This is a genomic window from Pseudoalteromonas phenolica (assembly GCF_005876835.1).
Taxonomy (GTDB): Bacteria; Pseudomonadota; Gammaproteobacteria; order Enterobacterales; family Alteromonadaceae; genus Pseudoalteromonas; species Pseudoalteromonas phenolica_B.
In genome coordinates this window covers 1-57,671 of record NZ_PPSW01000047.1, presented here as the reverse complement: position 1 = coordinate 57,671, position 57,671 = coordinate 1, and the positions used below count along the sequence as shown (strand labels likewise).

The window sequence follows — 57,671 nt, the reverse complement described above, 5'->3', positions numbered from 1 at the left end:
CTCAGTAGAATGATTACAGGGGTTGCCCATGAGATAAACACCCCGTTAGGCATAATCATCTCAAGTTATAGCCTCAATAAAAGTGCTATTGAAAATTTAAACAGCCTCTTTAAGAGTGAAGAGCTTGATGAAGACGATTTAATAGAGTTCGTTCAATCATCACAGAATACTGAAGTATTGATCGATAAAAACCTAAACAAAGTAGTTAACCTCATAGAAACCTTTAAGCAAGTAAATAGCTCATTGAATGTCAGTCCTCAAAAGGGAGTTGAGCTCTTATCTCTAATTGAATTTGCTTATCTACCAATTGAAGAATCACACAAAGATATTGAGTTTTCTATTAATGGAGGTCAATGTGAAATAGACACTGATGTCAATTTACTTACGCAAGTGATAAGTAACATTATAGAAAATGCCATCGAACATGGCCTTAAAGACGCTCTCAATAAACAAATAATCATTAGTGTCAAAGAGTCCGGTGAGCAAGTTCATTTGAGCATTCAAGATAATGGTAAAGGGATCAGCAAAGAAGAAATCTCACAGGTTTTTGAGCCTTTCTACACAACAGGGAGAATAAATGGCAAGGTAGGCCTTGGCATGCATATAGTTTATATCATTGTTTCTCAATCTTTGAATGGCACTATCAAAATCTCAAGTGAAAAGGATCTGTTCACAAGGCTAGATATTACACTCCCCAAACATCGTGACGACTGTGAAGAAATCGATATAGATTTAGATGACTTTATTTAAGGAAACGCCCCTATACCAAAGCGCTTAAAAAAGAGATTCAAATTGAAATTAAGTATTAGTAAGAGACTAATTTTTTATCTTTAAATCAACCCAGAGTTTGGTGTTTCCTATATCGCTCTTGTTCGACAAGAAAGGGTTATTGATAGTAATTATCGTCTTATTATTCCATTTTGATAAAGGAAACAAATGACGCGTAGCTGGATGCTTGGTCATATACTCGTTAAAGCTTCCGTCCTCAATTGCTAACATAAGCCCTTTGGTCAAATTATTAATTAATTTTTCGTTTTGTTTACGTGTAAAAAAATACATTGGGAAAGGGTAATGTAATATTAAGTCATCAAAGACCATCAGTTCAGGCATTACTTCTTTGCGACTTTCGACTTCTGAATAAGCCTCGTTAATGCCTCTAGGAAATGCTTTACAACGCCCGGAGTAAACCTGCCTAAACATATTTTCATAAACCATATTTGGGACTACATTAAGACCAGAAGCAAGCAGAATATCTGTGTCTGGCCAATGTTGCCCCTGACATAAAGGGATACCATTCAAAGCTTCGAGTGAATTAATATCTGAAAACTTATTTTTAAACTTCTCGTTTATTGTAAATACACGATAACCAAGTAAACCTTTCACAAGAGGAATTGGCACAAAACCAAGCTTACTTTCTCTTTCTACATTAGATCCTGCCCAATACAAGTCAATAAGCCTTCCAGCTTGCATTTCTGATAATGCTCTTTCTTGCACCATATATGGTGCGTACTCAATTGATATTGGTTTATTGATTTTTTTGTAGGCTAGCTTAATTAGACCAATATAGTAGTCATGAGTGCTATCAAACTTGGATTGGCTCGCTCTTACTTTTATTGTTTCTGCATCTGCACTTGATATAAAGAAAAATAAAATAACGAACAAAAAACAAACTTTCATATAAAAAGCCTTATCTCAAAACATTGCCGAGTAGCATCAAATATAAGCATGTAACAAGTTTAGTTTAAAACTTGCCTATTCTTAGAAAGGTAGACTAATTTTGGATTATGTACGCAATTTGATTAGAGATTTATGGACTTCCATAAAATAAAAAACTCAATATCAATTAAGTTATTAAGTTATGTTTTATCAATATATTTGCTAATAACCTTGCTTGTTACGGTTATTCACATCAGTGTGGAATACTTAAAAGCGAAAGCACAAGTTGAAGAAGTGCTTCTCGCTTCTGAAAAAACCTTTAGCAAAATATTGGCTCCTGACTTATGGAATTTAGATTTTGAACAAGTTGAAATTACGGCTAATAGCATTATCAGTCTTCCACAAATCGCAGGCATTGAAGTCAAAGCAGATAACAATGAGCAAGTTGTTAAAGCAGGTACTTTATTTAATAACAACAATGAAGCGCTTACTTTTCATTCGTTTGCACTTTATAGCGATTACAACAATACTTCCCATATCGGAGATGTGAAGCTATTCGCCAATGAAGACTTCATAATAAATAGCATTAAGCCAAGTATTTACCTTCTTATCTTTAATGCTGCGATTAAAACTGCAGCAATTTTTTTCTTAATTTTCCTCATTTTCAGAAAATTACTGACGAAACCACTTAGCCGATTAGCCTCAAGCGCAAGTCAAATTAATCCAAATGAATTACAGAAATCTCTTATTACCGTGGCTAAAAACCCCAATGACGAATTAGGAGTTTTACAAAGCGCACTTAATACAATGATCAACAAAACAGCTGAAGCGTTCGATAAATTAGATAAAATAAATAAAAACTTGGAATCAATAGTCGATGAGCGTACTGAAGAGCTTCAGCAAACCGTTACACAGTTGAATGAACAACAAGATAGATTACTTTGTGAGATAGAAACTAGACAAAAGTCAGAACAAGCACTTGCTAACTCACTACAAGAACTCAAGCATGCTCAATCTCAACTAATTGAAGCAGAAAAAATGGCCTCTCTAGGTAGCTTAGTTGCAGGTGTGGCACATGAGATAAATACCCCTGTTGGGTTATCTTTAACAGGCATTTCTCATTTTCAATCTACCGTAGATGAAGTTGCAAAGCTATTTGAAGCTGGCGAATTAGAAGAAGATGACTTTGTCAGATTCATACAAGAAAGCAAAGAGCTGTCTTGTACTATTCACAACAGTCTGCAAAGGGCTGCTGATTTAGTGAAAAGCTTTAAGCTGGTTGCCGTTGACCAGTCTGCGGAGGAAGTTAGGCAATTTGATATTATTCAATACCTTAAAGACACTATGACCAGCCTCAATAATAAACTAAAACAAAGCAAAGTTAACTTTGAGATTAACTGCGACTCAGAAGTTTTAATCATCAATAATTACCCAGGATCTTGGGCTCAGGTTTTCACAAACTTAATTCAAAATACCTTAATACATGCATATGACCATGATTCAACTGGTCAAGTTTTACTTAAGTTCTATACTGAAGGTGAAGAGCTTATCTTTTCATTCACGGATGATGGTAAAGGTATGACACAAGAAAGTCAGAAGAAAATTTTCGACCCCTTCTATACTACAAACCGCGCAAATGGCGGGTCTGGTTTAGGTATGAATATTATCTTTAACATTATTACACAGAAAATGTCAGGCAACATTACAGTACATAGTGAGCTGGGTAAAGGTACTCAATTTACGATTAAAGTGCCAATCGATATACGAAGCTTTAAAGAAGGTGATTGATTATGGGGTTATTTAAAAAGTCTTCAAAATCAAAGGATGAATCAAAGCCTTCATGGAAGATTTTAATTGTTGATGATGAGCCTGATGTTCATGCAGTTACAAAACTAACGTTAAGTCGGTTTGAATTTGATGATAAAGGCGTTGAGTTTATAAGTGCTTACAGCGGTGAAGAAGCTAGAAAAGTGCTTAATGAGCGTAATGATATTGCTTTAGTACTGTTAGATGTCGTCATGGAAACAGATGATGCAGGACTTCAAGTGGCTCAGTACATTAGACAAGAATTAAATAATCACTTTATTAGGATCATTTTACGTACAGGCCAACCAGGCCAAGCACCTGAAAGAACCGTTATTACTAACTATGATATCAATGATTATAAAGATAAAACGAGTTTGAGTAGTGACAAATTATTTACCGTTGTCTACACCGGCTTAAGAGGCTACAGAGACATCTTAGACATAGAGCTTGCCAGAAAAAAACTCGAAAATCACCGCGAAGGTCTAGAGCGTGTTATTGACTCTACTGCTAGCTTATTTAGGATCCGCTCATTACAAGAGTTTGCCAGCGGCTTACTCGTCCAAATTGCATCACTCCTTCACGCAGACGAAAAAAGAACTGAAAATAGCAACAACTTCGCAGTTAGAAAAACTGAAGATGGATTACAATTTTTAGCCGGTACTGGTGATTACTGCCCATTATCTGGCGACAAAGTAAATCTGCCTGAAAACATTAACGCTATGATAGAAAATGCTTGTTTAAGTCAGAAATGTGTAATTGAAAACGACTGTTTTGTCGGTTACTTCAAAACAATGAATGCAGGTGAAAACCTTATTTATTTAGAAGGGATCAATCAAATCGACGATTTGGATCGAAAACTTCTTGAACTGTTCTCAAATAACATCTCTGTTGCTTTTGATAATCTTGAGCTTGATAAAGAAATATTCGAAACACAATCAGAAATTATCGATACGTTGGGCGAAGTAGTTGAAAGTCGCTCAAAAGAAGCGGCAAACCATGTTAAGCGTGTTGCGCATCTATCTCGAGCATTGGCTTTGTGGGCTGGTGAGCCAGAAGAAAAAGCACAAGAGTTGTTTATGGCCTCACCCATGCATGATGTAGGTAAAGTGGCTATTCCTGATTCTGTTCTTTTAAAGCCAGGCAAGCTCACTGAAGAAGAATTTGAGATAATGAAAACCCATGTAAACATTGGATATGAAATTTTTGCTCGCTCAAAACGCCCTACCTTAAAAGCTGCAGCTATCGTCGCTGGAGAACATCATGAAAAATATAATGGTAAAGGTTACCCCAATGGTTTAAAGGGTGAAGATATTCACATATATGGTCGAATAGTTGCACTTGTCGATGTGTTTGATGCGTTATCTCATTCTCGTTGTTATAAAGAAGCTTGGCCATTAGATAAAGTATTACAACTTCTCGAAGAAGAAAAAGGTGAACATTTTGACCCTAAATTAGTAGAGTTATTTATTCAAAATATAGATGAAGTACAACAAATTATGGAAGCTTACCCTGATTAAACAGAGTACTTCCAATTGAGCGCAATAGCCGAACAATGATAACAAGTGTTCGGCTGTTATCTCTTATGCAATTAACTGCTGATACAACACTCTTGCTGCAAGTAATAAAAATGCAGTGCCTAATAACTTATCAATTACAGCTTGCTTCTTTGTTAAATCAAACTTCTCTCTTGCTTTTGCACTGGCAATCGACACAAAGAAGTACCATAAGGTATCAATAGCCAATACAGTGCCGCACATTAATATGGCTACAGTCAAGGTCATGGCTTCAGGTTGTATAAATTGTGAAAACAAGGCGATAAAAAAGATAGCAAGCTTAGGGTTTAAGAAAGCAATGGCAAAGCCATCTTGCGCGGCTTGTTTGTAACTCGTTGCATTTGCTTTAGCAACATCTAGACCAGAAGACTTACTGGTCAAGATTTTATAACCCATGTAGGCTAAGTACGCGGCGCCTGCGTAAACCAGCGTTTGGAATACGATAGGAAAATGGGTAATTAAACTTGCTAAACCTGCTATTGATAATGCAGCATAAATACCAACCCCAACACCGTGTGCAACGCTTGCAGCAATACCGTGCCCTGCACTGTTATAAAGAGAATGACGTAAGACAACAGCCAAACTCGGACCCGGTGACATAGCGCCAATTGCGCAAATAGTGGCTAAGCTTAGCCAAGTTGTTAATTCCACAACATTATCCTGCATAATCAAAATCGCTGTTAGTCTAACGACCTCACTGTAACTGAGCAAGTTATCTAATTACCCTCAGATAACTCACATCTATACAAACTCGAATACAAATATTAACACTATGTTTTAAATGTTATTTTTGCTTTTGTTAACCTTCTTAAACTAACCCAAGAAAGGAACATAATGATTTACACAGCAGTCTGATAAGCTTATTATTGCAAATAATAACAGTTTCTATTTGCAATAATATATTCCATGATCTCTATTCTCCTCATTGAAGACGACATTACACTCAGCAATTATTTATCAGACTTACTGAAAAAAACAGGCTACCTCGTTGAACAATGCTTTGATGGGGAGCATGGTTTTGACAAAGCCAAATCTGAACAACATCATCTCGTTTTACTCGATAAAATGCTGCCAAAACTTGATGGTGTCACTCTACTTAAACAATTACGACAAGTAAGTCAGATCCCCGTGATCATGGTTTCGGCCAAAGGTGCTGAAGAAGAACGTATTTTAGGGTTTACTCATGGGGCTGATGACTATGTTGCCAAACCTTTTAACAGCCAAGAATTACTGCTTCGTATTGAAAGTCTATTACGCCGTGCCAAGCCCGACATAGATAGTAGCAACCAAGAACAGATGCACTTTGATGGCTTATTTATTAATGTGAACACACAGCAAGTATTTCTTAATGAGGTACTTTTAGATTTTACCCCCATCCAATTTAATTTATTGTGGAACCTGCTTAGTAATCAGAACGTTATTATCCCAAAAGCGGAGTTGCACGAAGCTGTATTAAATAAAAAACTGGGGGCATACGACCGCAGTATCGACATGCATTTGAGCCGTGTAAGGCGTAAGCTTAATGAAGCCGGTTGGCAGGGAGATCGCTTACAAACAGTCCATGGCAAAGGGTACTGTTTTAAATGAAGCATAAGATTTTCTGGAAGCTGTTTTTTATCCTTGCAACAGGCCTAGTGACATTTTTCTATTTGGTTCACACCATTACCTTAAAAACCGAAGAGAAAATGAGCTTTATAAAAGCTGAGCATAGAGCAGAGTTAAGAGCTTGGGGCGAAAAAGCAGAGTCATATTACGTTCAAAAAGACTTTGTGGGATTAGAAAAGTACCTTCAAGACATAGAGCAACAAGAGAACGTGTGGGTGTCTGTCGTCGGTTTTAAAGCTGAGCAATTTGCGGGTAAACCTTACGATAAAGATATCGTAGGTTATTATCATTTTGGACGTAGCATTGATTGGAAGATCCACCTCTACTTTTCTGATAACCCGATTATGGAGTTACCTTTTCAAGAGTATGGTGCCAGTTTTTTAATTCGATTACCTGAGCGAATGCGACCGGGCACGCATTGGTTAACAACAAAATTTGCATTGCAGATCGTCATTCCGATGATGTTACTTATATTGCTCACGTTTATTCTGTATAGACACATCATTACGCCGTTACACCGCCTCGATAATGCCACACTCGCATTCAGCAAGGGTGACTTATCAGTTCGAGTCGGCCAACACTTTGCTAAACGTGATGATGAGTTATCTCATCTTGCCAATACGTTTGATTCAATGGCATCAAGAATTGGAGAGCTTATTGAGAATCAAAGGCAACTCATAGCTGACTTATCTCATGAGTTGCGAACGCCATTAACTCGTTTAGATATTGCCGTTGAGAACTTTGACTCGAGTAATAGCTCACAGCATTTAGAACGTATTTCCAGGGAATCTAAGCAAATAAGGAAGCTTGTTGAGAATACCCTCACCTTTGCTTGGCTCGAAAATGAACAGCCTAAGATCATGCAGGAACAAGTAGAGTTAGTTGATTTACTCGATGTCTTGATTGAAGACGCAAGATTCGAGTTCGCCTGTAAGTTCATAGAGAGTGAACTACCGAATTCTGCAGTGATCTCTGACTCAAGTCATAAAGCACTCTGCCCAGCGATAGAAAACGTACTTCGCAACGCCCTAAAGTACACGCCATGCAAAGAAACCGTTTCGGTTAGACTTACACAACAGCAAGATCATTACCTACTAGAAATCAATGATTCCGGTCCTGGGATACCAGAGCACTTGCTAGATAAAATCTTCGAACCCTTTTTTAGAGTTGACGACAGCAGAATGGCTGAAAGTGACAGCTTTGGCTTAGGGTTAGCATTAGCTAAACGCCACCTTTTAAGTGTTGGTGCACATATCTATGCCATAAATCAGCAAGGCGGCGGCCTCAGCGTTAAAATTACCATTCCAAAGTTGCAAATGTAACAGTTGTAAAAGTGCTACCAATCACAATTGCAAATAGGAATAATTCTGATTTAGAAAATATCAGTAATTAGAGATGTCCCATGACTTTTAAAGCGACTCCTGTGTTCAAAACAAAAATACTATCTACCCTTATTGCTGGCTTATTGAGTACTCAAGCCCTTGCAACCGAAAAAGACACTGACAACAAAGACATTGAAAAAATTGTCGTTGTCGGTGCGACAACAAATTCAGAAATTACGCCTGAGCAATTAGATAATTACCAAGCCAATGATTTAGAGGATATCTTTAGAGCTACCCCCTCTATTACGGTTGGCGGTTCACTCGGTATTGTACAAAAGGTATTTGTACGTGGTTTAGAAGACTCGATGATGAACATCACGGTTGATGGTGCGCCACAAACTAGTACACTTTTCCACCACGTCGGTCGTGTGTCAATCGAGCCAGAATTATTGCGTAGTGTTGAAGTACAAGCGGGTGCAGGTGAAGCAACGGCTGGCAGTGGCGCAGTCGGTGGTGCCATTCGTTTTAAAACAAAGACTGCGAACGACTTATTAAATGCGGATGAGCAGTTCGGCGGATTGGCAAAAGGGAGTATTTTCTCTAACGATGGCAACAAGCAAAGTGTTGCTTTATATGGTCGTGTTACTGATTCAGTGAACGTGTTAGCGTCTTATGTGAATGTCAGCCGTGACAACATGGAAGATGGCGAAGGTGATTTGATCCCTGGAACAGGCTCAGATCAAACTCTGGGCTTTGTTAAAGTAGATGCCGAAATTAGTGACAACCAATTTATTACTTTAAGTTACGAAACACGCGAAGAAGAAGGCGAGTTTGGTAAGCAAACGAACTGGGTTCAAACCATTGACGCACCGCTATTCAAAACATGGTCTGATCGTGAAACTTTAGTGCTAAACCATGCGCTTTATTTAAACGAATTCATCAATTTAGAAACCACGCTTTACTCAACTGAGTCCTCTTTAAAGCGCGAGCTTTACACTTGGAACGCAGGAATTAAGACCACAGGTTTCGATATCAGAAATACCAGTGACCTAGGCAATCATGTTCTAACCTATGGTATTGAACAAAAGAATGATGAAGTTAATTCTGAGTCATACGAAGCATTTGGTGGCAAAGCAAACGAAGACGGTACTGTGACTGGTGTGTATGCTCAAGACCACTGGCAAATTACACCTGACCTATTACTGAGCTTTGGTGTACGTTATGACGCCTACGAGCTAGACCACACAGGTCTTGAAGCAAACTGGGTTAAAGTGGATGGCAAATGGGTGGTTGAACATGATGCACAAGGTAACCCTGTCACAAAGAGCAAAGACTTTTCAGTTAAAAAACAAGACGGCTTTAGTAAAAACATCGGTTTTAAATACACATTAGCTGAAAACATTACCTTGAGCGCAGGCTATGCAGAAGCTTTGAGAGGCCGCCAAGTTGCTGATGCATTTACCGCAGGTGAAGTAAACGACAACCCTGAACTCGCGCCTGAAGAGGTAGAAAACATTGAGCTTGGCCTTGAATACAACGATGGCACATGGCTATTCGAAGCATCTGTTTACCAGAGCACTATCAATGGTGTGGTATTCGATAAATTCAAAGGCCGTGAAGGCGTTTTTTACGAAAATATCGGCGACTTAGAAAGCACAGGTGTTGAACTTGTTGCAGGCTACCAAGCAAATCAATTTGATGTGTTAGTTAGCTTTAACCATAACGATGTTGTACTAAATAATATGCCATTTATTTGGCCTGATAGTTCAGTAGAAGGCGGCAAACAGCAGATCATTCGCAATAACGTAGATATTAATGCCTACGAATATGGTGGACTTGGTAATGCTGTAGGTGACGCCCTGAATATCAACTTTAACTATGAAGTAACAGATAGCATTAAAACGGGCTTTAATTTTAAGTATGTTGCGGATTTAAATGATATTGAAGTTATGCACCGCTCTTTAGAGTTAGGCTGGGTAGATGAGCTAGGTAGTATCGATAAAGAAGGCTACAACTTAGTTGACATATACGCACGATACGAACCAACTGAGCAGTTACGTTTTGACCTTTCTATTCAAAACTTATTTAACGAAACATACCGAAGCCACGGCAGTGTTGGCGACTTTAGTAAGTTTGGTAAAGGCTATGAAACATTAAAAGGTATGTATGAACCTGGCCGTGATATACGTTTAAGTGTGTCTTATCAGTTTTAATAGTTAGCTGATTAATGTTAAAAGTTCGCTGCTATATTTTTCTAGCAGCGAATTCATTTCGCGTCTTAATTTCAAACGCTTACCCGACATAAAGTCAGTGCTACCGAAATAAAAACCCGGTAGCAGCGAATTTATTTCGCGTCTTAATTTCAAACGCTTACCCGACATAAAGCCAGTGCTACCGAATTAAATACCCGGTAGCAGCGAATTCATTTCGCGTCTTAATTAAAAACTACTCACCCGACATAAAGTCGGTGCTACCGAACTAGATACCCGGTAGCAGCGAATTTATTTCGCGTCTTAATTTCAAACGCTTACCCGACATAAAGCCAGTGCTACCGAATTAAATACCCGGTAGCAGCGAATTCATTTCGCGTCTTAATTTCAAACGCTTACCCGACATAAAGTCGGTGCTACCGAACTAAATACCCGGTAGCAGCGAATTTATTTCGCGTCTTAATTTCAAACGCTTACCCGACATAAAGTCGGTGCTACCGAGTTTCAGCTATCTGTTTGTTGAATCTTTTAATCTCACCCGCTTTCATTAAACAGTAAACCGCTGGTAAAACAATCAAAGTGAGTAACACTGCGCTCGACATGCCGCCGACCATAGGCGCTGCAATTCGACTCATCACTTCAGAGCCCGTGCCATCGCCATATAGAATCGGTAAAAGGCCAATAATGATGGTTGCCACTGTCATCATCACAGGTCGAACACGTAACCCTGCACCGTGTAAAACGGCTTCTAGATAATCAGATTTACCAATGGCTGTGCCTTTCACTTTATGTTCATCTTTTAAATCTTGCAGTGCTTGATTCAAATACACCAACATGATCACGCCAATTTCTACAGCAACGCCAGCCAGTGCGATAAAGCCAACGCCAACAGCAACCGAGAAATTAAAACCTTCTAGATACATAAGCCATAATCCGCCGATCATCGCCATCGGTAATGTTGCGATGATCACCACAACTTCGCTCAAACGTCTAAAGTTTAGATAAAGTAAAATAACAATAATCGCCAACGTTAATGGCACAACATAGCTCAGCTTCTCTTTGGCACGCTCCATGTACTCATACTGCCCGGCCCAATTAATTGAATAGCCAGCAGGTAGTTCGAGCTCTTTGGTAAGTAATGCTTTGGCATTTTCAACATAATTGCCGACATCAATCTCTTCAATATCGATATACGTCCAACCATTTAAACGGGCATTTTCGCTCTTTATACCCGGCGGACCATTTTCGATATAAACATGCGCGACATCACCCAACGCAATACGCTGGCCTGTAGGTGTCACCATCGGCATTCGCGCTAATTGCTCAGGAGAATTTCGATAGTCTTGGGGGTAACGCAAGTTCACCGGATAGCGCTCTTGCCCTTCAACGGTTTGGGTTACATTCATCCCCCCAATGGCCGTTGCAACCACTTGCTGTACATCGGCGATATTTAAACCATAACGGGCCGCCTTGATACGATTAATATCAACCTTGATGTAACGGCCACCAGCAACGCGCTCTGAATATACTGACGCCGTGCCGTCCAGTTTAGGTAAAAGCATTTCGAGCTGTTGACCAATATCTTGAATAACATCGAGATCTGGTCCTGCCACTTTTATGCCCACAGGTGTTTTAATGCCCGTTGCCAGCATGTCGATACGGGTTTTGATTGGCATAACCCAAGCATTGGTCACTCCGGGTAATTTCACCAATGCATCCAGCTCTTTTTTCAAACTCTCAGTAGTCACACCTTCGCGCCACTTTAACTTGGGTTTTAACTGGATAAAGGTTTCGATCATAGTAAGTGGCGCAGGATCGGTAGCAGTTTCAGCACGGCCCACTTTACCAAACACATTCTCGACCTCAGGAATAGTACGAATAAGCTTGTCAGTTTGCTGCAACAACTCCCTGGCTTTACCAATCGAAATGCCCGGATACGTCGTTGGCATATACATTAAATCGCCTTCATCTAAAGGCGGAATAAACTCGCTGCCAATCTTATCTAGTGGATAAAAGCCAACTACTGTAACTGCAATCGCCACCAAAATTGTGCTTTTTGGAAAGCGTAAAACCCCTTTCAGAACTGGTATGTAGATAGCAATCAGTAATCTATTCAGCGGGTTTTTACGCTCAGGTAATACCTTACCGCGAATAAAGTAACCCATTAACACAGGCACTAAGGTGATCGCTAAACCGGCAGACGCTGCCATGGCATAGGTTTTGGTATACGCAAGCGGCGCGAACATGCGCCCTTCTTGGGCTTCAAGAATAAATACAGGTAAGAAGCTAACGGTAATAATCAGCAAGCTAAAAAATAACGCTGGCCCGACTTCACTGGCGGCTTTGCCAACCACTTGCCAACGGTTTTCATCGGTAAGTGGGGTCTTTTCCATGTGTTTATGCATATTTTCAATCATTACGATGGCACCATCTGTCATCGCGCCAATGGCAATCGCAATACCGCCTAACGACATGATGTTGGCATTAATCCCTTGAAAATACATGACGATAAACGCCACTAAAATGCCCATTGGTAGGCTTATCACTGCCACAATTGAAGAACGCAAATGGAACAAGAAAGCTGCACAGATCAGAGCAACAACTATCAATTCTTCGGTGAGTTTGCCCCATAAATTATCGACTGCTCTATCGATTAAAGCAGAGCGGTCATACACAGTGACAATTTCAACGCCCTCAGGCAAGCCCGCTTTTAGCGATTCTAATTTAGCTTTCACGCCATCAATGGTGGTTTTGGCGTTTTCGCCAAAACGCATCACCACAACGCCACCCACAACTTCGCCCTCGCCATTCAGCTCAGCAACACCACGGCGCATTTGCGGGCCAAGGTTGACCACGGCCACATCAGCAATGGTAAGTGCTACACCTTTTTCGTTCACACCTAAAGGAATTTGCAGAATATCTTGCACACTCTGAATATAACCCGTTGCGGTTACCATGTATTCCGCTTCTGCCATTTCAAGCACCGATGCACCTGTTTCTTGGTTGCCCCGCTGTAATGCAGTTTGCACATGATTTAATGGAATACCATAAGCGCGCAGTTTATCTGGGTCGACTTGTACTTGGTACTGCTTCACCATACCGCCAACTGCGGCAACCTCTGAGACGCCTGCTACAGATTGCAATTCGTATTTTAAGAACCAATCTTGAATACTGCGCAGTTGGCTAATGTCATGCTTACCTGTTTTATCGACCAACGCATATAAATACACCCAACCCACTCCAGTGGCATCAGGACCTAACTGAGGTTTTGCACTACTTGGTAAGCTTGGCGCAACTTGGCTTAAATACTCTAGCACCCGCGAGCGCGCCCAGTACAAGTCGGTCTTATCGTCAAAAATAATATAAACGTAAGAGTCGCCAAAGAAGGAGTAACCTCGTACCGTTTGCGCACCTGGCACCGATAACATGGCGGTAGTGAGCGGGAAAGTCACCTGATCTTGCACCACTTGCGGTGATTGACCGGGGTAACTGGTTTTTACGATCACCTGTACATCAGATAAATCGGGAATGGCATCAACTGGGGTGTTCTTCAGCGAGAACAATCCTGCGCCAACTAAAATTAAGCTCATCAACACCACAAAGAAGCGGTTGCTGATAGACCAGCGAATAATTGCTGCGATCATATTGCCTCCCCGTGATTAATGATGAGCGTGTTCGTTCATCGGTATATCACCATCCTGCATAGCTTTTTCATCGGCTATTTTGTTGATGGCGATGACTTTAAAGTCTTGTGCGGTATCAAAAGTAAATTCGATATTATCACCCACTTTGAACGTTGAAATATTCAGTTCATCGATGACCTCAAAATCCATCGTGGCAGGCCCTCTGCCCCATTTTTCAATGGCTTCACGACTGATATTGATAACTCGATCGTCTAAATCAATGGCATTGATCACACCATTTACAGTAGCTTGTGTATCTGGCGCTGCGACTTCAACTTTACCCATTATGTGAATGGCTGAAACCGGATAGCTACCGTCATCTTGCTTAGTGATCTCAAAATGTAAACTGTGGCCCACTTCTAGCGCATCAAAGTCAGCTTGGTTGAGCATGCCAAAATCCATCACCATTTGTGGCCATTGCCATGCTTCAACTGGCGCATGGTCGATTGTGACACTTTGCTCTGAATCTGACTTTGCGGTGACCACCCCTTCAGCCCAAACAGAAGTTGGCTCTTCGGCAAATTCCATGCGTTTAAAGTCTGATGATTTACTCGATTCAGAGTCAATCAAGAATTGCGCAGATGTGACGACGGTATCGCCTTCATTGAGACCTTCTAATACTTCAATTTGATCTTGATAGACTTGGCCAATATGCACGGCAATAGACTTAAATTGCCCATCACCTAAAGCTAATACCACACGATTTTGTTTGCCCGTTCTTATAACAGACTCGATTGGTGTAAGAATGCTATTTTGTTTTGCTTTACCGCTTATTTGCAATTGCGCATACATGTTTGGCTTGAGCGCGCCATCTTTGTTTTCGAAACGTAGACGTACACGTAAAGTGCGATTTTTTTCATCTAGCGTTGGATATATGTAATCAACCTCACCATGCCATGCGCGCGCTGGCTGATAGTCTAAGGTCATGTGCACAGGCAAACCAACCGTTACCGACGCTGCATCACGCTCAAAGACTTCGGCTTCAACCCAGACATTGCTCAAATCGCCAATACTCATCATGGTTGTGCCCGGTTGCACGTAATAACCTTCACGAATTTTTAAGTTGGCAACCACACCATTTTGCGGCGCATAAAAGGTGACATTTTGGCTAACTTTTTTGTCTCGCTGTAGCTGCTCGATAAAAATATCGTCAATATGAAGCGCTCTCAATCGAGCCTTGGCGGCTTCTATTAACCCAAACTCTTTACCGCGCAAAGCGATTAAAAACTCTTGTTGTGCGTTTACAAGCTCTGGCGAATACAAGGTATAGAGCGCTTGGCCTTTTTTAACTTTTTGCCCAGTTGTTTTAACGAATAGTTGCTCAACCCAACCCGATACCCGAGGGTGAATATGTACGAGGTTGTCTTCATCATACTGAATATAACCCACTGTATTAATTGTTGGCTTAATGTCTCTCAATGTGACTTGCGCAGTTCGAACCCCTAAGTTATTAACCACTTCAGGAGAGATTTTAATTGCACCCGGACCGTGCTCATCTTCGCTGTTAGACTCCTCATATACAGGAATTAGATCCATGCCCATCGGAGATTTACCAGGTTTGTCGCGACGGTAGTTTGAGTCCATTGGCGCAACCCAATACAGCGGCTTTTTTTCATTACTTTGTTCAGCATGCACACTATGTTCTTTATTAGATTTCGAATAAAAGTACATACCGGCGCTGCCAGCTGCAATACCTACACTGAGCAATACTGCATTGATAATAAATTTCGACATCAGAATTGCTCCTTATAACTGTTTACTTCAGCGAATACTTCGTAGCTGCCATCTTTTTTTAGCAATAGCACTTTATAGGCTTGAAACCTTTCATCAATTTCCATCCCCGGTGAGCCAAGTGGCATAGCGGGTACGCTTAACCCAATCGTGTTTTCTGGGGGTGATTGTAAAAACTGTTTAATGAATTTCGCAGGTACATGACCTTCAAACGCAAACCCATCGGCATGCACCGCGGTATGACACGAGCGGAATCTTGCTTCAATGCCGTACTGACTCTTTATTTCGCTCATTTGCGGATGTGAAAAATTTTTGCCTTCGACCTTAATATTTTGTGAGGTGAGATGATCAAGCCATAAGGTACAGCAACCACAAGTTGGGGTTTTAGCGACCAATAGCTCTATGGTTTTGCTTTGTGCAAAACTGTTGTTTGAAAAAAAACTTAAAAATAACGTGAGTGAAAAAATTAACTTTGAGAAAACTCGCATCGCCTGCGCTCCTAATCACAATAAAAACATAACAATAAAATAAGTGATTAATCGGACACACACGCCAAATTTTAGGCGCACTTATCCTAGGTTAGGCAAAAATCGGCGGGCGATATAGATTAGAAATTGTTGTAGCTGGTGGTGTTAATGGCGCATTTTGAATTTTCTCGAAGCTGGAGAAAAAGCCCAGCGTCTGAACTGACTGTGGGACATAAGTGAAAGCATGACAGGCATTGTTCGGGCAAACACATTCAACCTTGCAGCAATCCATTGATGAAATATCACTTGTTGACGAAGCCATTGAAGACATTGTTTCGTCTTGTGACATTATGTCTTTCGACATTCCGTCTTGCGCCATAGTGTGGTGCATCATGCTATCTTTAGTCATCATGGTCATATCGCACTCATGGGCAGCAAAAGCTGTCATTTGGCCAAATGGCGAAACGACTAAACTTAAAAACAGCATAATTGATGCGATGAATTTAAACATAACAACTCAATAGAATTAACTGCCGCTAATGCTAAACAATTTTTGAGAGGATAGCAAAACCTGTAATGATGCTTAGATAGCCTAGCAGTAAAGTATTTGCAGGCACAGCATGCATTAACATACTTGGCATTTGCTTATATTGCTTGTATTTCAAAACAAAAAAGCTGTGCCCTTCAAACTGAGCGAAGCGTTCAAAATAAGGTGTAAGTTTTTTGAGATAAGGTTCAAAGAAGGCTTTTATGGCGCTTATGTAGAACATACAGAAAGTTGATGCCCCCATGACTTCAAGCATTAACGTCAGCTCCATCGCTACGAAAATCTCTGGCCCTGCAAACACAACAACAATTAACAATGCCAAACTGTACCAAGAGAATTGTTTTATTTTTTCAATGAGTTTTTTGTAAGACTTAACTAATATCTTCATGCCCTTACTTCCTTTTTCGTTACTGCGAAATGCTAAATACAGATACTAACAAAAAGCCGTTAAATATAAAAACCGATTAATTAACAAACAAATAACAACGGAGTACTTAAGTTATTTCTAAACTTAAAGAGAACGCCATAATCCAAAGGTGATGTTATGAGTAAACTAACTTTGGGAATAATTGGTGGGCTCTTAAGCGCAATTATTGGCTTTATTGCATGGCAGCAACTCACCCCGCCAGATCCATTCCTTGCTAGACAGGTGAAATCAATTGCACCTGCAGAAGATAATTATCTAATCGATTTTTACCCCCATATTTCTGAACACCAACGTCCTGAAGAGTCTTACCCATTCCCCATTCCACTTGGTGGAGTCGGACCAGCAACCAATTTATATTCAGGGCCGAACCAATATCCTTTCTTTTGTATGTCAGTTGATTCAAAGGTTGGCCAGCCTGAGGTCGATAATCAAGAGGGCCTTGGTGTGCCAGTGACAAGTGAAAGCGGTGAACTTTTAGGCTTCAGCAAAGACTGCGGTGTCAAATCGCACTTACAATACTTTGCTATCAATGCCGACAAACAGCCCGAAAAACTCACATTAGAGCAGGCCAAAAACTACCAAGGGACGCTATTTAGAGCGGAGCAAGGTACAATTAATCGTTTTATTTACACCATTGTTATGCCTATCGAGCCTGAAGAAGTGGGTGATAGATTAGCGAAGTCGCAATGGAACAATCGATTGGTGTATCAATTTAATGGCGGCTCAGGCATTGGCTTTAGACAAGGACGACAAAAAACCCATAAAGTCATGCAGCGCCAAGTAGACCAATTACTTGATGGTTATGCCATTATCAGCTCTAGCGGCAATAAAACCAGCTATACCTATAACATGCTGCTAGCTGAAGACACCGCACGCAGAGTTAAAAAGCAATTCACCAGTTTATATGGTGAGCCACTTTATACAGTGGGTGTAGGCGGCTCGGGTGGCGGCCTAGCGCAATATCTCATTGCTCAAAACAGTACGGGTATTTTAGACGGCTTGCTGCCACTTTATAGTTACCCAGATATGATCAGCCAAACCACCTATGCGCTCGATTGTGATCTGTTAAACAACTATTTCACCTTTAGAGCCGATGATAGAAAGGCATGGCGAGACTGGGACAGACGCCGCTTAATTGAAGGCATGAATGCCATTAATGACTTTCCGCAGCGGGCCGGGTTTTTGCAACCTCTAAACCAACTTATGGCCGGCTTTGTGCCTAGCTTTCCCGATGGTAACAGCGAATGTATAAACGGCTACTTTGGGCTGTCTGCTTATATTAACAACCCTAAACAGGGCTTTTTAAGACCTTTATTCGCCGATTCTGTGGTTGGTCAAAATAACTGGAGCTATTGGCAAGACATGAAACATGTGCTCGGCACAGACAAGCAAGGTTTTGGCCGTTCAACTTGGGATAACGTGGGCGTGCAATATGGGTTAAATGCGCTTCTTGAGAGTAAGATCAGTATCGAGGAGTTTTTTGATATCAACTACAACATCGGAGCTTGGAAGTCACAGCCCACCATGCAAGTAGAGCATATCATTACACCACTTGGCCCTCACAAACCGCTTTGGCTCTCCCTTTGGGGCAGTGAAAACATTTATGAAGCAAACCATGGACCTGCCCAGCGTCATACTGCTAGCCTTGAAGCCATTGAGGCCGCCTATCGTTCAGGCCAAGTGTTTATAGGTAAAGTTGACCTGCCAATTATAGATGCCAGACATTACCTTGAAAATGAGTTAGACATGCATCATATGTCAGCCTCTTTTTATAGCCGTTTACGAATAGATAAAGCCAATGGCGATCATAAAAATCACATTATTTGGGTCGCCCATAAAGATCATGACCCAACACAAGCTGCGTTTGCCATGATAGATAAATGGCTTTTAAACCTAAAACAGAACCCTAACCTCAGTGTCATCGAGGCAAAGCCACAAGAGTTAGGCGATACCTGCTTTGAAGCCGACGGCAGAACCTATGCCAAAGGCGAGGATGTGTTTGATGGTAAATGGAATCAAAAGTCAGACGGTGCGTGTCAGTCACGCTTTCCGATGTTCAGTACCAGCCGTATTGAATCCGGCGGTCCTTGGGCGGGCGACATCTTCAAATGCCATTTAATTGATGTTGAAACCGCAATTGAAAAAGGCATGTATGGTTCCAATCCAATTACAAAATTAGCCGACCAATTAAAGACCGTTTTCCCACACGGCGTCTGTGACTATGAGCAAGGTGATATGGGGCGACCGAGTAATATATAAAAATATTTTTTGGTATTAATAATCATCTGTAGGCGCGGGTTTAACCCGCGCATTTTGTGCGCGACATAAAGTCGCGCCTACAAGAGTTGATGTATATGCTTGGCTTTAATTAGCCACATGTACACCCTACGCTTACTTATAGGTGAAAATGCAAAATACGTAGGCGCGGGTTTACCCCGCGCTTTTTGTGCGCGACATAAAGTCGCGCATACAGGTGTTGATGCTAATGATTGGCTTTACATTTGATGCAGTTAATGTAGGCACCGGTTGACCCCGCACTCTCCTGCCCGACACAAGTCGCGCCTGCAAGAATTAATTTAATTAGTGGGCTTTAATATTGAATTTATACACTGGTTTCACTAAATGTAGGCGCGGGTTTACCCCGCGCTTTTGTGCGTGACATAAAGTCAGCGCCTTCAGGAATTGATTATGAATAGCTGTTTTAATCGCCTTAAACTCTTGTACAATCAAAACTTGTTTTATGTATAGGAAACTTAAATGAACGCGCTTTTCTCTTATGGCACGCTACAGCTACCTCAAGTACAACTTGATACATTTGGCCGTTTACTTGAAGGCCAAAAAGATACTTTGATTGGCTACAAACTGGGTGAAGTCAAAATCACTGACGAAGCAGTCATTAAAAGTAGTGGTAAACAATACCACCCAATTCTAATTAAATCGGATCTTGAAGAAGACACTGTTGATGGTACGGTATTTTTAATCACAGACGAAGAATTACACCAAGCCGATGACTATGAAGTAGATGACTACGAAAGAGTCAAAGCGCAATTAGCATCAGGTAAAACTTGCTGGATCTATGCGGCATCATCTTAATTGAATTCATCTAACTACAGATTCAGATCCTTACTTACACTCTATTACACTTAATTTGTATACATAAATAAGGGCCTAACACTAAAATTGAAACACTCTCGTTGAAATTTGTGAGAGAAAACCTCTTCTCGTTCTTAATGATTAAAAGGAAAGATAATGCGCAAATTAGTCTATTACATTTTGCCATTCGCTTTAGCAGCCATTAGCGGCTGCTCCACGGAAACAACTGAGTCTGATAATGTTAAAACCAGAGCAATATGGTCAAATATTTATGTAACATCAGGCGGTGAAGATAGTCGAGTAATCGCTGAACTAAACTTAACTGATGAATTTGGTAATAACATAAGTTTATCAAGTTCAGATAAGCTAGAGGCAAGTGTGGGAAATGACACTAAAGCTCTCGAAAAACATACCGATGTATTTGATGTTGACTATCGTGCTATCTTTGACGAACACGGTGAAAACACACAATATGTTGTCAATTTTGTTCGCTCAGAAGATAACGTCACCCTCACAAATACACTTACTTTGCCTGCGCCCTTTGAAATACTTGCCCCGCAGAAAAGCCAATCTTTTTCTAATTCTGACAAGTTAGTCATCGAATGGTCTAATCATAGTACCTCAGACAAACTAGACGTGACGCTTAACTCAACTTGCAAGCTCAAAGACGGTGGGTCTCAAGCTAATGCTGAAAAATTTGAGAATGTGACAGACGACGGTAAGTTAACCATTGATCTAAATACTCTCGATATCTTTAAAGATGAAAACTTAAACACACGCCAAAACTGCGCAGTTAATCTTCTTGTTGAACGCTTTAGATTAGGCAGTGTTGATAGCAATTATGCCAGTGGCAGTAAAAGCAGAGCGTCACAACAAAGACGTTTGGATGATATAACTATCACACTGCGATAATACAAATATCCTTCAATAAATCGTTATAAAACCGTTAAATAAATTAACCTTTATTGTATACCCATTATGCAATAACAATTCAAAAAGGGTGCTCTAGAAATTTAAAGTACCCTTAAATCATAAGCTTAGAGTAAATACACTCAAATCAACCAGTTAGTAATATTGCTGTAATAAAACTCTTGGATAATACATACCATCTTATACAGCAACCAATTTAAAGTTATGAACCACTCACCGTTATTGCTCGGATTCACACCCCGTACAATGAACGACTTAGATAATTACAGTGTGCAACATACCTGTCAGTACGACACATTAAAGCTAGATTATGCAAAAGAAGGCATAACCTTTAATTGCGTCTTACCGTACGATGCACAGATCGGTGATGTGATTTCATTATCAGCAACAAAACCTGATGCGAGAGCTGAAAGTTTTAGTGCAGAGACAACTTTAACGAAAGCTGATTTAGAAAATAAGAATGCAACATTAAAGCTGACTGGTGATGGTGAAACCGATGATTACCTGATGCAGCTTAACTTGCTTGGTTTGCATGGCTCAATAAAAAATTCAGCCGAATTTAATGCGCATATAAAAAGCCAAGCAATTAAAAACAAAAAAATGAACACTATTTCCCCTTGGCTCATTAGTGCTAAAAAACAGGGTGCAAAACTAATGTCAGTGATGCTCTCAGCTTTTTAGAATACGAGGCTGTTTTTCAGCCCCGCTAATTTAGCGGGGCTTTTTTTTCTTTCATGTGGATGCATAAAATAAAAGAAACTTAACCCGACATTAAGTCGGTGCTACCGAGTTTACCCAATACTACAGCAAATTCATCTCGAATCTTTTACAGCGAATTTATTTTACGTTTTCTATTGCAGACTGACTTTAAAACACGAACCCGACATAAAGTCAGTACTACCCAACTTCCCCCTCGGTAGCAGCGAATTCATTTCGCGTCTGAGTTTGAAACGCTTACCCGACGTAAAGTAAGTCCTACCGAGCTAAACGGCCTCGGTAACAGCGAATTCATTTCACGTAATTTGAGTTAATTTGGAAAACTTAATTTTCCCATACTCACCCCAAACTCAATAGAATTACCAACTAAACACTCGTTTGCCAACACAGCAAATAAAATCGCTTCTTTTGCATCTGGGTCTAAATCAATTTTATTACTGTTTTCAATTACTACGTCAGTAGAGACTAATCCCTGAATTCTTTGCATCAATATTGGATTATGCACCCCACCACCACTGGCATAAACATTAAGTTCTTTATTTTCTGAAAGGTGATTGAGCTGCTTAGCTATTAGTAATGCACTCAACTCACACAAAGTTGCCATAACATCTTCATGCTTCAAGTGAGTTGTGTTTGAGCCTTCCTGTGCAGTTTGTAAGTAAGCTAAATTAAATACCTCTGGTCCTGTTGATTTAGGGAGTTCTAACCCGACAAAATCGTCATCTAAAAGCTTAGATAATAAAGCTTGGTTAACGCAGCCTTTCGAAGAAATAACACCATCACTATCAAACGCTTGGTCGAAATGCTTCTGCATGTAGGCGTCCATAATGGTGTTACCTGGGCCCAAATCACTACACAGCATGTCGTTGAAGCTGCCTGCCTTTGGTAAATAAGTGATATTGGCGATGCCACCTAGATTCAATAAAACACGGTGTTCAGAGTTCGATGAGAAGCAAAAATAATCGCCAAACTGTGCTAATGGCGCACCTTCACCACCCGCTGCAATATGCTTTTGTCTGAAGTCGCTCAAAGTGAGTATGTCCGTTTCGACAGCAAGGTGATCTCCATCGCCTATTTGTAAGGTGGCATTACCAAAGTCTTCAAACTCATGCTGATGTTTGGGGCAGTGATAGATTGTTTGACCATGACTGGCTATGGCATCTATGTCTTTGGGATTAACTTGCCACGCTTTTAGAGCTTGGTTGATCAGTTGACCGTGATACTTCCCTATCCAAGGGTTTAGAAGTGTGAGGTATTCTAGCGATACTTGTGGTTTGGCAAATACAGTTCTAATTTTACTTTTAACTTCATCAGGGTAATCAACTGTTTTGAAGTGTTTTAAAGTCACTTTTGTACCCGTGCCACAACCACTTATTTCACACAAAGCGATGTCTAGCCCATCAAGTGACGTACCACTCATTAAACCAATAATGTGGCGTTTTGGTTTTTGTGAAACGTGGTATAACTGTTCAATGTTTTTACGCACTTTTAAGCCCCAAACCCTAGTTGTTTGACTTTAGTCAGCACCGCTTGATAGCGAATATCTGTACAACAGCCAAACCCAGCGCGTTGTCTAAATTTCGAAGATGTCGATAGAGGTGAAGTCATACCTGTTAAGAAACGGGTGAGTATTGCTAAACTTGGCGCAACACCTATTTGCATTAAATGTTGCCTCAATGCATTCAAGTCATTTCTTAATGCTTCATCTGATGGGAACTCAGTTGATTTAGACTGCTCAAGTTTAGCAACTTGCCCTCGACACGCTGAGCAGTGACCGCACTGCTCTGGCGCATTTGTGTCATCAAAATATCTTGCCAAGTTGTAACTCAAGCACGTATTTAACTCAAAGAAACGAAGCATAGCAGCAATACGCTTAACCTCAGCTTGCTCTTTTTCTATAAAGTAATCGGCAAGCTCTTTCGCTAAATCTGGCTGGGCTAACTTACTTTCATCAACTTGATAAACCTGCATCATACGCTTTGATTCAAGTTCGATAAGCCCTTGCTCATTTAGATAATCTAAGGCGGCAACAATACGATTTCTATCTTGCCCTTGTTGCACTAAGGCTTGAATATCAACAGTGCCCCACACTTTTTTAAAGTGTGTGTTGGCAAATATTTGCTGGATAAATTGCTGTCGATTTGGATCAAACAGGCTTAAAATTTTGTGTTCTGTGTGCAACCATTTAAATCTAAAATCGGCATAAAAGGCGTATTTAGCTTCAATCACATCTTTTAATTCAAGTTGTACCAACAGAGTTTTCAGCGCAAGGAGCCTTATATTACTGACCTTAGACGCACTAAGCTCCTGCATTTCCCATAAACCAAGATGTTGCTGAGATTGAATTTTTTCAATCAGTGCTTGAATACTCGTTTGTTCAGGCGTATCGGCATATACAAAGTTCTCAAGCGTAGCAACACCATCTAAATTTGCTAGCGTGATACATTCTGAAAATTGTCCATCACGGCCTGCTCGCCCAATCTCTTGGCTATAATTCTCTATCGATTTTGGCAAGTCATGATGCACCACAAAACGGATATCTGATTTATCAATGCCCATACCGAATGCAATGGTGGCAACTATCACTTGCTTTTGGTTACTCATGAAGTCATTTTGAATACTTTGACGTAGTCCATCGTCTAAACCTGCATGATATGCAGCAGCATTAATGCCTGCAGCTTGTAATTGCTTTGCAACTTGCTCGGCTTGTTGTTGCAGCGTTACATAAACAATCCCTGCGCCGGTTTGTTGTTTTAAGTAACCTATAAGTGCAGGAACTTTCTCTTCTTCAGGATAAGCATAAACACTTAAATCTAGATTATCGCGATAAAAACCAGTTTGGACTATATGCTCTGGTTTTATATCAAAACGGTTAGCCATGTCGTGCTTTACTTTTTTTGTGGCTGTTGCAGTTAATAACAACACCAGTGGAATATCTAATTCGTTACGATAGTCAGGTAATTTGAGATAATCAGGTCTAAAGTTATGACCCCATTCAGAGATACAGTGCGCTTCATCAACAACCAGCATAGAAATTGGTACTTGCTTAATGAATTCTCTAAAACGCTCATTTTTAAAACGCTCAACCGAGATCATTAATACCTTTGTGCTGCCATTTCTGACATTTTGCATCACTGACTGACTTTCTTCACGATTTAACGTGGAATCTAAACTGGCTGCATTAATGCCTTTGCTTTTTAAAAATTCAAGCTGATCTTTCATTAACGCCAGTAAAGGCGAAATCACTAAAGTTAAATTAGGGAGCTGTAAGGCTGTCAACTGATAGCATAGGGATTTGCCTGACCCCGTTGGAAAGATAGCAAGACTAGAATGGCCGTTTACTAGCTGGGTGATTGTTTGCTCTTGGCCTGGTCTAAATTCTGAAAAGCCAAAATATTGCGCTAAGGTTTGATGAAGCACCGACTCGGTCATGATGCGAAATTCCATGTTAACAATTGCTTAGCTAAGATAGCATAATATCAACCCCAAATAATACCGACGAGCTTATTATCAGGGTTGATATAGCAGTTGTTTCATACACCGTTTTAACGTTTAAATCGCACTACCAATTCAACCATATCTTGAGATACTTGCGTGAGTGTTTGGCTTGCTTGTTCAACACTTGTAGCGCTATGTAAACTGTCACCTGCTAATGAAGCAATATTAACGACTTGTTGATTAATATCTTCAGAAACATTCGCTTGCTCTTCGATGGCCGCAGCAATTTGCAGTGACATATCATTAATTTTATCAATTGATTCATTGATTTGAACCAGCATGTCGCTGCTTTGTAGCAAATGAGCCATGCCCTGCTGAGATTCTTGCTCACCTTGTTCAGCGACGACTACTGCATGTTCTGTACTTTGTGATAATTCGTTGATAATACCTTGAATTTCTTGTGTAGATTGCTGAGTTCTCTTAGCAAGACTGCGAACTTCATCCGCAACTACGGCAAAGCCTCGCCCCTGATCGCCGGCACGAGCTGCTTCAATTGCAGCATTTAGAGCTAACAAGTTTGTTTGCTCCGCGATTTGTTCAATAAACTGAGCCGCATCTGCGATACGTGAAGTTTGCTTAGATACCCCTTCTACAGAGTGCTTAATGTTTAACACGGTATTTGTTAATGACTCTATTGCACGCTTGGTTTGATCGCTGTATTCAGCACTTTGTGTTGCAAGATCGTGTGATTGACCCGCTTGCTCAGCCGTTGCTTGAACATGACCCGACACATCGTTAATGGTCATACTCATTTCGTTCATAGCTGTTGCGACTTGCTCGGTCTGTAATTGCTGCTGTTCTAATTGTGTATTGGCATTTTGCGCCATAGATAAAGAGGAGTTCGCTCCTTTAGATACATGCTTTGCCGCATCAGCAATACGGGTCACAACGGTGTCTAAATGCGCTCGCTCACTCAGAATTCGTACATGTAAGTCAGCAATATCACTTGGGTAAGTTGAATAAACGGACTTAGCAATGTCATCACTAAAGCTACTCGAAAGTTCATTGCTTAATGCTTTGAAATAGTGATTCTTTTGTTTGCTTTTTAGGGCGATGGTTAAAATAGTAGCAAGAATAGAAGAAGCAAAAGCCGCGACTTGGTAACCTGAAATAAATGCAGCCACACATAAAACCAAAATAACGGCGAGTGCTGCGTAATAAGTATCGACGCGGAAGTTAAACCCGGTTTTATTTTGTTTCACTCGTCCATAAGTAAGCTCAGCACGTTTTATTGCTGATTCACTAGGGACGCTTCTTACTGATTCATATCCTACAACTTTGCCATGCTCAGTAACAGGAGTGACATAAGCATCCACCCAATAATAATCACCATTTTTACAACGATTTTTAACCAAGCCCATCCACGGCTTACCTTGTTTAAGTTCTGCCCACATGGTTTTGAATGCCACTTCAGGCATATCAGGGTGTCGGACTATATTGTGGGGTTGACCAATCAACTCTTCTCTGCTGAAGCCACTGATAGCAATAAATTCTTCATTACACTCGATAATATTGCCTTGCAAGTCAGTAACAGAGATTAATTTCACATCAGAAGAAAAGGTTTTGCGATTTGCAGTAATTGGCTGGTTGTTTCTCATTATGCCCCTCTAATGTAAAACAGCAGAATTTAGATTGATTTCGGGGCACGAAATCTACTGATAAATTATTTAATACGCAAACAATATTTAATAATTAGCAGAAAATTTAATACTAAATGACTATAAAAACATCTGTACTTTGTTCTGACACAAGAATGATCTGCTTTTAGGTGTCGAACGTATTGAAAATCTTGTAAAATCTTCCACTCTCAACACCGTCTCACTTTTTTAAAGAATGGTAATTTATAAAGGAGCATTTTGTGTCTCGTTTTTCTGCGATCACTGACAACCCGCATGAGGGTCGTTTTAATAAAAAGACAGGTATTTTGGTAACCAACTTAGGTAGCCCGGATGCACCAACGCCTAAAGCCTTACGTGTTTATTTGGCCGAATTCTTATCAGATCCAAGAATTGTCGAGATACCGCGCCTAATATGGTTAATGATCCTTCATGGCATTATTTTACGAGTTCGCCCAAAGAAATCAGCCAAAGCTTATGAAAGTATTTGGACTGAAAACGGTTCGCCGCTTATTCATATTTCTCAGCAACAAGCTGACAAAATCGCCGAGAAGTTAAAAGCCAATCACCATAACGTAGAAGTCGAGCTTGCGATGCGTTATGGCAACCCTTCAATTGAAGCAGGTTTGGAAAAACTAAGAGATAAAGGTATCACTCGCATTGTTGTGTTTCCTTTATACCCTCAGTACTCAAGCCCGACGACTGGCTCAACATTTGATGCGATTGCACGTGTATTAAAAAAATGGCGCTGGGTTCCTGAGTTCCATTTTATCAATGGCTATCACACAAACCCACTATACATAGAGTCTCTTGCTAATAGTATTCAAGAAGACTTAGATAAACATGGTACGCCACAAAAAATTGTTTTCTCTTACCATGGTATGCCAAAACAATTTTTAGATCATGGCGACCCATATCACTGCCTTTGTCATCAAACCACGCGATTAGTCGTTGAGAAATTAGGCTTAGATAAAGAGTTAGTTATGACAACTTTCCAAAGTCGTTTCGGTAAAGCTGAATGGTTAAAGCCATACACTGATGCAACCCTCGAGTCTTTTCCTAAAGATGGGATCAAAGATATCGCCATTATCAGTCCTGCTTTCAGCGCTGACTGCTTAGAAACACTAGAAGAATTAGAGGAAGAAAATCGCGAGATTTTCGAAGAAGCGGGTGGTGAAAAGTATCGCTATATTGCTGCGTTAAATGACAGAGATGATCATATTGACGCATTATATGATGTATTAGAGCCAAACTTATAAACACGTAATAAACAGGCACTCACTCTAGTGAGTGCCTAACTTTGACTACAATTTGTGAAGCATATCTAAGCAAACTGAAATCGGTTTTGCTGGACTGTAAAAGAATCCTTGCACATTATGACAACCAAATTGCTTGAGCATGTTCACTTGCGCCTCTTGTTCAACCCCTTCTGCAATTAACTGTGTGCCAATATCATCGCCTAGTTCAACAAGGTACTTCACCATAGCTTGCTTTTTTTTGTCGTCGATAAGCGTATCAATAAAAGAACGATCAATTTTAACGAAATCAACCTGACTCTTTAATAGATGGCTTAACGAAGAATAACCAGTACAGAAATCATCTAGCGCAATTTGCACACCTCTCTTTTGAAGATCACCCAGTACTTGCCATGTATATTGATTGGCAGCAACAGATTCAGTCACCTCAATCGTTAATGCATTATAAGGCAAGTTGTTTTCTTCAATCGCGTTGATAATCTGTTTATATTGATCGTTACTTGCTTTGAATTCATTAACAGAGCGGTTAATAGAAATTGAGATATGGGTATGACCTTGACTGTGAATTTTAGCCAAGTCTTTACAGCTCTTTTCTAGTACAAACTGACCGATTTGATGAATAAGACCAAACTCTTCGGCAATTGGAATAAACTGCCCGGGTGAGATAGCACCAAGCTCACTATCAGACCAACGCACAAGTGCTTCGAACTTACAAATTTCCCCTGTCGTTGAGTCAATTATAGGCTGGTAGTGCACTGAAAGTAGTTGGTATTTTATGGCCTCTTTGAGTTTGTCTCTGAGGTGTATTTTCTGTAAATAAGCATTTTGAATCGCTTCATTGTACAGTGCGATTTGACCTGGTGACGTTTTCTTCGCTGAGCCCAAAGCATGCGTTGCATGACTGATTAGAGTTGATGCAGTCAAAGGTTGATTTGATGTTAATTCTGCTACACCAATACAAGCTGTGATCTCTACCGACAATTCATTAAAGACATATGGAAGAGATATTTTAGACTGAATTTTTTCAGCCACAAGCATCGCATTATCTATGCCGCTGTTTTGGAGTAAAATAGCGAATTCATCACCGCCATAACGACAAACTATATCCTGCCGGCGTACACCATTCTTTATTCGCTTAGCCACTGACAATAAAACATTATCACCAATCTCTGAGCCATAAACGTCATTGACTTCTTTAAACCGGTCTAAGCCAATAAATAAAACTACAGACTCTTTTTTCTTCGCGCGGTTTTCTGAAATAACTTGTTCTAAGTTCTCTAAAAATGAGCGACGATTGGTAAGGCCTGTGAGCGGCTCATGATTTGCGTAAAACGTTAATTGGGCTTCATTACGCTTCCATTCAGTGATGTCTCTGAATATCGCGACATAATTGGTAGGTTGATTTAACTCATCTTTAACGACACTTAAAGTCAATTCTTCTGGGAAAATCTGACCATTTTTACGTCGGTTATAGATTTCACCTTTCCAGGTTCCCGAAGTTTCTAGCGCATGCCACATCTTTTTGTAAAACTGTTTGCTTTGCTGACCTGATGAAAGGACCCCGGGGTCTTGGCCCATTAGTTCAAAGCCTTTATAACCTGTCAAATCTTCAAATGCTTTGTTGACCATGATTATTTTGTTTTCATGATCTGTGATCATAATAGCATCTGTGGCGTGTTCGAATACCACATTGGTTAATTCTAGTTGCTTTGTTAGTGCATTAATTTGAGATATGTCTTGCACTGTAGCAGTAAAAACACGTTCAGAAATTGGACCGTTTTGATTTTCGATATGCCCAATAATGCGCATCAGACCTTTGCGCTTAGACAATAGCTTATGTCGTACTGTGGTATCAATTTGCTCAATGTCCCCACGCTTTAAAAGCGAGAGCAAGTCTTCTAGTCGCTCTTTATCTCTTGGCTCTAAACACTCTAAAAAACAATCTAGGCTTAATTCTATATCATGATGCTTGCCAATAAGATGGCGCATTTCTTTACTAAACCAGTGCTTATCTTGTTCTAAATGCCAATTCCAAGAGCTTAGTTTTGCAATGCGCTCACCTTTTGCAAGCTGCTTTAAAATCAAATCTTGAGAAGCCATTTCTAAGTTATGGTTTAATTCTGCACCAACGATGTAACTTAACTCTTTTAAAAACGATTGCCGACTGTCGGTTAATAGCCTTTCATCTTCGTACATACAAACCATTATGCCAATAGGTGTATGATCTAATGCACGTAAGGTGACACCTGCATAACTATTGATGTTTAAAACTCTTAATAATTCATCATCAACATAAGTCTCTTGCAGACAATGGTTAAGCATACAGACCCCTTCACTATCTTGCGCATCATTGCAAGGAGTACCAGCAAGGTCATAAGTAATATTTGGTTGTAAAACGCCGTCCTTAGCATAACAAACTGTTTGTACTTGAGTTCTTCCATTAACAAATTGCCCGATTAGGCAATGAACAGGAGTAAGCTCTTCAAACATCATCTGAATGGCTTGTTCATACCTAGCTTGGCTATTCTCAAGACTGTAAAAATGGCTAAAAGAAAGTGTCATGTGACCCACTAATTAAACGACGTATATACAAAATGCACGAATCGTAATAATAATGGAAGGATTTTGAAGTGTTTTGTAGTGAGATCAAAAAAATGAAGATAAATTGCTGCAACAATAAATTATTGCAGCAATTTTAAACGGTGTGATTATTTAATTACAGGTTGAACGTCTAAACCATAACCAAATATAACAGCCAAAACGAGTACGGTAGATGCTGCGGCCATAAGTTTAAGCATAAGTGGCAGACAGAATCTAAACCAGTGTGTATATGGTACACCCGCCATACCTAGAATACCCATTAGTACGGCATTTGTTGGGATGATCATATTTGAGAAGCCATCACCAAATTGATACGCAAGTACTGCAACCTGACGTGGCACGCCCACTAAATCGCCTAATGGTGCCATCAATGGCATAGTCACATAGGCTTGCCCAGAGCCTGATGGTATAAAGGTATTTAATAAAGTTTGGATGATTAACATACCCACCGCTGATACTTCAGCACCCACATAAGAAAGCGGTAAAGACATCGCATGAACTAATGTATGTAAGATTTGACCATCTTCCAGTACTAATGCGATACCACGAGCCACACCGATTAAGATTGCAGTCGTAACTAGGTCTGACACACCTTCGATAAAACGATTTGCAGTTTCGTCTGCAGATAATTTACCTAATACGGCAACCACAGCACCCCAAGCGATAAATACACCACCTAATTGCGTTAAGTACCAGCCTTTTGTAGAAATACCCCAGATTGCAATAACCAGCGTAAAGATGAAGCTACCTAAGATCATCTGGTGGCGTTTATTTAATTGCGGGTAAGATGGTTTTTCTTGACCTTCTAAAGGACAAGGCACACCTATCATCATTGATTTGCTTGGATCTTCGTACACTTTTTTAGAGTAGCTCCAAACATGGTGGAAACCGATTAAAACAAATGGAATGAAAATAGCAAAACGTAACCAAACACCTGAATATTGAGGTACTTCAGCAATTTGTTGAGCAATTAGAACAGTGAATGGGTTAAATGCTGATACACCGTAACCGATACCATAACCCGCTACAATCATACCTACCGCTGTCATTGCATCAAGGCGCATAGCCTTACAAAGGCCTACTAGAATTAATACAAAAGGAATGTATTCACCTGCCGTACCGATTGCACTAGACGCAAGCGCAAAACAAAATACAACCATAAAGATAAGACGTTGTGGTTTAGTACCATGTTTTTCTAAAAGGCGACCGATTAGCGCATCAACAGTGCCTGTTGCACGCGCGATTGCGAGTACACCACCCACAATTAATACAAAGAAAATGACATCTTGCGCCGCAGCAAAAGCGCGTGGAATAGAAGTTAGTAAATCCCATGGGGTAAGATAAGTTTTGTCTGCAACCTGCGCATAAGTGCCTGCCACAACCATTTGACGACCTGACTCAGTCGTACTTGTTTCAAAAAAGCCCTGTGGCACAACCCAGGTTGCAAATAAAGCCACAACCATCATGCCCAATAACAAAATCAAGGTATGGGGTACTTTTAAATTACCCATTTACACGCTCCTATTCTTATATATCTGAGACTCTCGAGTAGTCTGGAGCGCGCATAATACCTAAATCAGCGCCATTATTCACCTTCAAGATGTCAACAAATGAAAACAAGAATTGAAGTAGCCTAATTTGAATACGCTTGCTCTGCTATATGTGTACGATTCCTACCTGCTTCTTTGGCACTGTAAAGCGCTCTATCAGCCTGTTTGAGAACAGTATCTATGTCATCGCTTAAATTGGGCCATTGTGAGATACCAATTGATGTCGTCACGCTACCAACTTGCTGAAACTCAAAATCAGCGATACTCAGGCGCAATCTTTCTGCAATTTTATATGCAACATCTAGATCTACATTTGGCAAGAAAATCAAAAACTCTTCTCCTCCAGAGCGACAAACAAGGTCTTGCTCTCGGGCGCAGTTTTGCATCAGTGTTGCAAACTCTTTAATGACAATATCGCCAATATCGTGCCCATAGGTATCATTTACTCGCTTAAAATGGTCTATATCTAGTGCGAGTACTGAGAAAGCTTGTTCATTTGCCACGAAGTACGACATAGCATTCTCCATACCTCGGCGGTTTAGCAGTTGAGTTAGTTGGTCTTTTTGTCTGTCTTGATCAAGTCTTTGAATTGTTTGTTCAATACGTTTATGACTTGATAAGAATGCTTGCTTTAAATAATCAGCTTCAAAATACCAAGTATTGATTTTATTTGCATCAAACTTACTATCAAGACCTTCTTCTTTTAATGCCTGAGCCAAGCTTGCCAATGGTTGAGCAATTTTAGTTCCAAACAGCAAAATAATAAGCAGAGTCAGAACAATAAGTGGTAATGTGCTCAACAGGACATCAACGATAGTATTCGAAACCTTATCCAACGTTGCTGACTTGTGGCTTTGTGACACAATTCCCCAATTTGGTAGCTTAGCAGGGGCAAATCCCGCCAGCATTTTTTGGTTTTTTGAATTAGCTGCAATCATGCTACCTGAGATACCAGCCAACACCGCATCAACAATCTGGTTATTTATTATCTTTTCACCAATTCTAGTTACATCTTTGTGGAAGATTATATGACCATTTTGATCAACAACGTATGTGTAGGAATCATCATTATGGTGGTGTTTATCGAGTATTTGATTGAGAATATTTTGTTCTTGAAGATAAATAGCGCCACCGACAAACCCTACAAACCTCTTTTGGCTGTCAAACACCGGTGAAGTGATACTCACGATCAGATTTCCGACCGGAGACAAGAAAGGCTCTGAAATATAAGTTTGTTGTCTAGTTAACGGCTCAAGTGCTTTTTCACCTTCAATATTTGTATTGACTAAGTTCAGAGATGAGGGAGAAACGGCACGCACTTTGCCATGCTTATCAACAAAAATAGTTGCATTAAAACTATCTGTTTGTTTCAACAAACGCTCTAATTCAGTTTGTAAGACAGTTGGGTCATCATGATTATTTTTTAAAGACTCCGAGGTATATTCAAGCTGAGATAAAACCGACCCCATAAAAAGGTCTGTTACATTGGCTATTTTGCTCGCATAGACTCTATTTGCGTCTAAGGTATCATTGACGAGCAAGTCTTTTTGAACTTTATAGACAGCAAAAAGTGCATTCCCGAGTGTTAAAAGTACACCGAAAAAAGCCAATATTAAAACTAGGCGTTTTAAATCAAGTCGCCTGAAGGCACCAAAAACATTAACCAAACTAACCTCTAATGGTTAAAAGTGTAAATACAAACCCAACATTACAAAGTTACCCTTAGACAAAAATAAATCATTAATCTAAATCAACTTTATGTTTTAAATTTTATATACCAATTATAACAATAAAAAGCCTCAAAAACCTCAAAAATTTGATTCAGATAACATTTTATTTACCAAAAATAAGTTGGTCGTTTTTTCTATCTGACATCGGTATAATTTAAATACCTTAATTTATGCTGATTTTTATGGTTCGCAGTAAACTCAAAGCCCTTACCACTCATCTTACTGTTGCTTGTGTATTGCTCGCCACTTTATGGCTACTTGTCAGTGATAAACATGTTTTGATTATAGGTAATTCGTTAATTCTAGTCTATGTCGTTTCATCACTCGGTTTTTGTATAGTGCCAGAAAAAGAGAAAAGTAAAAAAAAGAAACACTAGACTCTACATAGCCATTAGAATCGGAGAAATTCAATTCTTCTCTTCCATATTCAAGCTAGATTGGTGACAAGCGACTATACTTACAAAAATGATAATTTTGGGTTGCGTTTTGGATAAACTTAAATCTTTAATATTAGTGCTTTTAATCTATTCACTTGGTTTTGTCAGTGGCATATACACGCTACCCATTTTGATGGCTCCCTCATCACCTAGCATGCTCGAATTTGCTACCGCAACATTAAATACAAAATACCAGGCAACTATCCCGGATTCCCTAAGCGGCTCAGACTTTCTTCACTACGGAGTGGGTACTTTTTCTCTTTCCGAAAAAAATATTATCTTTCAAGGGAAATTGGCGCCAGGTCCTGATTATCAGATTTATCTATCACCTAGTTTTGTAGAAGATGAAGCTCAATTTCTTCAAAATAAACAAAAAATGGTCAGAGTAGGAGAAGTAAAGTCATTCAATGGCTTTATTTTAGAAGTGCCAAAAGACGTTGATATTAATAAATATTCTAGCCTTGTCATTTGGTGCGAAGCATTTCGAGAATTCATTACTGCTGCGAATTACAAAAAAGGTTAACAGTGCTTTTCGTTATTTAATCGAAAGTTTTTAAGTACTGGTTCTGATTTAGTGCTTCAACCTTTCTGCTCACAGAAGACGACTATGTTTGATCTAGTTCTACGTAAAACTGGTATCATAGTGGATTAGTATAAACAAATTTTGGGATCTTCATGCACTCTTTCTCAAATCATGTACAGCTTGGCTATTATGGTGTTTTACCATTTTTAGCATGTATATTCGGTAGCTTAATACTTGGAAGTAATGAAGCGCTTATTAAAGCATTTACACTTTATAGCCTTGGTATTTCAGCCTTTTGTGCTGGAGTAATGTGGCGTCCTGGTGATCAAAGCATAACCCATGCAGTGATGGCCGTATTGCTCATTATTCCTTTCCCTCTACTGGCTTTTGCCACTACCACAATTACATTAGCTTATTTGGCTATTTGTTACCCATTAATCTTACTCTTCGAGCGAGGTATGCCTGTGTGGCAGTCCTACCATAAGGATTACCACAAAATGCGTTTTGTTCTAACTTCTGTTTTGTTTGTCAGTCATTTATTCATGATTGCACAACAAATTGAACTTTCTACCAACATATAAGCCTTAAATCTGCTATATGTAGTATGTGACTTAAACTAGATGTAGCAGATGAAGATTAAACATTTTTATGCCTTTATAATAATCACTACTTTGTGCCTAGCCTTTTTGCTTCTAAAAAGACCAGGTATAGACATAGATGCATTCGAAGAATTATTTTGGTTTTCTTGCACCGGTTTATTAATAGGTTATGGCGCCCAGTATGTCAGTAATCGCTTTTTAATCGTCGCTTGGGGAATGTACTGTGTTGGATTATTCCTAGATGTACTCGATGATATTCTAAGCAAAGACACACTCCCGCTGTTGGTCGCTGATACCTCACTAAAAAAGATTGGCCTGATTTTAACTTGTGTGGTGCTCTACAACGTTATTCATCACGAAAGAAAAATCATCAATAAACTAAATAACGAGATTACACGTCGAAAAAAGCTCGAAGAAAAATTAAGCTTTGAAGCCAATCATGATCACCTAACCCAACTCGGTAACAGAAAATCTTGCTTTGAAAACTTTACGGCATTGAGTAACAAATATCCTTATTTACTTTATTTTGACCTTGATAATTTTAAGTCTGCTAATGATACATATGGTCATCAAACAGGTGATAAAATACTAATTTTAATTTCCAATACTTTGCAATCCGAATTTGGCAATGATAACTGTTTTAGGCTTGGGGGAGATGAATTTGTCGCTTTTAGCAAAATACCTCCTGAAAACCTTGAAATGTTGAGGGAAAAATTAATAGAGCATATTTTTGAGTTCGGTGTAGGAGTCAGTATCGGCATGGCTCAGATAACGTCTAAAGAATCTCCAGATGAGATTATGCACCGTGCCGACTCAGCCATGTATTCTGATAAATCACACAAAATAATTCGTCAAAGACCAAGAACTTAGTGCGCTTATTTCTGGCACTTTTTAGATCATGCTGATAGTCTAATACTAATTTCTATTTGAGAGGGAATAGCTGTGTTCGGTAACTTATTTAATAATCAACAGCAAGAACAAGAGCTTCAGGCATTACGTCAACAAATACAGCTTTTACAGCAAGACAACGAAAAGCTTCAATCTGAGAATGATAACCTCAACGAATTACTAGTCGAAACCCAGGCTCAACTCAATGAGAACACCGATAACCAACTCCTTCAATGTGCTATTAATGGTTTATCTCAAGTTCGAGATATCAGAGAAACCGTTAGTCAGAGTTTTACTTCGATAGAACAAGAAAGCCAGTCTATTAACAATATCAATTCGATTTTCCAAACATCTGAAAAATCTTTGTCTAATATTTTATCAGGTATGGATGGGCTAACCGAGAATATGGCGACCATGACAACCAATATTTCTGGTTTGTCGCAGATGGCTGATAACATCAATACCTTCGTTACCACTATCTCTAAGATTTCTGACCAAACTAACTTACTGGCGCTTAATGCGGCAATTGAAGCTGCACGCGCAGGTGAGGCAGGTCGTGGCTTTAGCGTCGTAGCTGATGAAGTTCGTGCGCTTGCTAACAATACCAATGAGTCAGCAAACGAAGTTTCAGACCTTGTTAAAAAAATCATGGATACAACACAGCAAACGGTAAACGCGGTTAATGTGATCCAAAGTTCAAACCACAATCTATCCGAAAGTATCGCGCAACTAAACGATGATTATTCAAGTATAGTAGGTAGCTGTGGTTCGATGAAAAACACCATCATGAATGCAACCACACAGACGTTTGTGCAAACTGTAAAGCTAGACCATGTTGTGTGGAAGTCTGATGTTTACAACCACCTTATTGGACTAAATTCACAGCCAATTTCTGCATTTGCTGATCATGCAAGTTGCCGTCTAGGGACGTGGATGAATTCTGAGGGCCACAAAAAGTTTGGTGATTTAAGTGCATTTAAACGCCTTGATGCCCCTCACAAGCAGGTTCATACCAGTGGTGTTGAAGCAATGAATTTATTTGCTCAAGGAAACAAACAAGGCTGTATTCAAAAGCTTAATCAAATGGAACAAGCATCTGCTGAAGTTATGTCTTTGCTAGATGAATTAGCTAGACAAGCTTAATAGCTTCTCCTGAACCTCTAGAAGAAGATGACGAGCCTCGTATCTTGAGGCCATAAAATATATAATCACGCCATTGTTATTTATACATTGTAGTTATGAAACTAAATAAACAGTGGCGTATTTTGACCGTTGGTGATGGCGATCTCAGTTTTTCCCACGCACTCTCTTTACAATTTCCTCGCTCACAGCTTATTGCCAGCGTATATGATTCAGAAACTGTATTGCTTGATAAATATAAAGATAATGCGCTTAATGCTTTAAAACAAAAACAATTCAAAGTATTAACAGAATTTGATGTCACTGAACCGGGCTCATGGAAAAGGATTGCTAGCAAAAGCATCGATGTGGTGATATTTCAATTTCCATTAATTCCGGCATTTTCTAATCTTGATGATTTTAAACAGCAGAGTCTGTCAGTAAATACCTTAAACAGGCGTTTATTAAGATTATATATACATTTCGCGCATAAGTACGTACTTGACCCTGCAGGTCCCATGTTGTGCATTATCACCTCAAAAGATGTGAAACCTTATTGTGAGTGGGATTTAGAATCTTCACTGACACAGGGCTTGGATATTAACTATCTTGGTCAAAGTATATTTAATATCAATGACTTCTCTGGTTATAAAATCAGAAATGTTGATAGAGATAAGCATGTAAAAGACACCAGTGGTATCAGTTATGTGTGGTCTGCAAAAACAACATCCGACGAACTTCCTCACCTTAATCGGCCGCATTACCTTTTAGATAATCATTGCAGCTTCTGTCGCGCAGGCCCTTTTCTTACCGACAAAGATAAGATCGCGCATACAAATTCTAAGAAGCATAAAAATATGAAAAAGCACCATGACGATTGGATGGCATATTTAAAAAGCGAGACTTTGTAATAAATGTGATTATTTATCTCTCATAAAAAATAACAGTATGCTAGAAATGTAGATGCTCACCGAAAAAGCTATGAATAATGTATACAAGCCTATTGAGCAAAGTGAATTTCACGATTAGACTACGCCTCTGATTTGATACGAGAGTAAACATAACCAATGGCAAATAGAGATTTGCTTTTCGCGGTGGCTTGCTTACTGTGTGCAATGATCACCATTCAATCTGGTGCATCTATTGCCAAACAACTCTTCCCTTATGTTGGGCCTGAGGGTACGACTGCTTATAGACTTGGTTTCTCAGCCCTTATTTTATGTCTTATTTTTAGGCCATGGCGACACGTGCCAAAAAAATGGGGGCCAATTGTCGTCTATGGCCTTTGTTTAGGCGGCATGAATATCACTTTTTATTACGCCATTGAGCGAATACCGCTTGGGATAGGTGTAGCTCTCGAATTTACCGGTCCCCTTGCGGTTGCTTTATTCTCTTCAAAACGAAAACGAGATTATTTATGGGTGTTGTTTGCCATTGCAGGTATTGTATTACTTCTCCCTGATATGAGCACTCAAGAAGGGCTCGACCCAATAGGCGTAATACTTGCCCTAGTCGCAGGTGGATTTTGGGCGGGTTATATTTTATTTGGTAAAAAAACCGGTAATCAAGGCTCAGGTGGCGCAACCGTTGCAATTGGAATGGCAGTTTCAGCACTCGTACTAGTCCCATATGGTGCAGCCTCACAAGGTGCTGCATTATTGAATTGGGAGCTTATCCCGCTTGGTATAATGATAGGTATTTTATCAAGTGCGCTCCCCTATAGTTTAGAAATGGTTGCGCTAAGAAATATGCCTGCACAGGGATTCAGTATCATGATGAGTTTAGAGCCTGCTGTTGCCGCTGTAGCCGGACTTATTATCTTAGGAGAGCTTTTAACGGTATGGCAATGGTTCGCTGTTTTTATGATTATTATTGCCTCTGTGGGTAGCTCATTGAGTAATAAGGAACAGCACTCAATTTAAGATTTGTAGAGCAACTGAAATTTTGACGGTCGAATTATAAATTAAATAAAGCCGAGGTCGTCCTCGGCTTTATTATGTTTAATGCTTAGTACTGTTGGAAGTTAGTATTATTTAAAAGGTAGTCTTCTGACGTTGGCATGACCCACTTTTCTAGCCACTGCTCTTGCTCCCATAACACATGTAAAATCGCTTCTATTGACTGATACTCATGTGATTCATTCGGAAGTAATACTAAGCGAGCTTCTTTCTCTAAGCTCAATAAGGTTTGATATAGTAACTCGGCTTGAATTTTTGTCGCCTTATCATCATCTTTACCATGGATAATCAGAACCGGTACTTTAATTTTATCTACAGCATTAAAAGCAGATACACCACTAAACAAAGACGCCTTTTGCCAATAAGACTCATCACTGTCTAAATACCCTTTGCTTGCCATAGTCACATTATATTGACCACTTCTTAAAATGCCTGATGAAAAGTAATCCGTATTTGTCAATGCAAGTGAAGCTAAGGTTGCACCTGCACCATGACCAGCGATTGAAATTTTTCCAAGCTCTGCCACGCCTTTTGCAATTAGCGCGTCCGTTGCCGCTTTGAAACTAGACTTTAGATCTGTCATAAAAGCTGCACTTGAAGCCGCATTTTTTAAACTTGGCATACTCGGGTTTTCTAGAATTGCGATGCCTTTTGCAACATATGCCACCATATCTTTGTGGTTGCTCGTTACAAACTCACCTTTCTTGTTGTATATATCATTACCTAACCAAAATAAGACGGGTAAGCTACCTTGAGTTGCATCGTAGTTATTTGGTAAATATAAGTTAGCTGTTAACGTTTGACCATCGGCGCGACGATATTGCAATTGCTCTTTTTTCACACCAATAAAACCTTCTATTGGATGCGTGTTTCTCGTTAGTTGCTCCAAGGTGTTGAAGGTCAAATCACTGATAAAAAAGTTAGTAGGCTGCAACTGAGTCTCTTTGCTAAACAAAAAACGCATGCCTTCATCATCAAGCAGTGCAATCAAAGACTCAGAGAATTCAGGCTGAGATTGCCACACTGTCGACTTACTGTTTGTTTTCGCATCAAAACGTTCTAGTAATTGAACGATAGAGTCGCCTTGAATTTGTTGGCTATGCACAAACAAATAACGACCACCAACTACTTTTAGCGCTTCAGTGCCTAAGTCATTTCTTTGTTTAATAAATTTATGCCAGGTTTGAGACGAGTTTGTTTCTGTAAATGTTTTAAATTCAACACGACGTTGGTCTGCATTTCTCGGAGTAATGATGCTTTGTCGACGCTTGTTATCATCTAACGACTTTTCAGTAAGCAATGCCAAACTGTCGTTAAACCAATCTATTTCATCTAGCTTCCAATCTAATGTTGCGAACGCTTGAGGCGCTTTACGAAACGGTGCACTGACAGTAAATAAGTTATCTGAACCATCAGGTTTAGCTTCGGCCCATAAAGCCGTTGCGCCTTTATCTAAACGCCACTGGAACTTATGTTTTTGTACAATGGGTGAGTCTAAAGTTTCAACGAGTGGGTTTGCTGCTAATTCATATAAAGCATGACCTGTCATGCCCCAGACTTGCCAAACGTTGGCAAAATTTTCAGGCGGCCTATCTGATGTAATGGGATCATCAATCATATTGACAATTAAATTGGTTGAATCAGGAGACACATCGAAATGATTTAAAAAGGTCGCTTGCCCAATCGGCTTTGCAAGTCCACTTAAGCTGATTTTAATAAGTTGGCCTTGTGCAAAGAATTTAAACTGATCGACAATCGGATCGGGTTTAATAACCTCAGAAGTCAGCTTTCCATTTTCATCAAGCTGGTTTGTTACTTCGTTTGACTCAGGTTGCGCCATCACTTGTAATGCTTCACTTGTAATTAGCTCGCTTTGAGTTGGTTCAGCAACTTCCTCTACAGGACGAAAGTACTCAGTGATAACTAAACCATCTTGATTTGGGATGTTAATACGTTGCTCTTTTATAGGCTCTACGGGCTCTTCTAATAATGGTTTGCCATGATTAATAGCAATATTAACCACAAACCCCGTGCTATCTGGTAACCATTGATAAGGAGACGTTGTTAAGAAGCCATTTAAGGTCGATTGAGTGACTTGCTCTAATCGTCTGGTCTTAACGTCATAAACCCATAACGTTGCAGAATTAACCCGCTCTAAAACAAGACTTAAATAACGACTATTCGCAGACCATTGCACGTCTCTAATCTCGCCTTCAGGTAGGTTATTGATGTTAAGCACAGAACCCGAAATCACATGACGTATTTCAATATCAGCATAACGCTTGAGTGATGCGTGCGAGTAATTGAATGGGTTAAAGTTAATACCAAATAAAGACAGTTGCGGTTGTACTTGTTTAGATGAACCAATCGCATGCTGTGACAACTCAACTAACCAGTCGTTGTCTGGGCTCATTAAAATATCTGGTGTAGACTGCACTTCGACTAAACGCGCAAACTCTTCCGTTGGTGTCTTGAATCCGATCGTGTTGGCATTCGCAATGGCTTCAGATGATATTAACAATGTAACGAAAAAAGCGCCAAATACAAACGATATTGTGCGATTCATACTGTTCCCCTAATCAATTAGTAGCGAAATAATATACTTAAATCATTAAAAATGCAGCTATTTACGTAAGTTCGACAAACTCAGGACTTATGGAAGATTTCAGAAAATTTTAAATATCTAAGTCAGTAGAGTAGTTCTTTTAAATACAGTACAACATCGAGTTTTTGAGTAAATTCAGGTAGACTTCGCGCCTCTAAAATCAACATCTATGAGAGTACAATGAGCAAACGTGTTTTAGTAATTGGTTATGTGTGGCCTGAACCGAACTCTTCCGCGGCAGGCACACATATGATGTCTTTACTGAAGACGTTTAGAAATCAAAACTGGCAAGTTGAGTTTGCTACGCCCTCACAACCAACAGAGCACATGATTGATCTAAATAATTTTGGGATCAGCAGTAAAGAAATAGCCTTAAATTGTTCGAGTTTTGATGAATATATCACACACTATAATCCCGATATTGTGATGTTTGATCGCTTTATGATGGAGGAACAATTTGGTTGGCGAGTCGATAAGTTTGCCCCTAATGCTCTTAAAATCTTAGATACAGAAGACTTACAATGCCTAAGACAAGCAAGACATACTGCCCATAAAGGCAAACGAGACTTTACCTTAGCCGATTTACAAAGTGATATTGCCAAACGTGAGATTGCCGCTATTTTACGTTGTGATTTGAGTTTAATTATCTCTAGTTATGAAATGTCATTGCTCGAATCTCATTTCAAAGTTGATTTGAACCTATGCCACCACCTACCTTTTATGGTTAATCTTGAGAACTTGCCAAAGTCTTTGCCTGAATTTGAGCAAAGAGCCCACTTTATGACCATAGGTAACTTTAGACACGCACCTAATTGGGATGCGGTTTTGTACTTGCAAGAAATTTGGCCTCTTATAAAAAAACAGCTACCTGAAGCTGAGCTACACATTTACGGCTCATACCCACCTCCGAAAGCCACAGCCTTGCATAACCCAAAAACGGGCTTCCTGATTAAAGGCTGGGCGGAAGATGCAAATAAGGTCATGCAAAATGCCAGAGTGTGTTTAGCGCCATTGAGGTTTGGTGCAGGCATTAAAGGCAAGCTATTAGAAGCAATGATAAACCAAACACCGAGTGTAACCACAGACATTGGTGCTGAAGGCATGACTGAAGACCATACATGGCCTGGTTTAATTGCTAATAACGCCCAGACGTTTGCTGATGCAGCAGTAAAGCTTTACCAAGATAAGAAGCTGTATGAGGAGAGTAAAAATGCTTCTGAACAGCTATTAAAGTCTTTTTATAATCAGCAGCTGTTAGAAGCGTCATTAGTTAAACGTATTGTCGATATTGCTGATAATTTAGAGGCGCACAGAATGCAAAATTTCATTGGGCAAATGTTAAAACATCACACCATGAAAAGTACACAGTATATGGCGCAGTGGATTGAGGCAAAAAACAAAAAATAATTCACAATAAATTGCTAGACATACCCTCAAAAGTGATTAGAATTCGCACCGTTTCTAACAAAGCATACCAGTTAGGTTAACTTCGGCTATAGTTAACCTAATATTTACTTTTACCACTCTCATTTGGTTTAAAAACTTGAACACAGCTAGTTTTACGCAAAAAAGAAAGTTTATTGTTAAGCTTGGCAAAATGCTGCACAAATATGGTACGCCAGCCTATCGACTTGAAGCGCACTTAATGGAAGTCGCAACGCACTTAAATTTAAAATCGTCTTTCGTTATGTCACCAACTTCAGTGACCTTTGTTATATGGACTGACGGCCACGAAGAAGAATATACCCATGTGGCGCGCGTAGACCCAGGAGATCATGACTTAGGCTCTTTGGCCGATACGGATGATGTAGTAAACCGTGTACTTACTGCTGAGTTATCTTTAGAAGAAGCTGATAATGAGCTTGAGGCCATTTTAAATAAGAAAAGTCCTTATAATACTTGGATGACAGGTTTCACTTTTGCACTCTCTGGTGCTGCTTTTGCCATGTTGATGGGCACTAGTTGGAACGATGTGCTTTGGTCTGGCCTGATTTCATTAGTGGTGTTTTTGTTTGTAATATGGTCTGGACACTCAAAGCGTGTCTCGCACATGCTTGAACCTTTAGTTGCTATTATTGCTGCCCTCGCAGCATGTGCAGTAAGCAGTTATTTAGATCCGGGCGTTAATATTCGATTGGTTGTACTCTCATCAATCATCGTTTTCATTCCTGGTTTAGCGTTGGCGCTTGGGTTTGCAGAACTATCGGCAAGGCATTTAGTTTCAGGCACAGCACGTGTCATGGACTCTATAATGCTTTTATTTAAGCTATATTTTGGTGCATTTTTGGGCATAAGCTTGGGCTTTGCCCTTTTCGGTAAAACCGACTTCATTCAACCTGAAGCTCTACCTAAATGGACCGCTTGGTTAGCTATCTTACTGTTGTGTTGTAGCTTAATAATTATATTCAGAACTAAACTTAAACATGCAAGTTGGTCTATCGCATCTGGCTTTATCGCCTATGCGGCAAGTATCAGCGCTGCGGTTTACTTTGACTACAGCATAGGCGCATTCGTTGGTGCTTTTGCTGTAGGCGTGTTTAGTAATTTGTTTAACCGTGTAGTGAATGCACCCGCTTCAATAGTGGCTATGCAAGGACTTATTGTTTTGGTACCCGGTTCTAAAACATACATTGGTTTGAACTCATTAATTGAAGGACAAAGCTTCGTGAATGCAGACCAAATTGGCCAACAAACGTTTTTGATCTTCATGTCACTGGTCGCGGGGTTAATTTTCGCAAACGTGGCGCTGCCCCCTAAGAAAAGTTTATAACTACGATTAAGGCTGCATAAATGAGCAGCCTTCTTTTCTATTAAATAACCAACATTTCTTTTAAAATCTTGTCGTTAATTATTCTCGCTTAATCGCAAACACTGGAAATCAGTATTTGTGACTATAAAATAGCGCACAAAACTGAACAACAAGGTCATATAATGAAGTTAATAAAATCAACAATTGCACTTGCAGTGGGTTTAGTTACCTCGTCTGCACTTGCAAATGACACAATAACAATCGAAGACATTCCAAAAATCCAATCTGTTGGACAAACAGCGGTAGATCCTGAAGGCGAACTTGTTGCTTTTACACGCTCAGTGCCAAGAGAGCTTTATATTGATGCTAATGGCACAAACTACTCAGAGCTTTATGTTGTTGATGACAAAGGCGTTGAGCGCCCTTTCATCACAGGTAAAGTGAGTGTTCGCAGCATTCAGTGGTCTGCTGATGGTGACTTCATCTACTTCCTAACCAAAAAGAAAACTGACAAATTCACGTCTTTATACCGCATCGCTGCTAACGGTGGTGAGTCACAAAAAGTATTATCATTAAACGGTACTTCAATCTCTAGCTACAAGCTAAACCCAAATGGCAAACAAGTTGCCATCTTAGCGATGCCTGCTAAAGATAAGACTGAAAAAGAACTTAAAAAGCTTGGTTTTATGGCTGAAGTTTATGAGTTAGGTCTAAAAAACAAACAATTACATCTTGTTGATTTAGTGCAATCTGAAAAAGCGCTTAAACCTGCTGCGGTAGAAATTGAAGGCTATGTAAGCGACATCAACTTCTCTGATGAAGGTGACAAGTTACTTGTTAAAACTCAGCCTACAGCGCTGATTGACGACAAATATATGAAGTCACAGTGGCACGTGATGGACGTAGCTTCACAGAAAATTACCACATCTTTCAAAACAGAAGGTAAGTTAGGTGCTGCCGAATTCTCATACGAAGGCGATTATGTTGCCATTCTTGGTGCAGAAGACAAACACGACCCTGCAACGGGTCGTCTATATCTAGGTAATGCAAAGACAGGTGAAATTGAAGAGTGGATCCCGAACTTCATGGGCCACATTGGTGATTTCGAGTGGGCTAACCGTCGTAACACATTAAACTTTGTTGCAAACGTGGGCGCAGAAAGCTTCGTTGGTCAAATTAAAGTAGGCTCTAACAAATACAAGAAGATTGTAAAAGAAGGCAAACTGATTGCTTCTAACCTATCTGTATCTGACTCAGACAAGACCATCGTTCTTCGAGGTAACACTGACACGCACCCGAACGAAGTTTTCATGCTTCGCGGTAAAAAGACAAAACGCCTTTCAGATTCAAATGATTGGTTAAATGATAAACGCTTTGCGAAACAAGAAAACATTTCTTTCAAAGCCCGTGACGGTGTAGAGATTGGCGGCGTATTAATTTACCCACTTGATTACCAAGAAGGTAAACGTTACCCACTGATCATGGCAGTTCACGGTGGTCCTGAAAGCCATGACAAAGACGGTTGGTTAACGAGCTACTCAGATCCAGGTCAAATGGGTGCAGCTCGTGGTTATGCTGTTTTCTACCCGAATTACCGTGGTTCAACCGGTAAAGGCGTTGATTATTCTAAGCTTGGTCAAGGCGACTATGCGGGTAAAGAGTTTGACGATCTAGTTGATATGAAAAACCATTTAGTTGAAATGGGCTTAGTTGATAGCAAGCGCGTTGGTATCACTGGTGGTTCATACGGTGGTTATGCTTCTGCTTGGGGTGCAACTAAACTGACTGAACACTTCGCGGCAAGTGTTATGTTTGTGGGTGTAACAAACCAACTATCTAAGTTTGGCACAACTGACATCTCTAATGAAATGTACCTTGTACATGCCCGTTCATACCCTTGGGAAAAGTGGCAATGGTACCTAGAGCGCAGCCCGATTTACTGGGCAGGTCAGTCTGAAACACCATTACTGATCATGCACGGTAAAGACGACCCACGAGTTCACCCTGCTCAGTCAATGGAGCTATACCGTTACATGAAAGTACAGGGTAAAGATGTTCGTCTAATTTACTACCCAGGTGAAGGTCATGGTAACCGTAAAGTAGCTGCACAGTATGACTACAGCATTCGTTTAATGCGTTGGATGGACAACTACCTAATTGACGGCAAGAAAACCATGCCAACTTACGAAATCGACCATGCTGCAAATTTAAAAGCAGCAAAAGAAGCTAAAAAGTAACTTAACTTCCTTAAAAACAACCAAAAGCCACCTATTTTAGGTGGCTTTTTTGTATGAGTTACACTCAACTTAGATTAGCTAAGATGAAAAATTTCCATAAACTAGTACTTTAGTAATAAAACTTTCACGCGTATACTCTATGCTCATTTCTAAAATAGTGACATGGAGTCAAATCAATGAAAATCTCTCGTTTAACTCTACCATTCGTAACTGCTGCAATTTTAGCGGGTTGTTCGGCAACAGGTCCTCACCTTAAAAGCTCTATTTCTGAAGGTGTAGCGGGCATTGAGGCGCGTTTACCTTATGCTAATTACTCGAATTACTTTGGTTATGTAGACTCATCAGTACAGCCTGAAGGTAAATACAAAGGCAAAGATACTTATTATCTTTATGCCTGGGTACCTGCTGCAGTTGATGAAATCGGTGTATCTATGATGTCACCGGCGGTTTCAGCGCCAGCAGAGGCTGACTTTAAACATGCTAATTATACGCCTGGCATGCAAAAAGATGCTGATAAATTCTTTGATACTTATATTGTGTTTGATCGTTTAAATATCATCGACAATACAAAAATCAAAAACGGTGGCAAGGTGCTACAAAACTTAGGGCGTAACGACGACACTTCTGAGTTACCAGCAAACCCAAGTGGCGCAAATTATAACTCTCTTCTTCGTAAAACAACGTCAATGAATAACGCAAGCGAAGCGCTTGTTCGTGGTGTTTACAGAATTTCATTTACGTCATTCCGTTCAAACGTAGAAGGCTCATTTGAAGCGACAATTGGTACTAACGTTCCTGGCGTTAAAATCGCAGCATCGCTTGAAGAGTTACATGAATTGGTAAATGGCAATAAGCTTTAAGCTCAACCTTTACTAATGACAAAAGGCCCGATCCGGGCCTTTTTAGTTTGAGGCATTATATCTATTAAGCTTTTTTAACGAACTTAGCTGTTACCATCATTTCGCCAACACCATCCACTTTACAGTCAAGCTCATGGTCTTTTTTATCTAATACACGACGAACTAGGGCTTTAGTGCCTATTTTTATCACTTGTGAGCTACCTTTGATTTTAAGATCTTTAGCAACAGTCACTTTATCACCGTCAGCAAGCACGGTACCGTTTGCATCTTTCACTTCAAATGCATCTTCGTCTACTTCATTTGGGTTCCACTCGTGTGCACACTCAGGACACACAAGGTTTGTTTGATCTTCGTATACGTATTCAGAATTACATTTAGGACAAGGAGGTAATGACATATTTCACAACTTCTAAAATTACAATGCCGCTATTCTAATGGCTAAAGAAGTATCATGCGAGGAGATTTTGAAAAAACCTGATCAACCATCAGCTTTTAACGATGTTTAATTCAGGTTAAATAAGCGTTGTTGAAATAAGTACTAATGTTGATGTTCAGATAGGTTAAGAAATAATGTCTACACTCTTAATTATGTTAGCTATTCTCAGCTTAATATAAAGCGAGCTGAACTTTAATGCTTTAACAGGCCGCTAAAAAGGAGGTAAAAACGGCCCTGTGCAAGTTAAAGGCTGACAATAAAGTTCGCTCATATAAAAAATTTAGGGCAAGTTCTGAATAAAAACAATGCCCTAAGCATTGTACTTTTGTCTATAAAAACAACAAAAGTACATTCAATTACGCATCCGGTGCACTATTATCCATCTGCAATTGTATGTAGTTTGGCAGACCCATTAGTTTGATTAGGTTTAGGTGTTGTTCAAGCCAATAAATATGATCCATTTCTGTGTCATCTAAGAGTTTCTCTAGAATTTCACGGGTCACATAGTCTTGTGCTTTTTCGCACTCACCTATGATGTTTTTTAAACTCGCAGCGACTGTCATCTCAGCCGTCAAGTCGTTTTCAAGCATTTGCTGAACGTTATCACCTACATTAATTGGCTGACGAGAGGCTGTATCTGGTTTACCTTCTAAAAACAGAATGCGCTCAATAATAGCCTTTGCATGATCTAACTCTTCATCATATTCATGCGCCAATTTGTGTCCTAACTTGCCCAAACCCCAGTCTTCGTACATTTTAGAATGTGCGAGATACTGATCCATTGAGGTTAATTCCAGCGTTAACTGCTGATTTAGTAGGTCGATAATTTTTGGATTACCTTGCATAATTTACTCCTCAACCTGCGACTGCAGATAGTTTTGAATACCAGTATGTTGAATTAAGAATTGCTGTGCTTCAATCCAGTCGACATACTCTTCTTCGTATTCAAGGATCTCTTCTAACAGTTCGCGAGAAATGTAATCTTGCTCTTTCTCACACAATTCAATTGCCGCTTTTAAAGCTGGGATTTGCTCTAATTCAAATGCCATATCGCAGGCGAGCATTTCTTCGGCATGTTCGCCGATACGCAATTTTTCGAGGTGCTGTAAGTTTGGTAAGCCTTCTAAAAACAAAATGCGCTCGATGAGATCGTCAGCTTGTTTCATGTCTTTTATAGATTTTTTATAGGCTTTTTCGTTAAGCTCTTCTAGCCCCCAGTTTTTGAACATACGGGCGTGAAGGAAATATTGATTTATCGACGTCAGTTCTAATGTCAAAATCGCATTTAATTGCGCAATGACTTGTTTATTACCCTGCATAGGGCCCCCTAATAAAAGTTACGAGACGCCCTATAACACTAGACTAAAATTTAGTCACTGCAAGACCATTTAAAAATAAGCAAAGAATTAATATATCCTTTTAAAATAAACAACTTATAACATAATTGAGAGTGATTTAGATTAGTAAAAACACTCTTAACACCATACTTTTTTACTAACCCTGTTAAACTAAATAAAAATCGTGTTCATTTAATTAATAAGTCTCTGTTTTATTTAATTAAATTGATTTTTTAACTGAGATCCCTAAGCGTTTAGCCAAACGCACTAAATTCGCTCTATCCAGTTTTAATATCCTGGCTGCTGCTGCCCAATTTAGATCATGCTCTAACAAAGCCTGCTCTATTAATTTTTTTTGAAATTGCTCAGTTGCTGACTTTAATGAATCAATTTGGTTCAAATCTAAACTATTTTGAGCGAGGCTTGAAGTTTGTACTTTTTCAAAACAAGACTGAGCATTGTGATGAGCTTGGTTATCTTTAAACAATTCACAATCACTTTCATCCACACTGATAATATTATTTGGCCACTGTTTTTGTTTTGCTTTTAATGCTGCACGACTTATCACATGTTCAAGCTCGCGAATATTGCCCGGCCAATTGTAAGATTGCAGTAATTGATACAAACTCGGCGACAACTTTAATTGCGCAATGCCAAGTTGCTTACTGACTTTTTCAGCAAAGAAGCCTGTCAGTAACGGAATATCATCTAGGCGTTCGTTTAAAGAAGGCACTTTAATCGGGAATACACTCAATCGATGATACAAATCTGCGCGAAAGCGCCCTGCTTCAACCTCTTCTAATAAATTTCGGTTGGTCGCTGCAATGACCCGCACATCAACAGATTGGGTTTTATCAGCACCAACAGGTTGAATTTCACCACTTTGTAATACTCTAAGTAACTTACTTTGAGTATTAAGCGGCAACTCACCGATTTCATCTAAAAAAATCGTGCCGCCATCAGCAAGCAAAAACTTTCCATCACGATGTGAATTTGCCCCCGTAAAGGCGCCTTTGCGATAACCAAATAACTCACTTTCGGCCAACGTCTCGGGTAAAGAGGCACAATTTACTTGAACGAACACTTTGCTTGCACGCAGTGATTGATTATGCAGAGAGTGAGCAACTAGCTCTTTACCTGTGCCAGTTTCACCCGTGATAAGCGTTGTAAAGTCTGAACTTGCAACTAACTGAATGTCTCTTTGTAATTGCTTCATGGCCAGACTTTGCCCAACCATTTCATATTGGCCTTTACTCAGTTCGGTGATTAAGTGACTGCCCTGCTGCGCTTTAGTGAGCAGGTCTTGAGTCAGTAGTATGGCACTGACATGTCGCGTCAAAGCTTCATTCACCATTTGCAAATAAGACGGCGCATAGTCTTCAAAAATGCCCGCATTTAAACTGTCTACTGTGATCACTCCAAGCAAATGCTCTTGATGCTTGATCGGAAACCCCATACACGCGTGAACGGGAATATCACCTTCTTGTGCAATCAGAAGTCCGTCATAAGGGTCTGGGAGTTCACTATTGGCACTGAATCTGACAGCCTTATCTGACTGACTAATTGCCTGTAAACGTGGATGCTTATCTATAACAAAGTGTCTACCCAACACATCTGGCATTAATCCTGATATGGCAACAGGTACCAGTTTGTTATTTTGATAGAGCAACAAGGCAATGGCATCACTAATAAAGCATTCTTTGACAGCCTGAATAACGGCTTCAAAACAATGCTCTACGTCGAATTGTGTAGAATTAGGTAATGCCCGAGCCAGCGCTCTATTAAGCATAAGTAGTGAAGATAACGAGCGTTGCTCCATGTTTTTTTGACTCTTTAATTACCAAAAGACTCTCAAAGTTTATGTCAAAATGACTCTCCCATTCAAAATATTATTTATTAAACCTTACTAATAATCTGATTTTAATAAGAATAATATTTGGCATAGTAAATGCCATTACATTCACATGCCCTAAAAAGATAAATTAACAAGCTGTGGAGTAGTAATGAGACCTATCAATTTAACCGAGCCGGTGCCTAGTGAGTTTAAACTTTTCAAGCCACATCAATGGCCATTATTCATGCTTGGCTTTCGGCCATTCTTTTTATTAGCAGGGTTTTGGTCAGTGCTCGCTATTTTGCTTTGGCAATTTATTTTAAATGGCACACTCTCTTGGCAAGCACAAATTCCTGCGACACTTTGGCACGCACACGAAATGATCTTTGGCTTTGCTTCAGCGGTGGCTATAGGCTTTTTACTGACCGCAGCACAAACATGGACCGGCGTGCCTGGTCTTTCTGGCAAAGGCTTATTCACCCTTGCCACGATTTGGGTTTCTTGCCGAGTTATTTTCTTTTTTTATGCAGACAACCAATTACTTTTGCTACTTGGGCAAATATTTTTCTGGCTCTTTGCCATTGCTTATTTGAGTCATATGCTGGTGTCATCGGCTTCAAAACACAATTACATCATGATTGTTGTACTTGCCTTACTCACTTTATTTAATAGCGCATTTTTAATGAGTACTTGGTTAGGTGAATATTCTTTCGCTCGTTTATTCACACAATTGGCCGTACTCGGCTTTATGTTATTAATTGGCATTATTGGTGGACGTGTCATTCCATTTTTTACAGCGCGTGGTTTAAACCGAGATGAACAAGTAAAAACACCTAAGCTTGATAAATTGCTGCTGTTATTTAGCCTATTGGCGATGACTGGGTTTGCTAGCATCAAACTCTTTTCTCTTGATATCAATGTTGGTTTTGTTTTACTTCCTGCTGCCACTTTGCATTTAACTCGCACCATTTTGTGGTTTGATAAAGAGATCTTTAAAGTACCGCTGCTTTGGTCACTGCATTTAGGCTACTTTTTAAGTGCAGTTGGCATTTTATTTCTCGCGTTTAGCTACCTGACAGGCCAAATTAATCCGGCCGATGCACTGCATTTAATTACCATTGGTGGCATTGGATTAATGATCTTGGCAATGATGGCAAGAGTCTCACTTGGTCATACTGGTAGAGCATTAAAACCGGCAAACATGTTAGCTTTGGCATTCGCTTTCATAGCTTTAAGCGCACTAGTTCGATCATTCATGCCAATTGTTTATTCTCCTCATCTGGCGTGGAATATCAGCGCTTATTTGTGGGTTGTCGGCTTTGCCATCTTCTTGTGGTTTTATACACCTATTTTAATAAAGAAAAGAGTTGATGGACGTAGAGGTTAAAAAGCCGAGTTGGCATTAACATCAACGATTCATTCTTTGAAATCAACACGGTAGCACCGACTTTATGTCGGGTATAAATAGTTTGCGAATTAGCGAAAAAAATATCGGATGATTCGCTGCCCCCCCGGTAGCACCGACTTTATGTCGGGTTTAAATAGTTGGTGAGTTGGCGATAACAATATCGACTCATTTTCTGAAATCAACTCGGTAGCACCGACTTTATGTCGGGTTTATAGAGTTGGCTAAAAGCTACAAGATAATAATTTTTAACACCAACTTTGTTTTCTACTGTTTTAACTAAACCGCTACTGACGCGTATCTTTTGGAGAATCCATCACTACATGGGTGGTGATGGTTCTCACCTGAGAAATTGAGCCCAGCACATCAGCATGAAGCGCTTTAAAGGTATGTAGGTCTTTAGTTTCTATGCGCAAAAGATATTCATACGGGCCCGTCACATTATGGCATTCTTTGATTTCATCAACATCCTGAAGTGCTTGCTCAAATGCGAGTTGAGAAGGTGTTGAGTGCTCAGTCAACCCAACAGCCACATAAGCGATAAAACCAACGCCTAGCTTTTCTGGATCAACCACTGCCTTGTAGCCTTTTATCAAACCTGACTTTTCTAATTCTTGCACTCTTCTCAAGCAGGCTGAAGGTGACAAACCAATTTGCTCAGCAAGCTCTGTGTTGGCTATTCGTCCATCCTTCTCTAGAATGCGCAATATTTGCTGGTTATATCCATCTATTTTCGTCATTAATTGCAAAACCCAAGCTTATAAAAGTGAAATACGCGTGATAATTGAGCATAAAACTCGCTAAGCTTGTTTTAACACAAGTAAAGGAATAATCCTATGACACAAGAAATCATTCTCGCGTTTGCGGCGTTCGCATTTGTTTCATCTATCACGCCAGGACCAAATAATTTAATGCTGATGAGCTCTGGCGCAAACTTTGGTTTTAAAATGACTGTGCCACACCTAATGGGTGTAGTAATTGGCTTTGCTATTATGATTGAATTAGTTGGGTTAGGCGTAATGCAGCTATTCAATGCTTTTCCAGTGACTTACGACATTTTAAAAGTCGTTTCTATTGTCTATTTGCTTTACCTTACCTATAAAATTGCGACGGCAACCCCCAGTGAGAGCAAAGATATTACAGAAAAAGGCAAGCCTTTTTCATTTATGCAGGCCGCTCTCTTTCAATGGGTCAATCCTAAAGCATGGACTATGGCACTCACTGCGGTGAGCGTTTACGCGCCTGAACAAAACTTACTCACAGTCACTATTATCTCTGTTATTTTCGCAGTCGTCGGTTTTCCTTGTGTAATGAGTTGGATTGTCTTAGGACAAAAAATGCAGGCAATCTTGAAACAGCCAAGTCATATGAAAAAGTTTAACTGGGCCATGGCGGGTTTATTAATCATCTCTATTGTTCCAGCGCTTTAAGAAACTGATATAAACTTTTCATCAGCAAAATATCAGTTTTTTATCAATAGAAAATCAATTAATTAGCTGTATTTACTTTCATCATGGTGACAACTATTCAAGGAGTCACCATGAACATAATTAAACACTTCACGTTATTCATACTTTTACTCGCCTGCCTATTAAACTCGCTCGCATACGGACAGGAGCAGCAAAGTAAGGGCGTTAAAACAATAAAGCATCAGTTTCAATCTAAGGCAGCCAAACAAACGATTTCATTTGATGTCATATTCCCGTGGGGATACGACAAAAATCAAAAATACCCTGTCCTTTATACCACATCTGGAGGCAGTCGAATTGATATGCTTACTTATCAAACCGATTGGCTAAGTCATGTTGAAATGGGTCCCATGCCTGCCATTATCATCGTGCAATTACCCCAACTTAATGTTGAGTCAACACTACATCCTAAATTTGTATCGGCTTCCGGCGTTGCCAGCCCATTGACTTTAAATGTGCTTAAAAATGAACTCATCCCATTTATCGATAAAACCTACTTAACATACGACTACAAGGTACTAGAAGGCTATTCGAGTAACGGTAATTTTGTGCTGCATGCGTTTGAACAATCGCCGACTTTATTTAATGGCTTTATTGCCAGCTCACCAGCTCTAGAGTTAGACAAGTCAGGACTTATTGAAAGGCTTTCAAAGCTAAAGTATTCAGAAAAATACCAAGATAGGTTCTTTTATCTTTCTCTTGGCTCCTTCGTTAATAACGCTCCACTGTTTGAAAACATCAAAGCTAATTTTAGTCAGCAAGCGTTTCACGCTCGATTTTCAGATTACAGCCAATATAATTTTTTATCTGTTGCAAGCCTAAGTATTACCGATGCTATGGAACACCTATTTGCTGATAAAAGCCCAGACATTGCGCAATTTGCAAATGAGGGCCTACAAAGTGTTATTGTTTACTTTAAAAAGCTCTCTGAAAAATACCAGCAAACGCTTAGTCCAAACCCAAGCTTAATCGATTTAAGTTTTTACTATGTGGAGCGAAACGAAGGTGAAAAAGCTATTTCAACTATGCAATATTTAGTCAATTCGCATCCGGAAAATACCTTCTACTTAAGCAGGCTCGCAAAGGTTTATGATCAATTAGGAGAAACTGAAAATAGCCGCCTTACATTACAACAGGGTATTAAGCTCGCAATCAAGCTCAACAATGAAGATGCCCTCACCTATTTCAAAGGTGAATTGAGCAAACTTTAGACTCAGTTTGTTTAGGCAATGTAAGCAGCTTAGTTTTATTCAATTGAGCTGCTAAGCTCTGCACGTTAAACTCTGCAAAAAGAGGAACAAACTAATGACATTAAACGACTTCTTAGCTCAGCTTAAAGCCCAACCAGAAACCATTACTTTTGAACTATGTCAGCAAACAATTGCGGATAATTACACTTATACTGCGTCAGCTTTTAATAATAACGGCTTGCAAAGCAGTGCCGAACAAAACCAGGGCTCTTGTAAAATCTTAGCTTTTGCACGACTCAATAATTTAAGCAAAGAACAAACACTGCATTGCTTTGGTGATTATTATCGTATCGACGTTGTTCAACACCCAGAAAATGACGACCACGGTAATATCCGTACACTTTTGAAAGCTGAATCGAGTGTAGCAGCAGTTACTTTCGACGGTACGCCACTGCAGTAAGCTTTTAGTCATTCAGATAGTGGTTTAAGATAAAAAAGCTATAAACTACTATTTGAAATTATGTCTATCGAACAAATTTGGGCTGAGTATAAAAACAGCCTGCACGCTTTTTTACTGTCGAAAGTCTCTAACCCAGCTGACGCAGAAGAATTATTACAAGATATCTTGTTAAAAACACATTTGCAGATCCACCAGCTAAAAGATCAGGCCAGTATCAAGCCTTGGCTTTTCCAAATTGCCAATCACGCCATTATAGATTTTTATCGAAAACACAATAACTACCAGCATACCGAGTTAATCGAGGTAATTGAAAAACAAGACGCAAACATTCGAGCTGATTTAATTAGATGCATAGAGCCATTTTTGCAGGCCATGCCTGAAGATGAAGCTGACTTAATAAGAAAGATTGACTTAGAAGGCTGCTCGCAAAAACAACAAGCTGAACAGCTTGGAGTAAGTTACTCCACCTTTAAGTCTAGAATGCAAAAGAGTCGAGCTGACTTAAAAGTGCTTTTCGATCGCTGCTGTGATTTTGAGTTAGATAAACAAGGCAATCTAATTGACTATCATAGAAAACCACAACAAACCGAAAAAGAATTAAATAGAAACTCTTAAAATAGTTTCGTCTTTTTGCACCGCGCTTCGTCTTAATAAGTGAATACAAAACACCACTATTGGAGATGTAATGCGTTTTTTAAACAACCAAACTTTTGACGTTACCCCTAAGCAATTCTCAATCAGCAGTCATAAACCGCGTGTATTGGTGCTTTACGGCTCACTCAGAGCAAAATCAATGAGTCGTTATGCTGCAGAAGAAGCGGCAAGAATACTCGAGCATTTAGGCGCTGAAGTGAAGTTGTTCAACCCAAAAGGGCTTCCTCTTTTTGATAATGGCGTATCGGTGGAAGACGAAAAAGTCCAAGAGTTACGTGCTTTAGTAAAATGGTCAGAAGCACAAGTTTGGTCTTCTCCCGAAATTCACGGCAACATGTCGGCTGTGCTTAAAAATCAAATTGACTGGATCCCACTCTCAGAAGGTGCAGTAAGACCGACACAAGGTAAAACACTCGCCGTCATGCAAGTATCAGGCGGCTCACAAAGCTTTAATGCGGTAAATAATATGCGTGTTCTCGGGCGTTGGATGCGTATGTTAACCATACCGAATCAGTCTTCAATGGCTAAAGCTTGGCAAGAGTTTAACGAAGACGGTACGATGAAAGAGTCCGCCTACCATGCTCGTATTGTCGATGTGATGGAAGAACTAATGAAATTCACCTTGCTGACTCGTGACAATCTTGATTGGTTAGTTGACCGATACAGTGAACGAAAAGAAAGTATCAATACTGCCATTAAAGAACAAGTGAGTCAGGCTGATGTATTTGAAGTAAAGTCCAAGTGTAAAACAAAGAAACAAGCTGCTGCGACGAATACTTCCAAAGTAGCATGTTGCTAATTTAAGCCATATTACTTTCTGTATATGTATTGTTAGATTTAACAGTTACCGAATACTGGAAGTTAATACCAATCCTCAATAATACTTAATCATTTTGAGGGACTAAAACTGACG

Annotated in this window: 46 protein-coding genes (1 of these 46 running past the window's edge); 27 read left to right on the top strand and 19 right to left on the bottom strand. The window is 39.7% G+C overall.

Annotated features, from left to right (window positions below):
• Positions 1-750, top strand: the end of a protein-coding gene (locus tag C1E24_RS19885) for a sensor histidine kinase (RefSeq protein WP_138484517.1). It extends 1,233 nt beyond the left edge of the window; 750 of the gene's 1,983 nt are visible here — the last part of the coding sequence; the start codon falls outside the window, past its left edge; it ends in the stop codon at positions 748-750.
• 66 nt (positions 751-816) lie between these two features.
• Here the strand turns inward: C1E24_RS19885 and C1E24_RS19880 are convergent, their stop codons facing one another.
• The gene (locus C1E24_RS19880) at positions 817-1,677 is read right to left on the bottom strand and encodes an amino acid ABC transporter substrate-binding protein (protein ID WP_138484515.1); all 861 of its coding nucleotides are present in this window, start codon (positions 1,675-1,677) and stop codon (positions 817-819) included.
• A gap of 237 nt (positions 1,678-1,914) precedes the next feature.
• Here C1E24_RS19880 and C1E24_RS19875 point away from each other — a divergent pair, with 237 nt between their 5' ends.
• Positions 1,915-3,444 carry a sensor histidine kinase gene (locus C1E24_RS19875; RefSeq protein WP_171040941.1) on the top strand — a complete coding sequence of 510 codons (1,530 nt, stop codon included), beginning with the start codon at positions 1,915-1,917 and terminating at the stop codon, positions 3,442-3,444.
• Positions 3,445-3,446: 2 nt separating this feature from the next.
• Positions 3,447-4,979 carry a DUF3369 domain-containing protein gene (locus tag C1E24_RS19870; RefSeq protein ID WP_138484511.1) on the top strand — a complete coding sequence of 511 codons (1,533 nt, stop codon included), beginning with the start codon at positions 3,447-3,449 and terminating at the stop codon, positions 4,977-4,979.
• A gap of 63 nt (positions 4,980-5,042) precedes the next feature.
• Here C1E24_RS19870 and C1E24_RS19865 read toward each other — a convergent pair whose 3' ends face one another.
• Positions 5,043-5,666, bottom strand: coding sequence for a LysE family translocator (locus C1E24_RS19865; RefSeq protein WP_138484510.1), 624 nt, complete (start codon positions 5,664-5,666; stop codon positions 5,043-5,045).
• A gap of 255 nt (positions 5,667-5,921) precedes the next feature.
• On the opposite strand from C1E24_RS19865, the gene C1E24_RS19860 reads away from it, so the two are divergent.
• The 3 genes from C1E24_RS19860 to C1E24_RS19850 all read left to right on the top strand — a co-directional run bounded on the left by C1E24_RS19860 (position 5,922) and on the right by C1E24_RS19850 (position 10,155).
• Positions 5,922-6,602 (top strand): response regulator transcription factor, encoded by a 681-nt coding sequence (locus C1E24_RS19860; RefSeq protein WP_138484508.1) that lies wholly within the window; start codon positions 5,922-5,924, stop codon positions 6,600-6,602.
• Positions 6,599-7,942: a sensor histidine kinase gene (locus tag C1E24_RS19855; RefSeq protein ID WP_138484506.1), complete on the top strand. Its 1,344-nt coding sequence runs from the start codon at positions 6,599-6,601 to the stop codon at positions 7,940-7,942. The genes C1E24_RS19860 and C1E24_RS19855 overlap by 4 nt, the downstream gene beginning before the upstream one ends.
• Positions 7,943-8,022: 80 nt before the next feature.
• A complete protein-coding gene (locus C1E24_RS19850) occupies positions 8,023-10,155 on the top strand; it encodes a TonB-dependent receptor (RefSeq protein ID WP_138484504.1) in 2,133 nt (710 codons plus the stop codon).
• 491 nt (positions 10,156-10,646) lie between these two features.
• On the opposite strand, the gene C1E24_RS19845 is transcribed toward C1E24_RS19850, so the two are convergent.
• The 5 genes from C1E24_RS19845 to C1E24_RS19825 form a co-directional block, all read right to left on the bottom strand.
• Positions 10,647-13,796 (bottom strand): efflux RND transporter permease subunit, encoded by a 3,150-nt coding sequence (locus tag C1E24_RS19845; RefSeq protein WP_138484502.1) that lies wholly within the window; start codon positions 13,794-13,796, stop codon positions 10,647-10,649.
• 15 nt (positions 13,797-13,811) lie between these two features.
• Entirely contained in the window at positions 13,812-15,569 is a 1,758-nt protein-coding gene (locus C1E24_RS19840; RefSeq protein WP_138484500.1) for an efflux RND transporter periplasmic adaptor subunit, read from the bottom strand.
• Positions 15,569-16,054 (bottom strand): DUF411 domain-containing protein, encoded by a 486-nt coding sequence (locus C1E24_RS19835; RefSeq protein WP_138484498.1) that lies wholly within the window; start codon positions 16,052-16,054, stop codon positions 15,569-15,571. Before C1E24_RS19835 ends, C1E24_RS19840 begins: the two co-directional genes overlap by 1 nt.
• Positions 16,055-16,145: 91 nt before the next feature.
• Complete coding sequence (locus C1E24_RS19830; RefSeq protein ID WP_138484496.1) at positions 16,146-16,544, bottom strand: hypothetical protein; 399 nt, start codon at positions 16,542-16,544, stop codon at positions 16,146-16,148.
• A gap of 31 nt (positions 16,545-16,575) precedes the next feature.
• Positions 16,576-16,968: a hypothetical protein gene (locus C1E24_RS19825; RefSeq protein ID WP_138484494.1), complete on the bottom strand. Its 393-nt coding sequence runs from the start codon at positions 16,966-16,968 to the stop codon at positions 16,576-16,578.
• A 156-nt stretch (positions 16,969-17,124) separates the two neighbouring features.
• Between C1E24_RS19825 and C1E24_RS19820 the strand changes: the two genes are divergently transcribed.
• The 4 genes from C1E24_RS19820 to C1E24_RS19805 all read left to right on the top strand — a co-directional run bounded on the left by C1E24_RS19820 (position 17,125) and on the right by C1E24_RS19805 (position 21,711).
• On the top strand, positions 17,125-19,266 hold the full coding sequence (locus C1E24_RS19820) for a DUF6351 family protein (RefSeq protein WP_138484492.1): 2,142 nt from the start codon (positions 17,125-17,127) through the stop codon (positions 19,264-19,266).
• A gap of 498 nt (positions 19,267-19,764) precedes the next feature.
• Positions 19,765-20,100 (top strand): gamma-glutamylcyclotransferase family protein, encoded by a 336-nt coding sequence (locus C1E24_RS19815; RefSeq protein ID WP_138484490.1) that lies wholly within the window; start codon positions 19,765-19,767, stop codon positions 20,098-20,100.
• A 156-nt stretch (positions 20,101-20,256) separates the two neighbouring features.
• Positions 20,257-21,012 (top strand): hypothetical protein, encoded by a 756-nt coding sequence (locus C1E24_RS19810; protein WP_138484488.1) that lies wholly within the window; start codon positions 20,257-20,259, stop codon positions 21,010-21,012.
• A gap of 264 nt (positions 21,013-21,276) precedes the next feature.
• Entirely contained in the window at positions 21,277-21,711 is a 435-nt protein-coding gene (locus C1E24_RS19805; protein ID WP_138484486.1) for a hypothetical protein, read from the top strand.
• Between the two features lie 346 nt (positions 21,712-22,057).
• On the opposite strand, the gene C1E24_RS19800 is transcribed toward C1E24_RS19805, so the two are convergent.
• From C1E24_RS19800 to C1E24_RS19790, 3 genes are all read right to left on the bottom strand, one after another.
• The gene (locus tag C1E24_RS19800; protein ID WP_138484484.1) at positions 22,058-23,233 is read right to left on the bottom strand and encodes an anhydro-N-acetylmuramic acid kinase; all 1,176 of its coding nucleotides are present in this window, start codon (positions 23,231-23,233) and stop codon (positions 22,058-22,060) included.
• Between the two features lie 2 nt (positions 23,234-23,235).
• Positions 23,236-25,194, bottom strand: a complete 1,959-nt coding sequence (locus tag C1E24_RS19795; protein WP_431188339.1) for a RecQ family ATP-dependent DNA helicase — start codon at positions 25,192-25,194, stop codon at positions 23,236-23,238.
• 98 nt (positions 25,195-25,292) lie between these two features.
• Positions 25,293-26,843, bottom strand: coding sequence for a methyl-accepting chemotaxis protein (locus tag C1E24_RS19790; RefSeq protein WP_138484482.1), 1,551 nt, complete (start codon positions 26,841-26,843; stop codon positions 25,293-25,295).
• A gap of 260 nt (positions 26,844-27,103) precedes the next feature.
• On the opposite strand from C1E24_RS19790, the gene hemH reads away from it, so the two are divergent.
• Positions 27,104-28,120 carry a ferrochelatase gene (hemH, locus tag C1E24_RS19785; protein ID WP_138484480.1) on the top strand — a complete coding sequence of 339 codons (1,017 nt, stop codon included), beginning with the start codon at positions 27,104-27,106 and terminating at the stop codon, positions 28,118-28,120.
• Between the two features lie 45 nt (positions 28,121-28,165).
• Here the strand turns inward: hemH and C1E24_RS19780 are convergent, their stop codons facing one another.
• From C1E24_RS19780 to C1E24_RS19770, 3 genes are all read right to left on the bottom strand, one after another.
• Positions 28,166-30,679, bottom strand: coding sequence for a bifunctional diguanylate cyclase/phosphodiesterase (locus C1E24_RS19780; protein ID WP_138484478.1), 2,514 nt, complete (start codon positions 30,677-30,679; stop codon positions 28,166-28,168).
• A gap of 146 nt (positions 30,680-30,825) precedes the next feature.
• A complete protein-coding gene (locus C1E24_RS19775) occupies positions 30,826-32,229 on the bottom strand; it encodes a YfcC family protein (protein ID WP_138484477.1) in 1,404 nt (467 codons plus the stop codon).
• A gap of 122 nt (positions 32,230-32,351) precedes the next feature.
• On the bottom strand, positions 32,352-33,935 hold the full coding sequence (locus C1E24_RS19770) for a sensor domain-containing diguanylate cyclase (RefSeq protein WP_138484475.1): 1,584 nt from the start codon (positions 33,933-33,935) through the stop codon (positions 32,352-32,354).
• A gap of 549 nt (positions 33,936-34,484) precedes the next feature.
• On the opposite strand from C1E24_RS19770, the gene C1E24_RS19760 reads away from it, so the two are divergent.
• The 6 genes from C1E24_RS19760 to C1E24_RS19735 all read left to right on the top strand — a co-directional run bounded on the left by C1E24_RS19760 (position 34,485) and on the right by C1E24_RS19735 (position 39,486).
• Entirely contained in the window at positions 34,485-34,958 is a 474-nt protein-coding gene (locus C1E24_RS19760; protein ID WP_240722061.1) for a DM13 domain-containing protein, read from the top strand.
• 152 nt (positions 34,959-35,110) lie between these two features.
• Entirely contained in the window at positions 35,111-35,539 is a 429-nt protein-coding gene (locus tag C1E24_RS19755; protein WP_138484469.1) for a DUF3429 domain-containing protein, read from the top strand.
• Positions 35,540-35,587: 48 nt separating this feature from the next.
• Complete coding sequence (locus tag C1E24_RS19750) at positions 35,588-36,427, top strand: GGDEF domain-containing protein (RefSeq protein ID WP_138484467.1); 840 nt, start codon at positions 35,588-35,590, stop codon at positions 36,425-36,427.
• A 72-nt stretch (positions 36,428-36,499) separates the two neighbouring features.
• Positions 36,500-37,588, top strand: a complete 1,089-nt coding sequence (locus tag C1E24_RS19745) for a methyl-accepting chemotaxis protein (RefSeq protein WP_138484465.1) — start codon at positions 36,500-36,502, stop codon at positions 37,586-37,588.
• Positions 37,589-37,683: 95 nt separating this feature from the next.
• Complete coding sequence (locus C1E24_RS19740; protein WP_138484463.1) at positions 37,684-38,475, top strand: Rossmann-like fold-containing protein; 792 nt, start codon at positions 37,684-37,686, stop codon at positions 38,473-38,475.
• A gap of 156 nt (positions 38,476-38,631) precedes the next feature.
• Positions 38,632-39,486 carry an EamA family transporter gene (locus C1E24_RS19735; protein WP_138484461.1) on the top strand — a complete coding sequence of 285 codons (855 nt, stop codon included), beginning with the start codon at positions 38,632-38,634 and terminating at the stop codon, positions 39,484-39,486.
• An 85-nt stretch (positions 39,487-39,571) separates the two neighbouring features.
• Here C1E24_RS19735 and C1E24_RS19730 read toward each other — a convergent pair whose 3' ends face one another.
• Positions 39,572-42,088 (bottom strand): alpha/beta hydrolase family protein, encoded by a 2,517-nt coding sequence (locus tag C1E24_RS19730; RefSeq protein ID WP_138484459.1) that lies wholly within the window; start codon positions 42,086-42,088, stop codon positions 39,572-39,574.
• Between the two features lie 219 nt (positions 42,089-42,307).
• Between C1E24_RS19730 and C1E24_RS19725 the strand changes: the two genes are divergently transcribed.
• From C1E24_RS19725 to C1E24_RS19710, 4 genes are all read left to right on the top strand, one after another.
• Positions 42,308-43,534 carry a glycosyltransferase family 4 protein gene (locus C1E24_RS19725; protein ID WP_138484457.1) on the top strand — a complete coding sequence of 409 codons (1,227 nt, stop codon included), beginning with the start codon at positions 42,308-42,310 and terminating at the stop codon, positions 43,532-43,534.
• Between the two features lie 136 nt (positions 43,535-43,670).
• Complete coding sequence (locus C1E24_RS19720) at positions 43,671-44,897, top strand: threonine/serine ThrE exporter family protein (protein WP_138484455.1); 1,227 nt, start codon at positions 43,671-43,673, stop codon at positions 44,895-44,897.
• Between the two features lie 161 nt (positions 44,898-45,058).
• Entirely contained in the window at positions 45,059-47,113 is a 2,055-nt protein-coding gene (locus C1E24_RS19715; RefSeq protein WP_138484453.1) for a S9 family peptidase, read from the top strand.
• A gap of 176 nt (positions 47,114-47,289) precedes the next feature.
• Positions 47,290-47,973, top strand: coding sequence for a LipL32 family surface lipoprotein (locus C1E24_RS19710; protein ID WP_138484451.1), 684 nt, complete (start codon positions 47,290-47,292; stop codon positions 47,971-47,973).
• A 64-nt stretch (positions 47,974-48,037) separates the two neighbouring features.
• Here the strand turns inward: C1E24_RS19710 and C1E24_RS19705 are convergent, their stop codons facing one another.
• The 4 genes from C1E24_RS19705 to norR form a co-directional block, all read right to left on the bottom strand.
• Entirely contained in the window at positions 48,038-48,370 is a 333-nt protein-coding gene (locus C1E24_RS19705; protein WP_058032344.1) for a zinc ribbon domain-containing protein YjdM, read from the bottom strand.
• 395 nt (positions 48,371-48,765) lie between these two features.
• On the bottom strand, positions 48,766-49,254 hold the full coding sequence (gene bfr / locus C1E24_RS19700) for a bacterioferritin (RefSeq protein ID WP_138484449.1): 489 nt from the start codon (positions 49,252-49,254) through the stop codon (positions 48,766-48,768).
• Between the two features lie 3 nt (positions 49,255-49,257).
• Positions 49,258-49,728, bottom strand: a complete 471-nt coding sequence (bfr, locus tag C1E24_RS19695) for a bacterioferritin (protein ID WP_130255370.1) — start codon at positions 49,726-49,728, stop codon at positions 49,258-49,260.
• A gap of 238 nt (positions 49,729-49,966) precedes the next feature.
• Positions 49,967-51,565 (bottom strand): nitric oxide reductase transcriptional regulator NorR, encoded by a 1,599-nt coding sequence (gene norR / locus C1E24_RS19690; RefSeq protein ID WP_138484447.1) that lies wholly within the window; start codon positions 51,563-51,565, stop codon positions 49,967-49,969.
• A gap of 184 nt (positions 51,566-51,749) precedes the next feature.
• Between norR and C1E24_RS19685 the strand changes: the two genes are divergently transcribed.
• Positions 51,750-52,967: an NnrS family protein gene (locus C1E24_RS19685; protein ID WP_138484445.1), complete on the top strand. Its 1,218-nt coding sequence runs from the start codon at positions 51,750-51,752 to the stop codon at positions 52,965-52,967.
• A gap of 305 nt (positions 52,968-53,272) precedes the next feature.
• On the opposite strand, the gene C1E24_RS19680 is transcribed toward C1E24_RS19685, so the two are convergent.
• Positions 53,273-53,725 (bottom strand): Lrp/AsnC family transcriptional regulator, encoded by a 453-nt coding sequence (locus C1E24_RS19680; protein WP_130255373.1) that lies wholly within the window; start codon positions 53,723-53,725, stop codon positions 53,273-53,275.
• A gap of 96 nt (positions 53,726-53,821) precedes the next feature.
• Between C1E24_RS19680 and C1E24_RS19675 the strand changes: the two genes are divergently transcribed.
• From C1E24_RS19675 to arsH, 5 genes are all read left to right on the top strand, one after another.
• Positions 53,822-54,415, top strand: a complete 594-nt coding sequence (locus C1E24_RS19675; protein ID WP_138484443.1) for a LysE family translocator — start codon at positions 53,822-53,824, stop codon at positions 54,413-54,415.
• Between the two features lie 110 nt (positions 54,416-54,525).
• Complete coding sequence (locus C1E24_RS19670) at positions 54,526-55,665, top strand: alpha/beta hydrolase-fold protein (RefSeq protein ID WP_171040940.1); 1,140 nt, start codon at positions 54,526-54,528, stop codon at positions 55,663-55,665.
• Between the two features lie 94 nt (positions 55,666-55,759).
• Entirely contained in the window at positions 55,760-56,104 is a 345-nt protein-coding gene (locus C1E24_RS19665; RefSeq protein WP_138484439.1) for a HopJ type III effector protein, read from the top strand.
• 60 nt (positions 56,105-56,164) lie between these two features.
• Positions 56,165-56,719, top strand: a complete 555-nt coding sequence (gene sigZ / locus C1E24_RS19660; protein ID WP_138484437.1) for an RNA polymerase sigma factor SigZ — start codon at positions 56,165-56,167, stop codon at positions 56,717-56,719.
• A gap of 70 nt (positions 56,720-56,789) precedes the next feature.
• Positions 56,790-57,557 (top strand): arsenical resistance protein ArsH, encoded by a 768-nt coding sequence (gene arsH, locus C1E24_RS19655; RefSeq protein ID WP_138484435.1) that lies wholly within the window; start codon positions 56,790-56,792, stop codon positions 57,555-57,557.
• Positions 57,558-57,671 lie beyond the last annotated feature (114 nt).

Excerpts from the sequence above, each read along its gene's own strand:
- C1E24_RS19880 (WP_138484515.1), bottom strand. The coding sequence starts at position 1,677 with ATGAAAGTTTGTTTTTTGTTCGTTATTTTATTTTTCTTTATATCAAGT.
- norR (WP_138484447.1), bottom strand. The coding sequence starts at position 51,565 with ATGGAGCAACGCTCGTTATCTTCACTACTTATGCTTAATAGAGCGCTG.
- arsH (WP_138484435.1), top strand. The coding sequence starts at position 56,790 with ATGCGTTTTTTAAACAACCAAACTTTTGACGTTACCCCTAAGCAATTC.
- C1E24_RS19665 (WP_138484439.1), top strand. The coding sequence starts at position 55,760 with ATGACATTAAACGACTTCTTAGCTCAGCTTAAAGCCCAACCAGAAACC.
- C1E24_RS19755 (WP_138484469.1), top strand. The coding sequence starts at position 35,111 with ATGCACTCTTTCTCAAATCATGTACAGCTTGGCTATTATGGTGTTTTA.
- C1E24_RS19825 (WP_138484494.1), bottom strand. The coding sequence starts at position 16,968 with ATGAAGATATTAGTTAAGTCTTACAAAAAACTCATTGAAAAAATAAAA.
- C1E24_RS19735 (WP_138484461.1), top strand. The coding sequence starts at position 38,632 with ATGGCAAATAGAGATTTGCTTTTCGCGGTGGCTTGCTTACTGTGTGCA.
- C1E24_RS19775 (WP_138484477.1), bottom strand. The coding sequence starts at position 32,229 with ATGGGTAATTTAAAAGTACCCCATACCTTGATTTTGTTATTGGGCATG.
- sigZ (WP_138484437.1), top strand. The coding sequence starts at position 56,165 with ATGTCTATCGAACAAATTTGGGCTGAGTATAAAAACAGCCTGCACGCT.
- C1E24_RS19860 (WP_138484508.1), top strand. The coding sequence starts at position 5,922 with ATGATCTCTATTCTCCTCATTGAAGACGACATTACACTCAGCAATTAT.
- C1E24_RS19715 (WP_138484453.1), top strand. The coding sequence starts at position 45,059 with ATGAAGTTAATAAAATCAACAATTGCACTTGCAGTGGGTTTAGTTACC.
- C1E24_RS19780 (WP_138484478.1), bottom strand. The coding sequence starts at position 30,679 with ATGACACTTTCTTTTAGCCATTTTTACAGTCTTGAGAATAGCCAAGCT.
- C1E24_RS19675 (WP_138484443.1), top strand. The coding sequence starts at position 53,822 with ATGACACAAGAAATCATTCTCGCGTTTGCGGCGTTCGCATTTGTTTCA.
- C1E24_RS19685 (WP_138484445.1), top strand. The coding sequence starts at position 51,750 with ATGAGACCTATCAATTTAACCGAGCCGGTGCCTAGTGAGTTTAAACTT.
- C1E24_RS19870 (WP_138484511.1), top strand. The coding sequence starts at position 3,447 with ATGGGGTTATTTAAAAAGTCTTCAAAATCAAAGGATGAATCAAAGCCT.
- C1E24_RS19795 (WP_431188339.1), bottom strand. The coding sequence starts at position 25,194 with ATGGAATTTCGCATCATGACCGAGTCGGTGCTTCATCAAACCTTAGCG.
- C1E24_RS19730 (WP_138484459.1), bottom strand. The coding sequence starts at position 42,088 with ATGAATCGCACAATATCGTTTGTATTTGGCGCTTTTTTCGTTACATTG.
- C1E24_RS19820 (WP_138484492.1), top strand. The coding sequence starts at position 17,125 with ATGAGTAAACTAACTTTGGGAATAATTGGTGGGCTCTTAAGCGCAATT.
- C1E24_RS19850 (WP_138484504.1), top strand. The coding sequence starts at position 8,023 with ATGACTTTTAAAGCGACTCCTGTGTTCAAAACAAAAATACTATCTACC.
- C1E24_RS19725 (WP_138484457.1), top strand. The coding sequence starts at position 42,308 with ATGAGCAAACGTGTTTTAGTAATTGGTTATGTGTGGCCTGAACCGAAC.
- C1E24_RS19670 (WP_171040940.1), top strand. The coding sequence starts at position 54,526 with ATGAACATAATTAAACACTTCACGTTATTCATACTTTTACTCGCCTGC.
- C1E24_RS19790 (WP_138484482.1), bottom strand. The coding sequence starts at position 26,843 with ATGAGAAACAACCAGCCAATTACTGCAAATCGCAAAACCTTTTCTTCT.
- C1E24_RS19705 (WP_058032344.1), bottom strand. The coding sequence starts at position 48,370 with ATGTCATTACCTCCTTGTCCTAAATGTAATTCTGAATACGTATACGAA.
- C1E24_RS19815 (WP_138484490.1), top strand. The coding sequence starts at position 19,765 with ATGAACGCGCTTTTCTCTTATGGCACGCTACAGCTACCTCAAGTACAA.
- C1E24_RS19840 (WP_138484500.1), bottom strand. The coding sequence starts at position 15,569 with ATGTCGAAATTTATTATCAATGCAGTATTGCTCAGTGTAGGTATTGCA.
- C1E24_RS19680 (WP_130255373.1), bottom strand. The coding sequence starts at position 53,725 with ATGACGAAAATAGATGGATATAACCAGCAAATATTGCGCATTCTAGAG.
- C1E24_RS19750 (WP_138484467.1), top strand. The coding sequence starts at position 35,588 with ATGAAGATTAAACATTTTTATGCCTTTATAATAATCACTACTTTGTGC.
- C1E24_RS19855 (WP_138484506.1), top strand. The coding sequence starts at position 6,599 with ATGAAGCATAAGATTTTCTGGAAGCTGTTTTTTATCCTTGCAACAGGC.
- C1E24_RS19740 (WP_138484463.1), top strand. The coding sequence starts at position 37,684 with ATGAAACTAAATAAACAGTGGCGTATTTTGACCGTTGGTGATGGCGAT.
- C1E24_RS19710 (WP_138484451.1), top strand. The coding sequence starts at position 47,290 with ATGAAAATCTCTCGTTTAACTCTACCATTCGTAACTGCTGCAATTTTA.
- C1E24_RS19835 (WP_138484498.1), bottom strand. The coding sequence starts at position 16,054 with ATGCGAGTTTTCTCAAAGTTAATTTTTTCACTCACGTTATTTTTAAGT.
- C1E24_RS19805 (WP_138484486.1), top strand. The coding sequence starts at position 21,277 with ATGAACGACTTAGATAATTACAGTGTGCAACATACCTGTCAGTACGAC.
- C1E24_RS19810 (WP_138484488.1), top strand. The coding sequence starts at position 20,257 with ATGCGCAAATTAGTCTATTACATTTTGCCATTCGCTTTAGCAGCCATT.
- C1E24_RS19845 (WP_138484502.1), bottom strand. The coding sequence starts at position 13,796 with ATGATCGCAGCAATTATTCGCTGGTCTATCAGCAACCGCTTCTTTGTG.
- bfr (WP_138484449.1), bottom strand. The coding sequence starts at position 49,254 with ATGCAAGGTAATCCAAAAATTATCGACCTACTAAATCAGCAGTTAACG.
- C1E24_RS19830 (WP_138484496.1), bottom strand. The coding sequence starts at position 16,544 with ATGTTTAAATTCATCGCATCAATTATGCTGTTTTTAAGTTTAGTCGTT.
- bfr (WP_130255370.1), bottom strand. The coding sequence starts at position 49,728 with ATGCAGGGTAATAAACAAGTCATTGCGCAATTAAATGCGATTTTGACA.